Origin of the sequence: Flammeovirga sp. EKP202, from assembly GCF_014534745.1 — a bacterium.
Lineage (GTDB): Bacteria > Bacteroidota > Bacteroidia > Cytophagales > Flammeovirgaceae > Flammeovirga.
Genome location: NZ_JACVVP010000024.1, coordinates 57,672 through 105,088 on the forward strand (window position 1 = coordinate 57,672; position 47,417 = coordinate 105,088).

Genomic DNA, 47,417 nt, shown 5'->3' on the forward strand with positions numbered 1-47,417 from the left:
ATAAATCCTAAATATATTCATAAATCCTTAACATTAACAATTGTTTAAAATCAAGTTTTAGGTTCAATTCACTTCGTATAAAAATAAAAAATCTTAATATTATCCTATTTTAGACTGCAAATAGGATCTCAAAAAACATTAGTTAACATTGTGTTAACATAATACTATTCCATAATTTCATTATTAGTATTTGTTAGGTGGATCGTCACAATAAAGTCATCTTAACATATCAACATGTACTATGTTAAAATACATCATCAATTCTCAACCTTCGGCTTCACATTCAAGTGATGTTGAGGTAAAGCTGAATAAAAAAGCCATTCCATGGACAAACATGAAATGGCTCTTTGCAAAAGGTTTGAAAGCAGAAATGATTATTTCATTCCTTCTCGCTTAAACGCTTTAAATGTATTTTTACTAATTTCTTTATTGCTTTTTACCTCGTAGATACACGCTTTATCACTAGGTTGTAAAAAAGTTTCAAAGGTGTCATAAAATTCTTCCCTTGAGTTGACCTCCCAATGCTTTAGCCTGAATTCTTCCGCTAAATATTTTGCAGATGTTCTTTGTTCTGTTTCAAAATACTCTTCCAACTCAGGTTGTCGGACTGGTCCATCGATCATTCTAAAGATCACCCCTCCATGGTTGTTCAATAAAACAACTTTTAAATTAGAAGGAACATAGTTATTCCAAAAAGCATTTCTATCATAGAAAAAGGCGAGGTCACCTGTCAATATAAAGTGTAACTCATCTGGATTAGCTATAGCATGCCCTACAGCAGTACTTGTACTTCCATCAATTCCACTAGTGCCTCTATTGGCATAAACCTTCACATCCTCTCTTTCTACCCCAATAAAATTGGCGTATCTTACCGACATACTGTTCGCTAAGTGTAGGTTCGAATTTTCGGGAAGGGAATTAATAAGGTAATTGACTACTTCTAATTCTGAGAAAGACAATAATTCAAAGAAATCTGCCTTCTGAGCTTTTACTCTATTATTATGTTCTTGCCAGTCGAAAAGAAATTGGTTGTAATCCTCTTCATCAAAATTAATGGCACTCAACTGATCAAAAAATAATGCCTCAGAGGAACGGATCACTTTGGTCAATGACATAAAAGGATCTGGAACTTCTCCAGCCTCCTGTATGTGCCAATGCTCAACAGGTCGATTATTTCTTAAAAATAGTTTTAGATTTTTTGAGATAACAGACTTGCCAAACGTAATCAGTAAATCTGGTTGAAGTGCTTGATTCTCATTCGGAGTCAAAAACACATCTTGATGAACCGTAGCATTTTCTAAGTGGCCATAATTTGAAATGACATCAGAGGCTACTGGAAAAGGTAAAGATGATAAACTCTCTCCGACTTCATGATTGTACTGACCGTGTCCCGCTACAATCAGAATTTTTTGATGTGACTGTAATAAAGGTATAAGTTCTTTTTCCCAAACCTCATCTTCTATATAAGGTTCTGAACTTAACTCTTTTTGAATTCTTATAGTATTGGCATCAAAGTCGAAATGCTCCTCGGTATCAGGGTAAAATGGTTCTCTCAACGGCCAATTAATATGAATAGGACCTTGAGGATAAGCCATAGCATAATTTAATGCCTCATTAGCAATTCGCTGCTTATACCATTTTGCATCAGCATGCGACAAGTCATCTGGCATTTGGAAACTCTTCTTAATATGGTTTCCAAATATATTATTTTGACGAATGGTTTGACCATCCCATTGATCAATCCACTCAGTAGGTCTGTCAGCAGTAATGACGATGACAGGAATACGTTGATAGTAAGCTTCGGTGATGGCTGGAGTATAATTCAAGGCCGCTGTACCTGAAGTACAAGCAATGACCACTGGAGTATTGGTTTGCTGAGCGATACCCATTGCTACAAAAGCAGCTGATCTTTCATCACTGACTGAAATGGTATTGATTTTTGGGTGCCTGGCAAAAGCTAGTGCTAAAGGTGCTACTCTTGATCCTGGTGAAAGTACTACATCTTTCACCCCCATTTCTGACAGTTGGGCTACAAACTGCCCTACCTCGTGCAATAATTCTGACTTATTGTGCCCCATTACCTCTTATTTCTTTCTCTCCACAACATAAGTAATCAACTCATGCAAAGCTTGACGGTATTCTGAATCAGGTAATTCATCAAGAATTTGTCTCCCTTCCTTAATGTATTCATGCATGGTTTTTTCTGCATATTCCAAACCACCTGATTGTCTTACAAACTCAATAATCTCACGGACTACTTTCTGGTTTGTATTTTGAGTCTTTATTTTAAAAATGATTTCTCTCTTTTTTAACCATCCAGCATTGTTCAATGCATAGATCAGAGGTAGTGTCATTTTCTTTTCTTTAATATCAATGCCAAGAGGTTTTCCAATCTCATCTGTTCCATAATCAAACAAATCGTCTTTGATCTGAAAAGCAATACCGATTTTCTCCCCCATGAGTCGCATTTTGTCTACAATCTCCTGAGATGCTCCTGCCGATGAAGCCCCCACTGCAGTACAAGCCGCTATCAAAGTAGCTGTCTTTTGTCTGATGATTTCAAAGTAAACATCTTCAGTGATGTCTAATCGTCTTGCTTTTTCAATCTGCATCAATTCCCCTTCACTCATTTCACGAACGGCAGTTGACACGTATTTCAGCAATTCAAAATCTTCATTTTCAACAGACAACAATAAGCCTTTTGATAAGAGATAATCTCCCACAAGAACGGCAGTTTTATTTTTCCATAATGCTTTAATGGAAAAGAAGCCTCTTCTGTAATCTGCATCATCTACCACATCGTCATGTACTAATGTGGCCGTGTGCAATAATTCAATTAAAGCAGCTCCTCTGTAGGTTTGATCTATAATTTTTCCAGTTGCTCCAGCAGTCAAAAATACCATGATAGGTCTCATCTGCTTTCCTTTACTTTTCACAATGTAGCTCATGATACGGTCTAACAGCGCTACATCGCTTTTCATAAAATAGCGGAACTTCTTTTCGAATTCAATCATTTGGTCCTTCACAGGACGTTGAAAATCCCCTAATACCTTCGGCATATATTATTTATTCTTCGTAACTGGAACGTAAGCAATCTTTTTTGTCTCAAAGAAATCCTCCTCGTAGAGGTCTTTCATATCAAACAACTTGTATTTCTTTTTGTTTAATTTGGAGAACTCTTCTGTCAAATCTCCTCCTTTCAAACAAATAATACCGTTATTCAGCTCATGTCCTTGTTGGAAAGCTACTTTAGATCTTACCCATCTTAAAAGCACGTCAATTCTTGTTACGGCTCTTGATACGATAAAGTCATACTCTCCATCTACTTTTTCGGCTCTCATTTGCTCCGCCTTCACATTTGTCAAACCAATTGTCTTTGCAATTTCATTGACCACGTTAACCTTCTTTGCAATAGAGTCTACAAGGTGAAACTTTACATTTGGAAAAAATATGGCTAAAGGAATTCCCGGAAATCCTCCTCCTGTCCCTACATCTAAGATTTCAGTACCTGGCTTAAACTCGATAATCTTAGCAATACTTAATGAGTGTAATACGTGACGTTCGTATAAGTTATCAATATCTTTTCTTGAAATAACATTGACCTTCTCATTCCATTCTGCATAGAGGTCTCTCAACTGTGCAAATTGATTTTTTTGTACTGAAGTTAAATCAGGAAAATATTTTTCGATAATATCTATTTGTGCCATAAATTTTTGTTCACTTTTCTGAAGGTCCAAATTTAAGGATATTTCAAAGGTATCTTAAAATTATTGTCGAGATTATTCCATAATATTTCTCAAATCTATGTTTTTTGGATATTCTGACTCTAAGTACCTTTAGGAATCCTAAATTTTAGAGGGAAAATTTCACTTTTTAAGGATCATTCAAGGCATTTTTGAAAATTCAATGATCAGAGACACGTCAAAATAGTTTATAAATTCATCGTTTTTTAATTAAAAATAGGTTTCAAACTCTTATTTCTGATTGCTCCAAAAGAAAATAACCTTCCGTAAATTGAAAAAAAGAGATAGGTTATGGTGCCATTTTCTTGACAAAATACCACATGTAAACAATTTAGGTTTTGAGTCATTTTTCAACATAAAACCTTATTTCAAAAGCCATTTCCCCTCAATAACCGTTTTAGAAGAAAAGATAATGTTTCCTTTTTGAGGAATAAAAGGCATTTCCAACGTAAATTCCTTACATGCTTTATTATTCCATAATTGAACAAAAAAGAGAAAACAGATGTAATAGATGCAAACAATCTGAATAACTGTTTTACATAAACCTAATATTATTATGACCAACTTTACCACGGATATCAACAGCAGAAATAATACGCTCACCATACGTATGAGGGGCTTTTTTCAACCGGATGCTTTTACAGAAAACCTTGAAAGTACGCTAAAAGATATCCAAAGTGGAAAGCCAGCGGTTGTACTATTAGATGCTCGATTCGTTAAAAGCGGATGGATGTCATCAAACCCTTGGTTAGTAAGTTGGTTTATCCCAAAAATACTACTATTGAAAGTAAAACATTTTGGAGTAATCATCGAAGACGACTGTGATCCGTTCACAAGGTTTTCGATCATCAATCTAGAACACTTACTTGAAAATGAAACCAGTTTTAAAATAAAATTATTCGAATCTCCAGAAGAAGCCGCAATTTGGGGAAGAGATAATATTAAAGCAGCATAATAATTTTAAAAATATTTGGGTGGTTTATCACAGTTATTCTGTGAGAGGGGTCTCTTGGTCAGAGACCTCATTTTTTTATCTAATTTTTCTGGTCGTTTCTTGATAAGAACGTATCAAAAATGACCCTTTTTGATAGTAAGAAAACAAATGGATGCATATGCCCCCATTATAATGTGGCACACCTCAACCTTAGGAAGGTGACAATCTCAACCGGATAGAGATTCGTGAAATTCCCTGAGAACTTGGACTCCCAAAAACAACTTTCTACATAAAAGTAGATAAAGGTCAATTTTGAATATATAGTTATCAAAAATTGACCTTTATGTTTTAACTATCCTCTTTTTTATTTGAAGTTATAAGTTGGAAACTTATTCTATAGCCTAGTTCTAAGTAACGCCTGACGGCTTGATACTTAGAACAGTGGGGGGGGGTAGGGAATTTATTCCTTTAAATAAATAATATTAGGTCCACTGATATATGAAATTTTAGGATTTGACTTCTTATAAATCACATAATTATCCTTTTGATTTATCTTTTTCCAATTTCTATTAGATTCTAAAGATCTATGATATAAACGATCTTTAACTTTATAGTCGTAGCTTAGGTTATATTCACTAACTCTAAGTTTTTCAATTTGAACTGAATCAAAATTTTCTACATCATCTATAATATGTTTATTATAAATAATTAAAGAATAACTTGGATCATCAACATTATATTTGACATATAATTTTTCAGATGTAAACAATTCATTTGAAAAGTTTTTTCGTGTTTTATATTCAACATCATTTACATTATAAATATATACTGCGTCATTACCGATAATACCAATAACTTTAGCTATTGTACTGTTACCATTAGCTATAATTAGCTTATCCTTTTGATTTATATGAATATAAAACAAAGCAAAACCAATTAGAATTATTGAAATTATAGATAAACTTAACTTATCTTTTTTTTGCATTTCCTATTGTTTTAAAATTTTACTTAGTTCAGAATTCTTTGCTTTATCATTAGTATAATTTGCTGTACCAGAAACATATATATTCATAATTTTTTCATTACCTTGAATTACTGATTCAATGCCGATTGCTTACATTTATTGCATTGGGTGCTTTTGTGTGGTTATTACTACCTGTCCTGAATTTTTTAACTACTTTTTGTGCTGCATTACCCTCTTCTAAAATTTTGACTGACTTAGAATTCAGTAAACCTGAAGCAAAGTCAGAGAAAGCTATTCAATCATTTCAATGTAAGCAATTTTATTATTATCACGATTTACATAGATGATATAATCATTAAGGTTTAAGTCAAAAATAAAATTGTCTGGTGCAAGTTGATACCTCTTTATCGTCTCACCATGAACTTGATACTTAAAAAAAATAGCATTATTACCTCTCCATCTAAAATGAGATGATACTTCTATAGGTTTTATTTTGAAATATTCTTTTTTATCAAATATTGGCTTATCCCAAAAAACCCATATATCACCGATATCGTCTTTCGAAATTGCAATATTATATTTCTCACCGACACATAAATATCTATAAGGCCTACTTCTTTTTTTTCTAAAATATAGACCTCTATCAGTCCGATATTCAAGAGTTGTATTACTTCCTGTATTTATAATATTACAAAATGAAATATCTCCTGTTTCCTTTATTCTTTGCTTTTTTATTGGTCTATAAATAAGTAAATATGTAAATAGTATTGCACTAAATGTATATATTAAAATATTTTTATTTTTGTCCATAATTACCAAAGTTTGAAAATACCTTCTCTATCTTTTTTATCATTAAAACTTTGTTTTACTGCTCACCACCAGCTCCACCAAAAACTTCTTTTACATTATTTCCTACATTTTCAATTGCAGACTTATTAAATACCGTGCTTCATTTAATTTTTGTTTGGTACCATTTAGTTGTGCATCTAAATCCATTTTTTGGGGTTTGTAGAGTTTACCATAAATTTGTTAGCCTTTTTCAATTAAGTATCACCAATACCTTTAGAAACTATACCTCTCAATACCCGCCATATTCATACCAAACGGATAGTATTACTTTTCTTGAAAATTTAATAATTAAGGTAGAAATGATATGTTATATAATACCCAAAACCCTCAAAAAAACCTTCTCCTAAACATGAACTTCAAGTTGAATTCATTTAATTTGCATTTTTATTTAAAGGAGAGAATAGATGTTAGCCACTGTAAAAGAAAAATTAGTTTTAGGTATTGACCCAGGTACTCAAGTGATGGGTTATGGTCTTATTTTAGCCAAAGGACAAAAGCTAACATTGATTCAATATGGAGTGATTCACCTAAAAAAATACTCTTCTCATGCTTTAAAATTAAAGAAAATCCACGAGCGAATTACGTCTATATTAGAGGAATATGCTCCGGATGAAGTGGCTTTGGAAGCTCCTTTTGTGGGACAAAATGTACAGTCTGCTTTAAAACTTGGAAGAGCACAAGGAGTAGCGATGTCTGCCGCCCTAATGAGGGATATCCCGATTACTGAGTATGCTCCCAAAAAAGTAAAATCAGCCGTTACAGGCAATGGTAATGCTTCAAAAGAGCAGGTGGCAAATATGATTGAAAAGTTACTGAAGTTTAAAATTGATGATCAATCGCTCTTTGACGCTACAGATGCTTTGGGGGTAGCCATCACACACATTTTCCAAAATGGAGTCAACACTGCTAAGAAAAAATCTTGGTCTACGTTTATTGCCAATAACCCAAGTCGTGTTTCAAAAACTAAAAAATAATCGTTGTTAGGAAGCTACACTTTTTTTAATATCCAAAGGTACTTTCACGATAAAAGCACTACCTTTCCCTTCTTCACTTTCGCAAATAATATCGCCTTTCATGGCTTCGATAAACTTTTTTGCGATACTTAATCCTAAGCCCGTCGATGATTCACCACCAGTTGGTTTAGCTGATAAACGTTGAAATTTCCCAAACATGCGTTGCATATCATTTTTGGAAATGCCCGGCCCGTTGTCTTTAATGATCACACTTGCTTGTTGTTCATTACAAACTTTCACCTCTACTTCAATTTTCTCATTTTTTGGAGAGAATTTAATCGCGTTACTCAACAAGTTGTCCAATACTTGTCTAACTCCATTAGGGTCCGCAAAAACGGTTACAGGCTTCAGTTTTTGAATAATCTGAATTTCTTTTTTCTCGGCCGTGTGTTCGCAATTTTCTACGACAGTCTCTACTACCTCATCGATATCAAAAGAACTCATATTTAAGTTCATATGCCCTGCCTCAATCGCTTTTACATCCAAGATTCTTGTAATCATCTCATTCATGCGTAGCAAAGCATTTTTCACACCCTTAGCACAATCTTGATTATCTCCATCCAGTTCTACTTCCAATAATTGAGAAAGTGTCAAGGCTGAAGTCAAAGGGTTTCTTAGATCATGAGCAACTACTCCTATCAGGTGGTTTTTTTCTTCATTGAGATTATTCAACAATTCATTATGCTCTTTTACTTCATTATTTCGAAGTGCAAGTTCCTTTTGTTGATGTTGTAAAAGCTCGTTAGCTGCTGTCAGTCTTTTGGTCAATTCTCTTTGCTTTAAACGCTCTTTGATAAACACCATAATCACCCCAATCAGTAAGAAAGAAATGACTAGAGAAGCGATGGTCACCACCAACTGTTTGTCCATACTTGCCTCTTGTGCCTTTTTTTGTTCCTCTAAGAGTTTATTCTTTGCCTCCTGTTCGTTAAACCTTACCTGCGTTTCTAATAACGCAACTTCACGCATTTTTTCTTGTGTAAATACACTGTCATAAAGTGCATGAGACTGACGATTATATTTCAAAGCCGATTTATAATCTCCCTTTCTCTCGTATAGTTCTGACAATTGTGACGAAGCTCCCATTAACTCATGTCTAGCTTCTAAAGTAGTGGCTAACTCGTAACTTTGCTGAGCATAATGTAAAGCCGAATCCAATCGGTTCATATCAATATAAAGGCCGGCAATATTACTTGAGACTTGGGTCAATCCCCTTTTGTCGTCCAACCTTTTTAAGATCGCATAGGCATCTTTATAGGCTCTTAATGATTGTCCTATTTCACCCACAATTCTGTAAACAATGGCAATATCGTTGTAAGAATAGGCCAAGGCATTCTTCTGTTTTTCTTTAGTTCTTATTTGAATGGCTTTTTTGTGGTAAGCCAGCGATTTTTCGTACTGTTGTTGATAGAAAAGAATATTAGCCATATTACTGTAGGCCAAAGCTCTCAAACGTGCGGAAGATGAATCGTTTAATAATTCCAACCCTTCTTTGTAATAATTGTAAGCTTTATCATGTTCCCCTTGTACTTCGTAGGCTTTTCCAAGATTTTGAATCGAGACATTCCATGCAGAGGTATCTCCAAGGTTTTTTGCAATAGTAGAAGATTCGAAATAATCTTTAAGTGCCTCGCTGTATTCCGCTTGATAATAATGAACTACGCCTTTGAGGTGATATGCTTTTTGTAGATCTATTTGGTCATCAATCTGCAGTGCATTCTGAATGGCAAGATCAGCAAAGTATAATGCAGAATCTAAATCAGACTGATTATAGAGCGTACAAAGAGACAAGAGGTCTTTGATGTAATTTTCATTGACTTCTTGCAACTTGATATTTTTCCTTAAACTATCAATTTCGAGGTTCTTTTCAGATTCTAAAGATTGAGCGGAGAGTGATAGTGAAAAAATAAGTGTAACAAATAGCAAATAGTTTTTCAAACGAATAGCATTAATATAGATAATAATATTATCCCCAAGGGACTTCAATATATAAAGACAACGTTAAACTGTAAAGGTTGCAAGAAAGATTTTATTTCAGTTTAATATTATTTAAGTTAATATTGAAGGAAAACAGCTTCACAAAAAAATGACTATATTCAGCTTCCAGTTTGTACTATTTAACCTTCATAAGTGTCAAATTGATTGAAGACCTATTACATAAATTCAGGTCTTTAGAATATTCACTAAATTGTAAAGATAACCAAGTCAAGATTACTTAATCACTTAAATTTTAGCTTTAAATAAAGTACCATCTTATAAAATTTCATTACATATCCTTTTAAAAACAAACTACTCTATGTTACGAAAATTAGTTTTCATTTTATTTATTTTCTTCAGTACTAAAAGCCTTTACGCTCAAGAATTCATCAAAGGACAAGTTACTGATGCTGAATCTAAAGAAGCATTACCTTTTACAAATATCCTATTTTCTGAAAAAGGAAAAGGTACTGTTTCCAATGCCGAAGGAAATTATACCATTAATCTATCCAATTTAAAAGATACTGATTCTGTTTCTTTCAGCTATGGCGGTTATACCACCATTAAGTATTTGGTAAAGGATATCAAAAAGCGATCTACCCTAAATGTTGCATTAAAACCGCTCGTCATCAATCTTGAGGAAGTTGTGATCACCTCTAAAAACATTTCTGTTAAAGACATTATTAGTAAAGTAGAAGAGAATTTCGAAAAGAACTATAAAAAGGAAAATGTAAAAGAAGAGCTTTTTATTCATAGTTTTCATCGAACAACCATGAACAAGGACAACCCTTTTCAGTTAAAAAAGTCTAGTTTTGAAGAAATCAATCAAGCCAAAAGTGATAAAATAATGGCCATGCTTCCGGATGAGTTTATCAATTACCTTGATAGTAAACATAGTTGGTATACCGGAGATGATGAACATAAGCTTGTCGCAAAAAAAGCCATCTCACTGGAAGAAAGTTCATTCCAAAAAATCAACAAGGAATTAGAGAAGACACTTAATTTTTTAGCTGAAGATATTGAAAACTCATTTGGAAATGATGATGTCTACTATAGAATTAAATCGGGCATCATTGGTACAAAATTAAAGGATGAAGAAGAAGCTGAAAGTGACTCTATTAATTCATTGAATCCCGATGTTTTTGACTCTCTTCACTACAACTTTAAGACAAAATATGTAAAAAGTGGTATTAAAGAAGTTTTCAATAATGTGACGGATATTGACAGCGACTACTTAGAGTTCATCACCAAAAAAGGGAAATATAATTTTGAATTGGAGGGAGCTACTATGATCGATAATGATGTTGCTTACAAAATTTCTTTCACTCCAAAAGGGGGTAACTTTCAAGGAATGATTTTCGTTTCTTCCGAAACTTTCGCCTTACTTCAAATGGATATTGAATATGCCCCTGAAAAACGAGGAAAACATATACAACTATTAGGTATTGGCTTTTCTGAAAACTTCAAAAAGATGAAGGTGATTTTTGAAAAAGGAGAAACCAATTACTTTGTAAAATACATCTACAATCAAGTTGATATCTCATTCTCTTTTGAAAGAAACCTTTCACTTCTCAAGAAACAAAAACGTTTTATGTTTGATAAAAAACTTGAGGAAATCAAAGTAAAAACAAATCTGCACATGAGCTCAGTTGAAACAAGAGAATTATTGGTGCTAGAGCGTAAAAAAATAACACCCGATCAATTTGATCAGGTGAAAGAGGAGGAAATTGTTAAGGTGAAAAGAGAACAGAAAAATTCTCTTGATTTATGGGAAGGAGGAACTATAATTACTCCTACCAAATCCTTAGAACAATACCAAAGAAAAGAGGAAATGTAATTTTCATTACATTAACCCCAACATATCTTCAACACTTTTGTCTTCGAGCGTCTTCCCTACATACTGTACAGGAGGAAGCTTGAAGCCAATTACTAAAATATCATCTGTTTGCTTTTCAGTTTCTTGCATCCATTCGTTGATGGTCATTGCAATAATGGACTTTTGTTCAAACATTGGCTTTTGTGCCACATCCAAGAAGAGTTGTCTCATATTTTTCTTGTAGAATTTCTGTCCGTTCTCCCCTCCAAACTGATCTTGATAGCCATCAGTACACATGTATACAGATTCCACTTGTGCATTAGGATCATCTAATCGGATCACATGATTGGTGAAAGGTTGGTATTGCTTCTTTTTGAACACATGACCACCAATTGATTGGCGTTCCCCTTTGACCACATCAATTTCCTGATTACCTAAAGCATCCTTTTTTACTAGATAAAGCGGATGATGAGCACCGGCATAAGTCAATTCACGTTTTCTTTTATTGATCACGCAAATACCGATATCCATTCCATCCTTGTTGTTCATTCTCTCTTGCTGCAACGCTACCCTAATTCTAACATTCAATTCATCTAACAATTGAGCAGGAGAAAGGTGTTCTTTTGAATTAATTAGACTAGATAAGATCTCTCTTCCTAAAATAGACATAAATGCACCTGGAACGCCATGACCAGTACAATCTGCCACTGCTAAGTAAGTATAATCTCCTTTTGTTTCTAACCAATAAAAATCACCACTTACAATATCTTTTGGTCTGTAGAATACAAATGCATCATGGAATTTGGAACGAATCAACGAAATGTTTGGCAACAATGCTTGTTGGATTCTCTTAGCATATTGAATACTGCTTGTCTGCTGGGCATTCTTCTTTTCCAACTCCTCTAATGTACCTTGTAACAACAAGTTACTACTCATTAATTCATCTCTATGCCTGTTGATTTGCTCCGTTTTCTTCAAAACTTGCGTTTCCATATCTTCATAGTTCATCGCTGTTTGTAAGGCACTAACAGCGTACACTACAATACTTCCAAGCATGTTAATTTCCACATCAGAGTAAGCATTTGGTCTATCATTATGAATGGCCAAAACACCAATTTTACCTGTAGGTGTTGTCAACGGTAAGTAGATTAATGAAGCCGCTTTTTTATGCGTAATAACGGGTAATAAATGCTTGTATGGATTTGGCGTACTACCTAAAAAGTCTTCACAAATAATTGCTTCCTGAGCGTTAAAACACGTCACCCCCAAGTGCGTATTATCCAAAAGAGAGCGTTTTAATTCATAGTACTTTCCTTCTTTATCATAACCCTGATAATGCATTTGATCTTCGTGCACAATCCCCACCATGAATAATGAGAAATCCAATACATTACTCAATGCTCTGTTGAACTCCTCAATAATTTCGCTTACCGACGTATGGTTACTGATCTTATTACCGATTTGTCTGATCGTATCAATCTTCTCATAAGTCGTTGCTAATTCTTCTTTCTGTTGAATGATTTCTTCACTTCTTTCGTTCATTTTCTCCAACACATAGTTGAAGTCTCTCGAAAGTGCACCAATCTCATCCTGCGTTTTAATCGTATAGATTTTTCCTTGGAATTTATCCTCCACAATTTTATGAATTGATTTAGATAGTTCATTGATAGGCTTTCCTAAACGATTCAGTAAATAATAAAGTAGAATTGCATTAACTAGAATTATACTGAATGCAGAAACAAAAAGAATGACAATATTAATTGATTGCCAATACCTTTCATACTCTTTCACTACCTCTGAAATCTTTGTAATATCTTTTTCGATAATATTCAACGAAACATTCAAATTATCTTTGATACCTGCGTGACCGAAATAACCTAATTCAGCATCTAAAGTCACTAATCTCTGGAAATACTCTTCATAATTATCTAAAGCCCCTTTCAAATAAACACGTCCATATTTATCAGATACGGTTCGGTCTATGTCCAACTTCAATCTCTCAATCACTTTAGATAGTTTGTTGGCATAAGTTTGATCTTTTCTTAAAATGTAATCTTTCTCATGTCTTCTTAAGGATAAAATCTTGACTTGATCAAGATCGTACCCTGAATTCATCACACTGTATACCGAACGTCTCATATCACCTTCCACACCATAACTTTTAAAACCACGTTTCAGTTGTACTGCAACCAAAGAGTCTAAAGTTGTATGATATAATGCAATCGATTTTTCTAGATTACGTAATGGAACAATCACATTTGCTCTCTTTACATATTCATTGACATAGAATTGATCAATCTGTTCATTGATTTCAACAATCAATTGCTTATTTTTTTCTATATACTTGTTCTTTTTCGTCTCATAAAAAGTCGGGTTGATGGTTTCAGTTAGCAAGAAAGATTGTTGCCCAGCTTTTATTTTCTGAATTTTATTGGATACAGCAGCTAGATCAGTAACCACTTTTTCAGCATTGGTAGTGGTATTTTTGATGTATGCATACACAAAAAACACCACACTGATAATTAGTAAGTTTGTAGCAAATGACCAGACCAGTCTTGTTTTAATACTTTTGGCCTGTCGTTTCTGAGGTGATAATTTCATAGTTGGATCTAGTTTAGAAAGCCGGTATGTATCCTTTGTGAGCCACAACCTGTTGCCCTTTTTCTGAAAGAGCAAACTTTACAAAGCTTTGCACTGTACTCTTTTCAGAATCTCTGTAGTATAAATAAAGAGGTCTTGAAAGAGGATAAGTTTTTTGAAGCGCATTTCTGAATGAGGGATACACATAATCTGTATTATTAACGCTCACTGATACAGGTTGAACAATTTCGTCAACATAAGCGATACCACAATACCCGATAGCCCCTTCTTCTTCGCTTACTTTTTCTACTACCGCAGAATTGGATCCTACTTCTATACTACCTTCTCGCATAGGAGCACTTCTCATAACCTCAGTTTTGAAAAAGCCAAAGCTACCAGAGTTTTCGTCACGAGTGACCACTAGAATAGGAATATCATTTCCTCCTAATTCGCTCCAATTGGTAATTTCACCTTTAAAGATCTTTGCAATAGTTTGAACTGATAGTTTCTTAACCGGATTAGAAGGGTGAGTAATAATTGATAAAGCATCAAATGCAATCACCTTTTCCATTAGGTGATCATATTTGTCTTCAATTTTTTCCTTCTCTCCTAACTTCACTTTTCTTGAAGAAAGTGCAAATTGTACAGCATAATTTGACAACCCTCTGAAGCCCAATGAACTTCCTCCTCCTTGAACATCAATGGAGGCTGAGGATGAATATGTATTTACAAGTGCTTCTACTACTGGAAGCATAGTGTCACTTCCTTGTCCTTTAAGTGTGTTTGTTTGTGCGTTTGTTTTAGTAGTAAATATGCAAGTATAAAAAAGTATTACTGTTATGAATTTTAGAGATAGATTCTTCATTTTTTCAGCATTTAATTATATCACAAAAGTCGAGATCTAATGTTACAAGAATAAGTCATTATCTTTACATTATCTTGATGTTATAAGTGATCCAAATACACTTAATAGCACTACTAAATAGTTAATAAATCCTCTTTTAAACTGACTTTATCAATATTTAGTGATAATTTAGCACTTTTCTAATGTTAACATAATGAGAACAATTTGGATTTGGCTATTTAAATTAGCCGGTTGGAAAGTAGAAGGAATATTCCCAAATGAAGTAAAAAAAATGGTAGTCGTTGTCGGACCACATACAAGTTTTTGGGATTTCATGGTGGGAGTACCTGCACGTGATATTGTAGGTATTAAGGCGAAGTTTTTTATTAAAAGTACGCTTTGCAAAGGTTTATTAGGTCGATTTTTGTTAAAACAAGGAGCTATTCCGGTTGTTAGAACAAAAAATACAAGATTAGTTGATCAAGTTATTCAAGAATTCAATCAAAGAGAGGAACTGATCATGGCCGTTACTCCAGAAGGCACTAGATCCTATAATGATAATTGGAAAACTGGATTTTATAGAATTGCTATGGGTGCCAATGTTCCTATATATATGGTGGGTATGTGCTTTAAAACAAAAAGAATTGTATTCGGGGAATATATAATCCCGTCGGGTAACATTGAGGAAGATACGCTTAAAATCAAAACTTACCTCAGTCAATTTGTGGGTAAACATCCTCAAAAAGGGATCAGGCTTCCTGCGTAATCAACCACTTATCAAGTTAATCCATCACACACTACAAACTAAGCACATTGTAAACTAAATTATCATCAACTTTCAATCGATCTACTTTCAAACTTTCTTCTTCATTTTTACTTTAACACAGAAAAGAAGCAAAAAAGACAAGGTTTTATAATGTACTTCTAAAGTGTAGCTCTGCATGAACATTATATTGCAATGTCCTCTCGAACTACAAATGCTACTGTACAAAATCAAACTCTATTAAAAAGCTCATTTAATTTATCTTCCAATAAAAACACTTGAAGTCCAAACTGATAGTTCAGCCATACATAACTGTATGGGCTAAGTGGTGTATGATCATCAGTATATTTATCGTTTAAAGAGGCCAACTCCTCTCTTGATGAAGTTAATCTTAGATTGATTTTTTCGGGTGCTTCAAAAGAATTATTCGAAAGTTGATCAATCATCATATCAATACGTGATGTAAAGATTTCATGCTTTTCCTTAATAGAGTAAAGCTGAGAAATATACTGATTACCTATTTCAGAAGCGAAAGTAGACGTATTTAATAACTCAATTATGCCTGACATCCTTCTAAGAATAACCATTGTTTCTTCTAATTCTTGTGATTTATTTTTGAAATAAGCACTCTCTTTCTTTACGTGAACAATGATCTTTCTTTGCTTTCGAATAGAGGCAATAATATCACTGATTTCCAAAAGATAGGATTCTTCTACCAGATCTCCCTCTACTACGCTCTTGTACTCTTTATTAATCAGAGATAGAGCATGAGCCATCTCAAATTTTAATTCTCGAACTCCACGAATTGGGAAAATTAAAGAAAAAACCAAAGTAATTAGTCCTCCAAAAATAATATTTCCTGACCTCCACAAAGCCGTATCCAAGCCTTCGCTCTCATTGACTCCTAGAAGAATTACAAGCGTCATCACTCCTATCAAATAAGCATAAGGGTATTTTTTGAAAACAACTAATCCAAACAACGGTATCGAAACAAGGATAATCACGGTTTGAATCAACACATTATTTTGAAATAATATCAAGGTAGCTACTCCTAATGATGCTCCTGTCACCGTTCCTAATATTCTTTGTAAAATACGGTGAATAATTCCTCCAAATTCTGGAACCGGCCCTATTAGTACAACCACTGTAATACTCACCCATGAGCCATGAGGTATTTCCAATAGATTAACAAGGATGAAACTTAACCCCACCAAAACCATGGTCCTGATCAGGTGTACTCTTTCTACATTTTGATAGATATATGTTTCAATCTTCTTGTTCATACTTTAATATAAAAAGAAAAGGCTACCTCTTTCGAAGTAGCCTCTTATTATTTTGAATTCCTAGTCAATATTACATAGACTCGTGGAATGTTCTTTGAATCACCTCTAATTGGTGAGCTCTTGATAATCTGATGAAGTTCACAGCGTATCCAGATACACGGATTGTTAACTGTGGATAGTTCTCAGGATTTTCGTAAGCATCCATTAAAGTATCTCTGTTCAATACGTTCACGTTCAAGTGGTGAGCCATACCGCCTTCTTCAGCGAAGTAACCATCCATCATAGTTACTAGGTTTTTCACTTGAGTACCTCTATCAGAACCTAATGACTTAGGAACGATTGAGAATGTATTTGAGATACCGTCTTGAGCATCATTGTAGTCTAATTTTGCAACAGAGTTCAATGAAGCAACAGCACCGTTTGTATCACGACCGTGCATTGGGTTAGCACCTGGAGCGAATGGCTCACCAGCCTTACGACCGTCAGGAGTAGCACCTGTTTTCTTACCGTACATTACGTTTGAAGTAATTGTCAATAATGACATTGTAGGTACAGCGTTACGGTAAGTTTTGTGCTTCGCTAACTCAGTGAAGAAGATATGAGAGATTTCTTTTGCGATGTTATCTACTTCATCGATGTCGTTACCATATTTAGGGTAATCACCTTCGATTTCGAAGTCAACAGCTAAACCGTTCTCATCACGAACTGGCTTCACTTTAGCATTCTTGATTGCAGATAATGAGTCAGCAATGATAGAGATACCAGCAGCACCGTAAGCCATATCGATACCTGGATTAGTGTCCAAGAATGCGAATTGTGCTTTCTCATAGTAGTGCTTGTCGTGCATGTAGTGAATGATGTTCATCGTCTTCACATAAACACGTGCAACCTCTTGCATTGTTTTCTTGAATTGCGTCATTACTTTGTCGTAATCCAAGTACTCATCGTTCGCCATTGAATCGATACCATTCACTGTCAATACGTTTTTGTTTTCGTCATGACCAGCGTTGATTGCCATCAATAATGCTTTTGGTAAGTTTGTACGTGCACCGAAGAATTGGATTCTTTTACCGATTTCTTGGTAAGATACACAACAAGCGATACCATAGTCATCTGATCCACGGTTAGGACGCATTAAGTCGTCATTTTCGTATTGGATAGATGAAGTATCAATTGATACTTGAGAACAGAAATCTTTGAAACCTTCAGGAAGATCTTTTGACCAAAGTACCGTTAAGTTTGGCTCTGGAGATGCTCCTAAGTTATAAAGTGTTTGTAAGAATCTGAATGAAGTTTTAGTCACTTTAGTACGACCGTCGTGGAATTGACCACCGATAGCTTCAGTTACCCAAGTTGGGTCACCACCGAAGATCTCGTCATAAGCACCTGGACGTAAGTGACGAACCATACGTAATTTCATTACGAAGTGGTCGATATATTCTTGAGCTTCAACCTCATTGATAGTACCTGCTTCTAAGTCTCTTTGGATATAGATATCTAAGAAAGAAGATACGTTACCTAATGACATTGCAGCACCATCTTGCTCTTTTACAGCCGCTAAGTAAGCAAAGTATACCGCTTGTACAGCTTCTTTTGCAGTTTCAGCAGGACGAGTTACGTCTAAACCGTACATTGCAGCCATCTCAGCGATGTCTTTCAATGCAGAGATTTGAGAAGTAATCTCTTCACGTAATTGAATGTTCATTGCGATGTCCGCTCCTGAACCTTCGCTTAAACCTTCCTCGATGTTAGCAAAATCTTTTTGTTTTGCTGCGATTAATTGATCTGTACCGTAAAGTGCTAAACGACGGTAGTCACCGATTACACGACCACGTGCATAGTTATCAGGAAGACCAGTTAAAACACCTAATGAACGGTAAGTTCTGATTTCTTTATCATATGCTGAGAACACTTGGTTGTTGTGATCTTTTGCATAGTTAAATACGTTTTCTACAGCTGGGTTAACCGTTTTACCTTTTTCTTCTACAGCGTTTTTAACAACTCTATATCCACCGAAAGGCTTCATAGCACGCTTTAAAAGCTCATCAGTCTGTAAACCAACGATTGTTTCTAATTCTTGGTTGATGTAACCTGCTTTATGAGAAGTTACAGTAGAGATTGTATCCGTGTCGATGTCACGGCAACCATTATTTTCTCTTTCTTCTTTCATACCTGCTAAGCAGATATCCCAAAGCTTTTTAGTTGCCTCAGTTGCTTCCGCTAAGAAAGAAGCGTCTCCATAATAAGGTGTAACATTATTTACTACAAAGTCATAAACGTTGATTTCGTTTTGCCACTTTGTTCCTTTTAATTGAGAGTTTAATACAGCGTTTTCCATTCTATTCTTTTGGTTTTTCTTTACAATCTACATTTACACTAAACGGTATTTTTAACGTTCAGATGTCTATGTTTAGTTTTATTAATTAAATCAACTTAAAATCTTACTAACTAGCGATCTTGCTATTTTTAAGATCTTTCTTAAGTTGTGAATTTTCTTTTTCCATGTCTGGCTTCACAAACATCCACCAGTAAATTGTTCCTACGAAGAAGGCTCCACCTACAATGTTTCCTAATGTTGCAGGAATCAAGTTCGTGATGATGAAATCTGTCCAAGTGATGTCAGCACCATTAAACATTGCTGCTGGAATCACATACATATTGGCAATACAGTGTTCGAAACCAAATGTTACGAAAGTCATTACCGGGAACCAGATTCCGATTACTTTACCCATCACATCTTTTGCAGCATACGCTTGCCATGCAGCTAAACATACCAGCCAGTTAGCTCCTACTGCTTTAAAGAAGGTCTTATAAAAAGGATTACCAACTTTATGTTCTGCTACACTAATTAATGAGTTATGGAAGACCTCTGCGTCAACCACTCCAGTCAATGTAGTGATGAAGTATGCCACAAATAGAGATCCTATAAAGTTACCTAAGTAACCAAATCCCCAAACTTTACCTAGCTTTCCCCAAGACTGATCTTTTGAGAAAACTGAAACCGTCATCATTGCAGTACTTGATGTGAATAATTCTGCTCCTGCAATAATTACTAGTACTAGTCCTACTGGGAAAACTGCACCCATAAGAAACTTCGGTATACCTGGGTTTTCAGCTCCTAAACCAGGAGATCCTCCTCCGACAATTATTGCTAATAAGAATCCGAAAGCTACATACGCTCCTCCTAAAAATCCGAAGACTAGCAATTGTTGGATGGACATATTTCCTTTTTGAAGTGCCCCACCTCTAATGTTACTTAAAATCTCTTTTGGCGATGAATATCCCATACAATGTGAAAGTTTATAAGATTATCTCTTTGTGATGATACAAATATGAAAGTAGTAGAAATCTATTTCAGTGATCGTCATCACTAAAATCTCGTGATGACAAATAATTATACGTAAATAGCTATTTTACACATAGTTAATTAACACTTATATGCAAAAAACTTTCAAAAATAGACACTTTTTTTATTGTACTTTTTACATGTAAAACAAAAAAAAGAAATGAATTTTCTCACTTAGCGTAAAGAATCAAAATGCGAAAATTCGCTTTTCTAAAAACGAACATATATATACGCTTAATGATTTGATTTTATTTATTAATTTTAGTAAACCAAGGTTGTAATCGGAATTTCAAACTCATTTTTTCTAACTTTTTTAAACTAAAATATACCAATATGGGACATCAACACCATCATCATTCACATGGTCAACATCATGACTCGACAAAGAATATTGGTTGGGCATTTTTTTTAAATCTAACCTTTACCATTTTTGAATTTATAGGAGGTTTTTACACCAACTCCATTGCCATTTTATCCGATGCGGTTCATGACCTTGGGGATACCTTAGCAATTGGTGCTGGATATTTCTTTGAACGGTATTCCAATAAAAAAGAAAATACAACTTATACTTATGGATACAGGAGATATTCTACGTTAGCAGCTATTATTAATATCATTGTTCTTACTTCTGGTTCTATACTTATCATTGTCAATACCATTCCTCGTTTAATTGATCCTGAAGAGGTACATTCTGAAGGAATGCTTTTGATGGCTTTTATAGGTGTAGCAGTAAATGGTATGGCTGTATTTAAATTATTTGGGAATAAGAACTCAGCCAATCAGCGTGTGATGATGCTTCACTTAATGGAAGACACATTGGGTTGGGTAGCAGTATTAATTGGAGCTTTGGTTATGAATTTCTATGATATCCCTATTATCGACCCCCTCCTTTCTTTAGGAATTGCTTCTTTTATACTTTATAATGCTATAAAAAACCTTTTTGGTTTACTACCTATATTTCTACAAGCAGCTCCTCATAATATCAATCAAGATGAGATCATCCAAGAATTAAAAGGTATTCAAGATGTGGAAGATGCTCATGATTTGCATTTATGGTCATTGGATGGCGAATTTAATATTATGAGCCTTCATTTAGTAGTTGAGAATTCCACTGATATGTGTCGATGTGCTGAAATAAAGAAAGAGGTTCGAGAAATTATCAAAAAAGATAAGATCAAACATATTACAATAGAGATTGAGCGATCTGATGAAGATTGTGAAAAAGAATAAATTTTGGGCGATGCAATTTGCCCTTTCCTTTCTATCAATGATTGCGATAGACCCCACTGTTCCTATCTATTTCTTTTAGGTTTATCTCTGAATAGATCTTTAAATACATCAATGGTGAGTGCCAAGCCTAAAATACCCGCAATTACATAGCCTCCAATGGCAAATTTATTAATAAAGGTGGCGTTCTCTGCCACCGCCATAGAGGACGAAGCAATCAAAAGGCAACCGATTATAATACCAATGGTCAGTTTATTAATCCCGTTTCTAAAAGAATCCAATATAGGTTGCGTCTCTTCCAGAGTAATCATTACATCAATTTTTCCTTTTTTGATGAGTGCAATGATCTCCTTTATATCCGTTGGAAAACTCTTGAAATCACGTATACCATAAACCAAATCCAATAATAATTCTCTTTGACCTTTTGAAGTCAGAAAATGCATTTGATATTTTAATATAAAGGGTTTGATTTCTTTTAAAAGATTCATTTTTGGATTTATCTCCAAAGCCGTCCCTAAAACTAAAGCCAATGCTTTTGCAAGTGTGACAAAATAATTAGGCAGTTTTATATTATAACCGAACATAATAGTCATCACTTTCTCTGTAAAACTTGCCCATGGGATAGTACTTACATCTTGATCTAAAAATTGAAAGAGATCATGTAACTGATATTGTAAATTTTTCCTATTTTCTTTCGTGATCTCATGAGTCAGTGCTATTCTTTTAATAGAGTGAATAACCCTGTCGGTATTTTTTGATAGAAAAGCTTCTAAAAACTCTCCAATTACTGTAGTATCTTCCTTTAGTAAGTGTCCTACAATTCCAAAATCAATAAAACAGAGTTTGAGGTCCTTGGTTATAAAAATATTGCCAGGATGAGGATCGGCATGGTAAAAGCCATATTCTATAATTTGCTGGAAAAATGACTTTACAAGGTTTCTACTGATTACTTCTTTTTGGTGATCTGTCGCTTTCAGAAGAAAATCGTTCATTTTTGTCCCATCAGCAAACTCCATACATAATACCTTATCTGTACAAAGTTCTTTGATTACCTTGGGTGCTGTGGTGGTCTTAGAATGTTTAAAGTAGTTATAGAACTGTTCTTGGTTTCTTTTCTCTATGGAATAATTTAATTCATTCTTTAGCGTAATCTCAAACTCGTCAAATAGACGAAGTGGGTCCATTTTCGCGATATTCTTACTTGACCTTGTAACAATACGTAAAATCGAACGGATAATTCTCAGGTCTTCATTCACCGTGGCACTGGCTGAAGGTTTCCTTACTTTTAAGACTAGAGGTTTGTTATTTCTTTCTACGGCATAGGTCTGCCCTATTGATGCAATTCCTAATGGTTTATCGTTTATTTTGTTGAATGTGGCAAACTCCTCCTCTCCTAATTCCTCTTTGATCACCTCTTCTACTTTGAAGGAATCATCCTGTTTTACTTCATCTTGAAGTTTTTTGAGTTCCTTTACATATTCTATCGGTATTAAATCAGCCCTATTACTCAACATTTGCCCTAACTTAATAAAAGTAGGACCTAACTCTTCTATGGCCAACCGAAACCTTACTTCAATAGGTTCTCTGGAAACATCAAGATGTCTATCTAAAATTTTATTGGGAATAAGGTGAGAAATACTTGAATTGATTAGCCAACTCTGAAATCCATATTTCACCATCACTTGTACAATCTCGATATATCGATTGGAATAAGTCGTTTTTGCTTGCATTAGAATATTTTTAACTGAAGTATGAAACCATAGAACCTCATTTTTAATGAATAACTAATAAGTTAAGTTTTTTTTGAGGGAATTCATCGAAAAGCAATACATAAAATCAGCAAACTATAAACTATGTTTTCATTAGATTTTATAGGATCTACTTTCAAGCTTCCTTCTTCTTCATTTTTGCCTTAACACAAAAACGAACCAGTAAGAAACTCTCACTGGTTCGTCAAAAAAACTAATAAATGCTCTATTGATATGATTTATCAATAAACTGTTAATCTGAGTTTATATACTACAAAATTCTTTTATTACCTCTTTATTTCGTTATTTCTAAACTGTCTATTTATCCTCGTGTTTATAATAACGTCGTTCATAAAAGCTGAAGTAGTGTTATTTTACTGAAACGTCTATATTAAGTACTGAAACACCTTTATGATAAAATAAAAAAGCTACCTCTTATACCTAAGAAGTAGCTTTCAAATACATTTTCTAAAAAAGTATTTACTAGAATGGCAAATCACCATCAATATCATCTCCTCCTACTGGCGGTGGTGGAGGTGGAGGCGTATTTGTTTGTGCCGGAGCAGGTGAACCGTAAGTAGGTTGTTGCTGAGGTGCAGCAGCAGGTTGAGCTTGTGCTTGTGCAGCTGGGTTAATTCTCCATGCTTCAAGGTTTGTGAAATAAATTGTTTCACCACCTTTGTCAAAAGGTCTACCTTTTAAATCAAAAGTAACAGCAATGTCGTCACCCTCATTGTAAGTATCCAATAAATTACAACGGTCTTGTGTTGCTTGGAACTTAATGTATTGTGGGTAGCTTCCTTCCTGAATCAAAAGAACGAATTCTCTTTTCTTGAAAGTGGCTGTCACTTGTGCTGTATCCATGATCTTTTCGATCTTGCCTACTACTTCAAATGCCATATTTATAAATTTTCTTTTTTTAATTTCTAATAAAACACGAAGCTACAAAAGGTTATTTACTTTTTTATACAATTCCTTTAAATATTCCTTACATTTTCTAAATAAACTAGGTCCTTTTCCTTTCAAAAAAAACTTGATAATGTAACTTTAGATGATTGAATAACAATCTAACCATAAACACATACACACAATATGAATACTGACTTTTATGCTATAGAAGACTTGCTCTCTGATGATCAAGTCCTTATTCAGAAGTCAACAGCAGACTTCATTCAGAAAAATGTTAAGCCTATCATCGAAGATTATGCCCAAAGGGCAGCTTTTCCTCAACAGTTGGTAGGGCTATTTGGGGAAATGGGACTTTTCGGCCCTGCTATCCCAACTGAATACGGAGGTGGAGGAATGGACTATATTTCCTATGGTTTGATTATGCAAGAAGTTGAAAAGGGCGACTCAGGCCTTCGTTCAATGGCATCTGTACAAAGCTCTTTAGTGATGTTCCCAATCAATGAGTTTGGCTCCGAAGCTCAGAAAAAGAAATTTTTACCAAAATTGGCTACAGGTGAATACTTAGGATGTTTCGGGCTGACAGAACCCAATCATGGTTCTAACCCTTCAGGAATGGAAACTACTTTAAAAAAAGAAGGAGATCATTATGTCTTAAATGGAGCGAAAATGTGGATTACTAATTCTCCAATTGCTGACATTGCCGTGGTTTGGGCCAAAAACGAAAAAGGAAGAGTAAAAGGTGTCATTGTTGAAAAGGGAATGAACGGCTTTACGGCTCCTGAAATTCATAACAAATGGTCATTGAGAGCGAGTATAACGGGAGAATTGGTGTTTGATAATGTCATCATCCCTGAAGAAAATATTCTTCCATTAAAAGATGGTTTAGGTGCTCCTTTAAAATGCCTTGACAATGCACGTTATGGCATTGCTTGGGGTGCAATTGGTGCTGCCATTGACTGCTACGAAACAGCCAAGAATTATTCTCTAGAAAGGATACAGTTTGATCAGCCAATAGGAGGTTTTCAACTCACACAAAAAAAGCTTTCGGAGATGTTAACAGAAATTACAAAGGCACAACTGTTAGCTTTGAGGTTAGGTCAGCTGAAGAATGCCGGAAAAGCAACCACTGCACAAATCTCTATGGCTAAGCGTAACAATGTCGAGATGGCATTAAAAATAGCACGAGAAGCAAGGCAGATTCTCGGTGGAATGGGTATCACCGGTGATTATCCAATTATGAGACACATGATGAATTTAGAATCTGTGATCACTTATGAGGGTACACATGACATTCATTTATTAATTTTGGGAGCTGAAATAACAGGTATACCAAGTTTCAAATAATATTTATGCAACAATACAGGTACTTTATCATCAACAAACCCTATGGGGTACTTCCTCAGTTTTCGGACCAAGATGGAAGAAAAACATTAAAATCCTTGGGTAATAATTTCCCTAGTGATGTTTACCCAGTGGGGCGTCTTGATTTAGATAGTGAAGGGCTATTAATTATCACGAATGATAAAGCACTCAATCACCGTTTGCTTCATCCTAAATTTGAACATCAAAAAACCTACCTGGTACAAGTAGATGGAGATATTACGGAAGAAGCACTTCAGAAATTAAGAAAAGGAACAGAGATTACAGTCAACAAGGAACAATACAAAACATTGCCGGCGCAATGTAAAAAGGTTGATAAACCTAAAAATCTTGAAGATAGAGATCCTCCTGTTCGCTTTAGGAAGAATATCCCGACTTCATTTATTGAATTGACTATTCATGAGGGAAAAAATAGACAAGTCAGAAAGATGACCGCTTCTGTGGGGTTTCCTACCTTAAGGTTAAAAAGAATAAGTATTCAGAATCTTAGAATTGAGAAACTTCCTATTGGTGGTGTCATTGAATTAAAAAGGAATGAATTACTTCCACTTTTAAAAATTAAAAATGAAGACCTCACTCCTCCTCCAAAGAAAAAACCTTTTCAAAAAAACAGTTCTTATAAAACAAGAATGAGAACGGGTGGAGTCAGAAGAAAAAAATAAAAAAAGGCCTCTCAAATTTACACTTGAGAGGCCTTCCTGTTTAAAAGACTATTTTGATACTACAAACCTTAGTGTTTTCGGTAGATATTTACCATCACTCAAATTTCGAATCAAATAAACACCTGAGGCTAAGTCATCGACATCTACTGAATATCGATTACCTGAGAATGTTCCTTCTTTCACTTTTTGACCATTTATATTCGATATTTCCCAATTTCCTCTATGGATAAATTCACTGGTAGAAACTTGAATCAATGAACTTGCAGGGTTAGGGTATATATTCCATTCTAAACCTTCACCCAATTCAATATCATTGACGATACCAGTTGTCAATAAACTTGGGTCTAATTGATAAGACATGGCTTGGAATATTTCCTTCGAAGTATTGTCTTGTACAAAAAGAATCAGTTCTACATCATTAGTGCTGTACACACTTCTATTGGCCCAATTGACATACACTTTCTCAGTGCTACCTTCACTCCACGATCTTCCAAAGAAACTTGTTCCTTCTGCTCCTGGAGCTGGGCTCATTGATTTCATCACATTCAAATGGGCACTGATATCATCTGTCATTTCAATTCCCGTAATCGATTTTTCAATCATAACAGCATGTAATAAAATTTCAGAATTCGAAGCATCAAAAGTACCATGTGAGGTCAGCGTTACCCCAATTTTACCTGAAGAACTGATATCATCTAAATCCAAATCAATACTGAATTCAGGGTCAAGTAATGTTCTTCTATAAACATAACTTTCAAAATTCTTTAAGAATTCATCTGTATGATCTTGGAATGTATTACCATCTACAATCGTTCTTGGAGCATTGGTGATTCCGTAGAAGAACTTTCTACCACTCGATGCTTCCAAATTATCCTTGTTAAGTTGATCGATGAAGCCTTCTAAATTAATATGGTAGTTGACACTTAAAACATCCGATTCCATCGTTGCTAAATGTTCACCTAAAGCAGACATTGAACGATTGCTGGCTTCTTGTCCTGCATTAGTCATTGACTCTATTAACACCACTTTATTTCTGTTGCCAATAAAGAAATTGTCAATCACTAGTCCTTCATATTCTTGAGCAGAATTTGATTTAAAGGCAAACCTTAAGCGAAGATGTTCTTCTCCAATGAAATTATCTAAATGATGTCTTACAGATATATATTCAGTATTGTCGTGACCGAAAGTACTGTTATCACCCGTCCATCCTTTTGATAGTGTATTTGTTCCATAAATTTGATTACCTGGATCTGCTAGTATTGATTGGCTGTTATACCAATTAATAGGGTCATTCATATCTCCTAAAAGGAACCATGTTTGGCCTGAGTCTAAAGAGTATTGTAAAATGGCACCATCGATACCGTTTTCAATATCAATTTTCATATCAAATGACAACATCGGCTTCGTTAAACCTGAAATATCAAAAGAAGGAAGGTTTAAGAAAGATTCTTCATTTTCAAAATAAGTAGAATCTAAATTCGTGACCCAAGCATTATTGGCTGAACTGAACTTCGAAGTTGCCGGAATACCATATTCCCAGCTGATATTCGTTTCATTTGAAGTCGCTTTCCAGTCACCATTGTCTATATCAAAGTTTTGGAAGTAAGTATCTTCATCTGAAAGCAAAACAGGGTGAGGTAAAACGTAAACCTCTTTTTCTAGTAAATTCGAACATCCTTTTTCCGTAACAACTTCATAAGTAACCTTATAGGTTCCGACGCTAGAGTACTGATGCTTTGGATCAATTTCCGTTGATGTAGTACCATCTCCAAAATCCCAAAGTCGAGTAACAATAATATCATCGTTATAGATTTCTAAATGCTCATCGAAAACCATTTCACTACCAAATTCAGAAACATACCAATCAAATTCGACGGATGGAGGTGAATTGATAAATATTGATTTCTCATAACTTATTTCGCTACAGTTTTGGTTGGTAATTACTGTCAATGTCACATCATGACTTCCTCTTTCTTTATAAGTATGAGTGTATTCTCTTGCGGCTTCTTCAGTATACAATACGATACTTCCTTCATTATCTCCGAAGTTATACCTCCATTCTAAGATTTCAGTAAGGTTATCATCTTCGGCAATGAAAGTCTCATCATTGAAAGTCACTTCTTTCGAATCACATATTACTGTTTCTGTGAATTTCACTTTTGGAACATCCACAATCGTAAACTTTACTGTGAGAGATTGCACACAGTTATTTTCATTTGTGACAGTATAGTTCAATGTATGTTCTCCTAATGGAGAATTCGCCAATAATATTTCTTCATTATTTCGAATTACTGCACCAGTTGAAGAAGTCAATGTACCATTTGAAGGGAATGCTTGTATGACAGGATTATCATCTGTTTTACAATAGACTTCACCTTCTGTAATACCCAATAAACTTATAACAGGTAAAGGATTTACATTTACTGTTATTTTTGTTACAGGGCTTTCACAATTATTTTTTGTATAGGTCACATAGTAATCTTCTGTGAGTACTGATGTAGTAACGTTATTTATAGTAGGAGTAAATTCACTTTCCGTAGATAACAATTCTTTTTGATCTTCATCTGCATACCATCTAAGATTATCCGACTGACCTAAAACAAGAATAGGTTGTAAAACATCTCCAGAACAATAATTTATTTCATTATTACCTACAATACTTGGTGCAGTTGGTGTATTGTACACAATCACACTTACAGTTTCGTAATTACTTTCACACCCATTTAAAGTTTCAGTGTAAAAATAATTCACGGTAATATCTTCCGTAACATCGGTGTCATCTTGTGGAGTAAAAGTATTTCCTGTCCCTACTTCATTTTCCAAACCTGAATCACTGTACCATCGGATATTTACTCCTCCGTCTACTGTAATGGGTTGAAGTACAGCTCCAGAACAATATTCAAAGGTATTTTGAGTCAACGTAGGTGCAATGGTTTCCTTGTAAAGTGTGATGGTCACTTCTTCTGCAACACCTTCACATCCGATCTCATTTTTCTGAGTAACATAATACGTTAATACTGTATTAGATGTTGATTCATTAGGAATAAATGGTGGTCTAAATGTATTTCCGCTTCTAACATTTTCCGTTAATCCTTCATCCTCATACCATGTCACCATATCACCTGTCACAACTAATTCTTCTATAGGCACACCATAACAATATTCATAGTGTGTACTTTCAATACCAGGTTTTGAAGGAATAGGATAAACAGTAAAACTCACTTTAGTTGCTTCACTTGTACAGTTTTCTGGTGTAGTTTGTGTAACCCAAAAATCCAATGAAGTGATCTCATCAACATTTGGTGCTAAACTATCTGGGTCAAAAGTACTCTGATCTCCTACTTTATTAGTGAGCGATTCATTAGTATACCATGTAAATGTAGCTTCTTCTACACCCTCAGCTTCCATGGTTTCAAGTCGATCTCCGACACATAATAAAGCATCATCCAGTTCAACAACAGGCCCTTCTGGTAAGATATATACCTCTATTTCTACTTCTTGAGGTTCTCCTTCACATCCATTAATAGTTTGTGTAACATAATATTCTACAGAAAAATCTTCTGTTACATCAGTAGAGATATTGGGTATAAAAATTAAACCATCAGCAAGCTTTTCACTAAGTTCTTCATCAGCATACCATTGAAGATTCTCCCCTTCAGTCAACACAATAGGTTGAACCGTTTCTCCCGCACAATAGTTTATTTCCTCTGGCAACTCATCGCCAACTAATGGTACTTTTTGATAAATCGTAATATTAACAGCCGTAGGTTCGCTTTCACACCCTAATTCATTCTGATCTGTTACATAAAATGTGATTGTTTTATCTTTCTCTTCTGATCTAAATTCAGAAAGGATAGGTAATAACCTGTTATCTGGTGTAATAAACCTTGGTGGTATTTCAAATCCATTTTCTAAATACCAAGTGATATTACCAAATTCCCCGGTAGCTTGTAATGGTACTCCATTATCATCATAGCAATAATAAATATCAGTACTTGACAATGTTGGGGATTTTGGAGTTGGGTAAACTGGAATACTCACTTTCAATGGTAAACTTGTACACCCTAAAGGAGTTGTTTGCGTCACCCAATAATGTACAGAATCCAATTCAGTAACACTTGGAGCTGCATCCTCTACTTTTAAAATAGCATTATCTCCTTCTAGATCTACCTTCGTTTCAAGCTCCATCGTCTCACTTGTAAACCATTCAAAAGTTGCCCCGCTTTCACCAAAGACCGTAATATCTTTAATTTTATCCCCAATACAGTAACTTGGGATTTCATCTTCTACTAATTCAGGTGCATCAGGCAAAGCTTTAATTTCAACAGAAACAATTTCATAATCTCCTTCACAACCTTTTCCTGAAGTAGAAGTAACATAATAATATACTAAAGAATCCTCTACTACATTATAACTCAAATCAGGTGTATAGGTATCTCCTTCAAATGCTGCATTATCCATATCATTTGAAGAATACCACTTTACATTTTGCCCCATCACTTTCATGGTAGGGAGGTTATCACCTGAACAAACCTCAAGGTTTTCATAATCAGCAGGAATCGTAGGTGTATCTGGTAAAGCATTTACATTTACAGTCACCTTCTTGGAAGGACTAAAACAGCCATTATCGTTCATTTGAGCTAAATAATAAGTATAGCTCACATCTGAATTTACTTCAGTATCATAATCTGGTGTAAAGTCTTCACCGTCCCAAATATCTTGATCATATCCTACAGTTTCTGGCTTATCTTCATACCAATATACAGTACCCACTGCATTTATTGTTTGGATATTTTCAGGATCATCCCAAGCACAAACCTCAAACACATCAATATTATCCACTAAAGAAGGTACAGGTGGGTTTTCATAAATATCATAACTCACTTTGAGAGGTTCACTGTCACAACCATCAATTGTTTTGACTACCCAATAGCTAAAAGTCTGTGTACCATCTACTGCATCTGGAGCATCAGGTAATTTTAAATCTCTTCCGTTAGCACCGGTTGCTTCAATTGTTAATTCACTATTGGTATACCAAGTAAATGATGCTTTACTCTCAGATCTGACAGTGATGTCATCTAAGCCTTTTGAACCTGCACAATAATCATAAACTTCACCCTCAATTTCTGGAATTGACGGTTTTGGATTAATCTTCACCGTAACTTTTTCAGGCATACTTTCACACCCATTGACTGTCGATGTAATAAAAAATTCAACTTCCTCTTCATCATCAATACCTGTTGTCTCAAAGTCAGAGGTGAATGTAAGACCTTCATCTAAAACGTTTCCTTTATCATCATACCACTTCACATTAGAACCTAAAGCAATTTCAAAAGTTGGCATTAGATCACCTTCACAAATATCAAATGGCCCTGCATTTACTAATGTAGGTCTGTCTGTTTTCTTGTAGCTGTTGATTGTCACTTCTACTGTTTCACTTGAGCATCCATTAATAGACTGTGTAACATAGAATGTTTTTGTGACATCCTCATTCATTTCTTTTTTGATTGGTGGATCGAATTCAAATCCAGTACCTATAACAGCACCTCCTTCCTCTTCTCTCCATTCAATTAATCCAATGGCATCAACTGTCTTTAGCTTCTTGATGTTCTCTCCTTCAAAACAGTAATTAAATGTTGTTCCGCCTTCGATGTTTGGAAGAGAAGGTTCAAATGTTAATAAAATCTCCTGAGTAAGTTCTTTCTCTTGTGTAATATCATCTTTATGACCATAAACCGCTTTTAGAGTAATTAACTTTGAAGTACCTACGTCATCGTTTTCCAATCCATCTCCTGCTGCAAACGTAAATGATGTATTGGTACCATAATCATTTATTTCTTTTCCATCATCATTAATTAGAACAGCTCCTTTATAAACATAATTATCGATAAGTTCATCAGGTACATTTACCTTTGCATCATCAGTCATATCGATCAAAATATCTGCATTTGTTTCACATATTTCAGAGGATATTTCAGCAAATGGCTGAGAGCCGTCATAAACCCTAATGGTTGATGTTTGAGTATAAACACATGCTCCTACTGTAATATGATAAGTGATTATATGATCGCCAATTCCTGCTAAAGATGGATAAAAAATATTGTGATCTGGACCTTCTCCGTTACTGACTACTCCTTTACCTGTACAATAGAATTCGGTAACTCCTGAAATATCTAAGGTCACATTTACTTGTGGACCATTACTGTAACTTGATCCATCTAGCGGTGATAAAACCAATCCTGTAGGTGCTGCATTGACCAATACATCCACCACATTATTTAAGGCCGTATCATCAATATCTTTTGAAGAAACTATTCTTTTAAAAGTAAAGTCTCCAGCATCTTTAATATCATCTTCAAAGTAAAATGGTGTTTTTACAGATGTCAGTGTAAATGTGGTAGTAACATCATTATTTCTTTTATACCAACTATACTCATAGCTCCCTGTTCCTCCGTTTGGAATAGAGCCCGAAATAAATACCTGATCCCCAATACAAGTTTCTGCAGCAGACTCAAGTTTAATAGAAGAAGACGTTATTAATGCATATAATGTAATTGAAACTTCATTGGAATATAATTCTCCACATGCCTCAGAAATAACTTTTCTACGGAATTTGTATACCCCTGCCTTATCTAATGCTTTAGTATAATTTTCAAACTTCGCTGTTGTAATCGTGGTTTCAACCCAACCTTCTGATTCATATTGCACTTCCCAAACCAATGTATTGTCTACATCTCCTCCATTTAATTTCTTATTATCAATTACTAAAGTATTAGGGATTTCATCATAATAAACATCCGTAGCAGGTTTCTTTATTTCATTTTCTAAAACAGCATCAATTGTGATAACAATTGAATTTGAAGTCACTGTATTCCCTGCTGATGTAACTGTACGAGTATAAGTATATTCTCCCGATGTTATGGCACCTACCTCAATATAATTGGAATTCGTCTGGCCAGTTAATTCTTCATTTACGCCTGAGCCTGTTTTCTCTCTATACCATTGATAAGCATATTGGTCATCACCCCCTGCAACATTATCATTATTTATTTCGAAACTAGAGAAGGTTTCACAATATCTCCAATCTCCCACAATTGCAATTGTGTTTTCAATTTCAGGTAATGCTACAATCGTGATCTCATTCGAAATGGATTCACAATCACCGGAAGCATCATTCACAATTCTTCTAAACTTAACTTCCGAATCTTCTCCAATTACTTGATCGTACGTATAATCCGAATCTGTCCCTGCATCTTCCCATGAAGAACCTGTATTGTATTGCCATTGATAGGTTAGATTATCATCTCCTCCTGATGCGTCTCCTGGTGTAAAGGAAATTACATTTGCAGAAATTTCACCATTGTATTTTGTTTTTGATGGTTCATCTATTGTGTTATCTGAAATTGAACTGTATACTGTGATAACAATTGGGTTCGATTCTACTGTTCTTAATACACTTTGTGCTGTTCTTTTATAAGTATAAGTTCCTGGCGATAAAGTGGCATTATCTATTAAATTCTCTGTATCAATTCCAATTGATGTAAATGACCCTGGACCTGTCCCCGTCTTTCTTAACCAATCATAAACATAAGATCCATCTCCGCCTGAAACCGCTTTTTCTGAAGAAAGTTCAACAGTCTGATTTCCATCACAGAACACTGAATTTCCAACGTTCTCTATTTCATTTACAATTGGATCATATAAGTTTATCGTGATTTCATTCGAATATAATTCGCCACATTTTCCTGAAGTTACCTTTCTTCTAAATTTATAAACACCTGCAGTTTCTATCTTTTCAGAGTAGCTTTCAAAATCTTGAGTAGTCACAGTGGTTACTTCCCAAGCATTAGCTTCGTATTTAATTTCCCAAACATAGGTATAACTATTATCTCCTCCCGAAAGTGTTTTATTATTTATCTCAAAAGTATTTGGGATTTCATCAAAGTAAACGAATGTTCCTGATTTTTCAATTTCGTTTTCTAAAATAGCTTCAATCGTAATCACGATTGAGTTAGAAGTTGTAGTATTTCCTGCTGATGTTACTGTACGAGTGTAAGTATACTCACCATCTGTTAAAGCGTCTAATTCAATATAATTTGGATTAGTTTGTCCAGTTAACTCTTCATTTACGCCTGAACCTGTTTTTTCTCTATACCATTTATAAGTGTACTGATCATCACCTCCTGCAACGTTGTCATTATTAATTTCAAAGCTTGAGAAGGTTTCGCAATATTTTCCATCTCCTACAATGGCTATTGTGTTTTCAATCTCAGGTAAAGCAACGATCGTAATTTCATTAGAAATTGACTCACAATCTCCTGAAGCATCATTTACAATTCTTCTAAACTTGACTTCTGATCCTTCACTAACGGTAGCATTGTAAGTATAATCTGGATCCGTTCCAGCATTTGACCAAGATGAACCTGTATTGAATTGCCATTGGTAAGCTAAGTTATCATCTCCTCCCGATGCATTTCCAGGTGTGAATGAGATTGTATTTGTAGAAATCTCACCATTGTATTTTGTTTTGATCGCTCCCTCATCTAAAGTATTGTCTGCAATTTCACTATAAACCGTAATTTCAATCAAATCCGATTCTTCTGTAACACCAGCACTTTCAACTGTCCTCTTGTAAGTATAAGTTCCTGGTGAGAGGTTTACATTTTCTGTTAAATTTTCTGTAGTAATACCCAGAGATGAAAATGAACTTGACCCGTCATCTTTTCTTAACCAATCAAAAACATAAGAACCATCACCACCTGTCACTGTCTCTTGTGAAGAAAGCTCGATTGTTTGGTTTCCCTCACAAAAAACTGAATTACCATCATTCTGAATATCATTTTCAATAGAAGCATAAAGATTTATGATGACTTCATTTGAATAAGCACTACATGCACCATCAATTGCTTTTCTTCTGAAATAATGACTACCAATTGAGATAATTTCTTGATTGTATGTTAAATCTTTATCATTCTCAGAACCAATGGTACTCCAGCTTTCTCCATCCGTTGAATATTCCCATTCAAAAGAATAACTCGTGGCTACTTGTTCTGTAATTTTTATTGCATCTGCTAAAATAGAAGTACCTACAAAGGCATCTGTTGAAGATGTAATTGTATTATTAGTAATTGTATTTGACTCTACTTCAATTTCAAGCTCGTTAGAAGGAAAAGCAACTCCCCTTGAAGTGACCACTCTTCTGTATTTATAAGTACCAGCCGACAGTGTGGCATTTTCCGTATACCCCTCACTATTTACACCTATTGCACTGTACCCTACATCATCTGTATTTCTTTCCCAAGAGATCGTATAATTACCATCTCCGCCAGATAAATCATCATCTTTCACGAAAGCAACTGAAGATGACTCTTCACAAAAAACTAATTGATCGGAAGTTGTTATTGTATTGACAATTTCAGGGAAGGTATAAATTTCTGAACCATCGGTTGTGGTCGTAATAGTTGCTGTATTACCCGCAATATCTACTAAATTAATCTCAATAGGTACAGCAGCATAAGATGATATTGTTAAGTCCGCTTGAGTAGCATCATAATTATTACTTGAAAGGTCGTTAAAGTTAATAGCTGCGACATTATTAATCGTCACGGTGGATGCTGAAGATAGAGCTTCGTTTGTCTCAATCGTTATAGTGGCATCATCTGCTATTGGTTCATCATCACTTTTTACGGCTAATTGATTATTTGCGGAATAACCTGTCGCAATTGATGAAGAGAGGATTGATGGAGCCTGAGTATCTACAGTTAATGTAAAGCTTTCCTCGGCAGTCTCATTACCATATTCATCTCTTATAAAATAAGTAATGGTATGTGAGCCATCAGTCAAAGTAGGTAAAGTAACTGTTTCAGAATTTTCATCAATTATAAAACTCGCTAACTCTTCGTCTGAGCTGTTTTGAATAATCAATTCCTGCGGAAGTGGACTGATCACTGTAAAACCATCAAATTTTAATTCTACATCAGGATTATTAGTAACATCATCAGGTGCTGATGATAAATTGTTATTGATGGATAAATCAATTGCATCAAAATCAACCACTAAAGTTGATGATGTTGTAAATCCAATTTCTATTGCATTAGAAGTATTTGTGTTACCTGCTCTATCTGTTACTACTATATGATAAGAATAAACACCATCAGACGATAAAGTTGATCCTGTTAAATTATCTCCTGTCCCGACTGCTTCATTAATTGTACCTTCTAAATTCGATCCTCCTTCAAATAATTCAATTTTACAATCCTCTTCAATATTTGAAAAATCAAAAACTATATCTGTTGCTGTTGTGTAATATATATCAGGGTCACTATCTAAGTCCGTTCGCCCTGTAATTGAACCGGCTTGAGGTGTAATAACTGGAACAGCTGGTACTTCATTGTCTAAAATATAAGTAGAAGAAGCAGTGATCGTTGTCCCACTTTCATTAACATAGTAAAGAATGTATTCATCATTATTACTTTGAGAAGATACCTGTGAAAAATCTATTGTTATTGTATACTCTTCATTGGCACTTACTTCAGTAATCGATATCATTGAAGAACCTTCATAAACAACACTCCCATCAGCTCCAAGTTTTGTAATTAGGTAGAAGTCACTCGCTGTTGGTGGTGTAGTAATATTATCATCTGCATCATCTAAGAGCGTCCATGATTTATCATCAGTATCATTAAAGTAAACATCATTGGAATGATCTAATGTTTGTGCATTTATAGTTGATGCTGTAAATACACTCACACTCATGTATAGTGCTATGATTAAAAATCGTATACTAAATTTATCCATAGTATGTAGTTTTATTGTGTCTGCCATTGAAGCACTGTTTTACATTAAAAAGTCAAAAAAATAGAATTGTACTCAATAGATTGATAAAACAGCTGTGTTTATAGATAGACCTTAACAGGTTTCTTATAGTAAAGAATAGAATAAAAGCGATTGATATCTAATTAACTCTCAAGGATTTATTTTCAAAATATCATTACATAAAATAGAGTTATGCTTTTTTCTAATTTGCTTTGATTAGATTAAAAAATTCTATTTTAAAAATTCCTCAGCGATTCGTTTATTCTATTATTTAATTTATTACAACAAGTATGTAAACGTATGTTAAGATGAAAAAGTTATAGTTTTGATAAATTACCTGTTTCATCCAATTTGAGTAAACAGATTTTATCATTATTTCCAAAGAAACCAGTACCTACAATAACAATAGAGTTGTCTTCTTCAATCAGCACTTTTGTACCGAAATCTACTCCTTCATGCCCTACTGTATTTTGCCAAATAACTTCTCCTTGAAAATTCAATTTTAAAACTAAAATATCCTCACTGTTAGAGTTTTGGTTGGAACTACCTGTAATAAAAATTCCAGTAGAGTTGATCACCATATCGTTTCCGACATCAATACCGTCACCACCATACTCAATGAGTGCTCCTGGATTTCCATTGTTATCCAACCTAGAGAAAATAATATCTTTATCATTTGCTGAAGTTTCCCTTCTACCTAAAATATATAAATTCCCATTATAATTTTTGATTGCTACACCAAACTCATCATCAAAAGTAGATACTTGCTTGTCCCATACAATATTTCCCAATCTGTTGACACTTACCGTTCTCATATCAGAGACCACTACTTCCTGTTCTTCATCGTTTACTTTTGAGATATCAACAGAGCCAAATAAATAATAAAATTGTGCTCCATCTTCAGCAGATGAATTCCCTAAGTCGTCTGACCCTTCATCACCTTTATATCCTTCTACTTTTTCCCAAATAATACTGCCAGCATTGTCTAACTTCATACTCAGCATATCCCATTCATTCTGGGCATTTTTAATTTCTCCAACAAGAAGATATCCACCTTCTACTAAAGGTTCGATAGAGTTATATCTGACTTGAATATTGGGTGTTGTGGGCTTTAAAACAATTGGATCGTTCTCATTGAAATCACTACCATCAGGTTTAGTATAAGTTAATATTCCTGTCGTATCGTTTCTGTTGGATAAAATAACGATATCATCATTTTCCAATTGAATCATACCGACTGCTTTATCTTCATTTAGATCGCCTTCATAAACAGACTGCCACTCTTCGTTGCCATTCTTATCTGTTTTGACCAACATAATTGAAGCACCTGAAGTTGAAGACTCAGTATTTCCTAATAATAAATATCCATCAGATAATGATATTATATCTACACCTTGCTCTTTACTTGAGGTGCCAAAAAATTTAATATAGGTTTCGCCAGATTTATAGGAGTCTTCTTCTTCGCAACCTATAAAAAAGATAATCAACAAAAAAAATGGTATATATCGCATTATAATAATGTCTTGTAGTTGTCTAGTCGATGTTCTTGTATTTCCTTAAAACTTTTGGTTTGTAAAGATCATAGGAGAATACAATGTTTAATGCTAAAATGTTGAGTCTTGTATCATTATCAATAAAACCATAATTGAAAATCAGGTCTGGATTATCGAATCTATTATTAGGTTTATTGAATGAAGATAATGCATAAGTATATGTAGCGTAAATATCCCAATGAGTCATTCTTGTTTTCACTTGAAAACCCACTTGTGCTGTTGCCTCATAAAGCATTTCATTTCTTTGATCTTTTATATCAATAGGAGAAGGTTCAATATCTGCTATATCACTTTCATCAAAAGATTGAGTACCTTCGATTGTTGAGGAAAGTAAATACCTCATAGCTCCACCTGCACCTATAAATGGTTTTAGTTTTGTATTAGGTGCAATTATCCACCTTAATGTTAATGGTACGTGTAACCATGATTGATTTTCTGTCATTGTTGTAGTAGAAAATGATAATGGTCTTTCTACTGTTTCAAAGGATACGTTCTCATAAGTAGGCGATAAATTGATTTGAATTTTCTTACTAATTAAATAAGAAAAAGAAACACCTACTTTAAAATTCACTTTAGGGTTATACTGTACAGATTGATGTAAACTTTCTTTACCCACACCATAGGTTTGATCAATAAATGCTTGATTATAAGTTAAACCAGCCAAAAGACCGAACGTCATGATAGGTCTAGTCCTAAATTTCTCATAAAGCTTTTTGAGTTCAGCAGGATCTGAATTCGCAGGTTTATATTCAGGGTATTCTCGTAGAAGATTCAGCATCTCTTCCTCTGCTTCAGGTAACTTATCAGAGTATAAATAAGATAGAATGACCAATCTCCTTGCTGCAGTTTGTTTGGCTTCAGTTTCGTAACCAGAATTAATACAGTTGGCCAACTCCAATGGTACTTGTAGAAGTTTACCTTCTAAATACATTGCATTGGCACGTACATATAATTCCTCACAGCTTTGAGCGACACTGCTTTCTATTGTTTGTATCAATAAAAACAGGAATAAAAAAAATCTGAATGAAGTTTTAAAAAAATACAATGTCTAAAAATTTAGTTTATGTCCGATCCACTACAAACATTTCTATTGTCAATACCTTCTCCTACATACCTGTTCCACTCTTTTGGTGTCATTTCTTTTCTAGGCATTAAAGAGCAAACATTATCTGATAAAGTAGGAATATCTAATTCATATCTTCTCAAGTCATGTCCAGAAGTACCCACAAATAATGTTCTTCCATGGTCTGCGAATGAGGCTTCAGAAGCCCATGCTCCCAAGTCATTTAATATGATTGGAGATTCATTTGTTCTGCCTTTTTCAATGTTCCAGATTCTGGCTGACCCATCCAAACTAGTACTCACTAATCGTTTGCGTTCGTTGTCAAATTTTAAAGAAGTAACACGAGTATCATGTCCTTGCAAGTTATCAATTTCTGTTCCTGTTATTCTATCCCAAAGAATTAGTTTTCCGTCCTCAAAACCTAACGCTACTGTCTTTCCATCATCTGAAAAAGCCAAAGCTGTTCCGGTCACTCTTTGATCCGAATAAACTTGGGTCTCATTACATTCACCATCAGGGCACCATTTTAATACAGCTCCTGATTCAAGCATTCCCCAAATACTTCCGTCCAAACTTGATACTTGTAATTTTGTAATCCTTGAAGATGTTTGAACAAAACTAGCAACAGCATAACTTTCTACATCCACTGAGTATATTTTTTGAGTTTGTCCGGCAACGAAAATGCGATCTCCGAATTGATCAAAAGATCCCGTCCATAATTTACCTTTTGAAACTTCTACTTTCTGTAACTCCTCAAATGCAGGATAACTGAAAATCGTCAACTCACCTTGCTCAGTGAAAATTGCTGCTCTTCCTTTGTTTTTCGATACTAAGAACCCTCTAATAACTCCTTGATTTTCAGAAATCAATTCAGATTCTAAGCTTCCATTCTTCCATTTGTGAATTGTACCGTCTGAACCAGCAGAATACAATACATTTAATTCAGGATCAAAAAACAATGTTCTAACATAGTCAGTATGACCTTTCATTAAATTAAAGTCATCACCTTTAAAGCCTTTCACTGACTGATATAAACCTTGATACACATCGGGGTGTGGATCTAGGCCTTTGTACTGTTCATTAAATCCATAGGCTTGTGCCGCTAAAAGGGCTTTTTGCTCAGGATCTTTTAATTGAAGCGATTTTACGGCTAATGCCTGTGCAATAGAAAGGAAACGGAGTGTATCTGCATTTGCTTTTGCAAGATCCGCGGCTTCTTTTTGTTGCTGTGCCTCTTTTGATTTTTTATCCGCTATATCTGCATTGAGCGTTGCTTTATCTTTTTCAGCATCTGCTAATTGTCTTTGCTTTTCGGCTTCAACCAATGCTAAACGAGCTCTCTCCGATTGTCTTAAAGCCACATTCTTCTGATAATCAGCTGAATCTTTTGCTGCTTGTGCAATCTCTGTTTGTTTACGAGCTTCATCAGCGGCTTGCTCTGCTAATACTGTTTGTGCCTCTGCCTTTTTCTTTTGCTCTTCAGCAATTCTCGCACTCTCTTTGGCTTTCTCACCAAATTCAGTGGCTTGTATCGCAGCTATTTCAGCATCTCTTGCCTTCATTTGTGCAAAAATCACAAGCATAATTGCACCAATAGTAGCTGCAGCCAAAACGAGTGCAATAACCTTAGTACGCTTTACAATTCTTTTTTGTAACCTTTCCTTTACTCTTTGCTCCTCTTCGTACTCTTCTTGACTCGATTTCAAGAAGGTAACCGCTCTTTCGTAAGAAGGTTCATATTGAATAGCCCATGCAAGATTGGGTCTAAATCTTTCTTTCCACTGAATGGCAATGTACAAATCTGGCGGACGCCATAAGCTTGCCTTCCCTTGTTGATACATGGAAGCAGCTTCCGCAAGACGTTTATATATTTTTACAGCTTCATATTCTTCATCTACCCAATCTCTACAACGAATCCATACACGCATTAAAGATTCATGTGAAATATCAACAACTGTGTCGCTTATCACATCAACGCTTTGATCAGGCATCAATAAGGTTCTTCCTGAAGTTCTGAAACGATCCACTACACTAATCACAATCTCCTCTTCCGTCTCAGCAATATGTGCTAGGCTTTTTAATTTTGTAGGTCTACGAATTCCTCTACCATCATCTCCTTTTTCTGTCAAAGCCTTGAATAACTTTTCACAGATCAATTTCTCCTCTTCAGACAATTCACGGTAAGCCTCATCGGCGTGTTGAGAAAGTGCTTCTCCCATTCCACCAATGGCTTCATAATGGTACACATCTACTTCGTCATTATCATCCGAATGAGAATTCCAATATTCCCAAGTTCTCATCAAAGCGTGTTGCATGATGGGAAGTTGATCTTGGGTGTCCCCTAGGTCATTGAGTAATCTTTGTAAAAGTCTTGGAGAAATCTTGGCACCACCTACTGACATTGGGCCAAGTACAGCCTCTTTCTTTTGATCCCTCGTCATTTGAGGAATCAAATAATGGCTTTCATTGATAAGGTAAGTAAGTTCTGGGAATCGTGCACAATCACCGATGTAGTCTGAACGCATGGTCATGACTACATAAATAGGTGTTTTCTTTTGCTTTGTTGCTTCTACCAACAGTTTCACAAAAGCGGATGCCATCCCCATCGAAAGGTCTTCTGATTCTAATCTAGAAAATCTAAAAAGCTCTTCGAACTGATCTATTAATACAAGGAAGTTACTTCCTTCTTCTTTCTGTAATCGATCTACTAAATTCACTAGACCTTTAGAACTACTAAGTAGCATTGTGATCGCAACATTCAACAGTAATTCTTGGTCTTCTTCAGATTTTTCAGAATAAGTGGTAGTAGATTGCAGTACTGCTAATGCCAGGTTTTTGATAGGGTCAGTTCCTGGTCTAGAGGTCGATACATTCCATGAAGAACCTTGTTTCTCCATAAAACCACCTTGAAGGGCAGGAATTAAACCACAATAAATCAAAGAAGACTTACCTGAACCTGAAGCACCTAGTGCTGCAACAAATCTATTTTTTTCTAAACGCCATAGTACTTCCTCAGTTTGGCCATCTCTACCAAAAAACAAGAAAGTTTCATCTGTACGGAATGGTCGTAATCCCGGGAAGGGATTAAATTGACCACCTAAGATCAACTTTTGAGCATCTGTATTTGTGGATGAAAATGAATTCATAGAAAGTCAGAGAATAGAAAATTTAAATTAAGACAATTAAATTAAAATGATGATAAAAAGCTAAGTAAATCATCGGAAATCATTACATCGTCGAAAACGAAGATACCGACAGATTGATAGAGTGGATTACCATCTAAGATTTTAGATAATCTCGATGCCGTTCCATAATTTGTAGCAACAATTGCTTTCGTGTTTAAAGGTTCAACTCTACCCAAACCAGAAGCACGTAGATTGTCCTGCAATTTGGCAAAAATCCAATCATCTGGAGCCTTATCAACAAAAATAATGGTGCTATTACAGACTTGAAGATGTCTTTGATGTTGTCTTCTCATCATTTTTGCACCTTGTCCTGTCCCCAATTTTAAAATACCAAAACCCAAAGTTGATAATCTATCCTCAAGTACTCCAGATTGCGTTACGTCTTCTACATCACACATGACATAAACTTTCTTTGAAGCAAAGTCATCATTTAATGCAGCAACATCATGATCACTAGAAGTGCTTAACTCTCCATGGAGAATGGTTTTAAACTTCTCTAAGTCTGTTTTAAAAGTGTAGGTTGCCTCATGTTCATCAACATTCTTAAGAAGTTTCTCTATATAAAATTTTCTTTTATCTGTTGAAAAACGAACTGTAGGCGGTACCCAAACAAACTTTTTGATTCTGTTGTTATTCTGAAGCACATAAGTCTCCGTCACTTTTTCTTGCCATTCTAAAAACGAATAGGCATCATGATTTATTTTATCACCTTCTCTCCCACCAGCTAGGTGAATGGCAATTTCAACAGCATTTAGATCTTGCCATTGTGTTTGTGACATTTCATCAGTGTGGCATGGATAGTCTTTTTTGGGCAGGATATCAAAACCAAAAGCTTTGAGGTCTCTTTTTAAGAGTAATCTTTCCATCCTCAAATCATCTGAAGTATCTCCAAGAAATACTTTTTGAGAATACTCCTGAACATTGAACGCATCAAAAATATCAAGGGCTAAATCAGAAATTACTAACCAATAAAAAACCCGGTAACCTTCTAATAGAGGAATAGAAAGTGTAACTTCTTTTCCAATTCTGTTATCAAATCTTGAAAGGTGATAAGTACGTAAATGTTTTATGGATTCGGGTTGGCAATCCTCTCTAAAAGAGTTAAGAAACAGTTTATAATTCTTTTGATTGTCGTTTAAACTTACATCAACATTCGTTTCTTCACAAACAAACCATACAACAATATCAGCCTCCGAATTGGCAACAGTACCAAAAGAGACGTTGACTTGTATATTTTGGGATCTCATTTCTTTCAAGGCCACTTGTAAAGCATCTGAAACCATGAAGCCTAATTCTAGATAATCGTCAGGGGTCTCCTGATCTGCATTCACACAAACAATATGAATATGCATAGATTTAGTAAAAGTTTGTAATTAAGTGAAACGAATTGATTTTGTAAGTAAAAAATAACCAACTTATACGCTAACTTACATCAACATTGATCTAATAAAAAATAAAAAAGGGATTGAATTTATCAATTCGTTCTTTTTATTATACAAAATATAGGAATAATCACATTGAAACCCCTTAAAAAATCCATTTTTAAGTCAATTAAAGCTATATCACCTTTCTAAAGTTCAAAAGTCAATCTACAGCTTGTTAAGCCATAAATAGAGGTTACAAAACATTACATCTCACTTTTGAGAGGCATAATGACAGAAAATTAATGTTTAATATTGATACTTTTTCTGCCACATCAATTGCAACCTATTCATCATCTCTTTTTCTCTACTATTTACTTTGGGTTTATAAAGTGTTTTCCCTTCTAATCCTTCAGGCATATATTCTTGCGGAATAAAACCTTGCGGATCATCATGAGGATAGATATAAGCATCTGCATATCCTAATTCTTTCATCAATTTAGTAGATGCATTTCTAAGGTGTAAAGGTACTGGTAAGTCTCCGGTAGTTTTTACCATTTTTTGAGCATCTTTAATGGCCATATAAGCTGCATTACTTTTAGGAGAACATGCCAAGTAAGTTGTAGCTTGTGACAACACAATTCTACCTTCGGGCATACCGATATTCTGAATGGCCTGCATACAATTATTAGCGATCAATAAAGCATTTGGATTTGCGTTACCAATATCTTCTGAAGCAGAAATGATCAATCGTCTTGCAATGAATTTAGGATCTTCTCCCCCTTCAATCATTCTTGCCAGCCAATACACGGCAGCATTTGGATCAGAACCTCTGATAGATTTAATGAAAGCCGAAATAATATCATAATGGGATTCTCCCTTCTTATCATAGCGTGCTGCTCTCTGTTGAGCGACTAAAGCCACTAACTCATCGGTGATTATGATTTCACCATTTTCTTCTTTTGCAGCATCAACAGAAAGCTCCAATAGGTTTAATAACCTTCGGGCATCTCCTCCAGAGTATCGTAATAGGTTGTATGTTTCTTTTAACTGAATAGTCTTCTTTTTAAGATAAGCATCTTCTTGGATTGCCCTATTTACTAATTCCAATAAATCCTTCTTATCCAAAGATTCCAAAACATAAACTTGACTTCTTGAGATCAAAGCCGAATTCACTTCAAAAGATGGGTTTTCGGTCGTTGCACCTACTAAAACTATGATACCTTTCTCTACCGCATTTAATAAGGCATCTTGCTGTGATTTACTAAAACGATGGATTTCATCTATAAAAAGGATAGTACCGTATGAATAGGTTGCTTCTTTTATCACATCCCTTACATCTTTTACTCCGGCACTTACAGCGCTTAGTGTTTTGAAAGGCCTTCCGGTAGCCTCAGCTAACAATCTTGCTAATGTCGTTTTGCCTACACCCGGAGGTCCCCACAAAATCATTGATGGAATAGTTTTACTTTCAACCATTCTTCTAAAAACACCATCATCTCCCAAAAGGTGACGCTGTCCTACCACATCAAAAACTGATTTTGGTCTCATTCTCTCCGACAAAGGTGCGGCTCCCATCATAACTTTATTGTATTAATTTTAAACACTAAATTGTTCAATATTATAGCAAATATACATATAAAAAAAGAGGTCAAGCATTGCCTGACCTCTCTTAATTTTATGCAAATAAAACTTACCCTTTTGAAGAGTAGTTTGGAGCTTCTCTTGTAATTGTGATATCGTGTGGATGTGATTCTTTCACACCTGCACCTGTAATCTTTACAAATTTAGCATCTTTCAATTGATCAATAGATCCAGCACCACAGTAACCCATACCTGCTTTTAATCCACCTACTAATTGATAAAGAACTTCCTCAACACGCCCTTTGTAAGGTACACGTCCAGCGATTCCTTCTGGTACTAATTTTTTGATATCATCTTCTGCATCTTGGAAGTAACGGTCTTTAGAACCTTGGTTCATTGCTTCTACAGAACCCATACCTCTGTATGATTTGAACTTACGTCCTTCGAAGATAATCATATCACCAGGAGCCTCGTCAGTACCTGCTAATAATGAACCAATCATTACTACGTCAGCACCACCAGCGATAGCTTTTACTAAGTCACCTGAGAAACGAATACCACCATCAGCAATGAAAGGAATACCTCTTTCTCTTAATACTGAAGCTGCTTCGAATACTGCTGATAACTGAGGAACACCAACACCTGCAATTACACGTGTAGTACAGATTGAACCTGGTCCAACACCAACTTTGATACCATCAGCACCTGCATCTGCCAACATCTCTGCTGCCTCCGCTGTTGCAATGTTACCTACAATAACATCTAAATCTGGGAATTCCTTTTTGATTCTCTTTAATGCATCAATTACACCTTTAGAATGACCGTGAGCAGTATCTAAACCTACTACATCAACACCTGCTGCTTTTAATTCAGCTACTCTTTCCATAAGGTCAGCAGTCACACCAATTGCAGCACCAACTCTTAAACGACCATATTGATCTTTACAAGCGTTTGGTCTGTTCTTGTTCTTAAGAATATCTCTATACGTAACCAAACCAACTAATTTGTTTGATTTACTTACGATTGGAAGTTTTTCGATTTTATGCTCTTGAAGAATCTCTTGAGCCTCGTCTAATGTGATACCATCTGCTGCTGTGATTAGGTTATCCCTTGTCATCACATCTTTTACAGCGATGCCTAAATCCTTCTGGAAACGAAGGTCTCTGTTTGTTAAAATTCCGATTAGAAGTCCTTCTTCGTCAACTACTGGAATACCACCAATTTTGTATTCTCTCATTAACTCGTTTGCTTCAAATAATGTTTTGTTAGCAGTTAACGTAACTGGGTCCAAAATCATTCCTGATTGCGAACGCTTGACTTTTCGTACTTGGGAAGCTTGTTGTTGAATGGTCATGTTTTTATGAATGAAGCCTAAGCCTCCTTCTAATGCCATTGCGATAGCTAACTCAGCTTCTGTAACAGTATCCATTGCAGCTGATACTAAAGGAATATTCAACGCAATGTTTTTTGTTAACATTGTTTTTGTAGTTGTCTCTCTTGGTAGAATTTCAGAGAAACCTGGTCTTAATAGCACATCATCATATGTGAGTGCTTCGTACAAAACTTTACTTGGATCGATAGCCATTTGAAGCAAATAATTTAACTGTGATTATTTGCGGTGCAAAGTTAGAACTATATATGACTATACAATAATATTGTTGTAATTTTTTTGTAAATTTTTCTCAATCAGTATTTTACAGAAATAAAAAAAGGACACACGTATAACGCATGTCCTTTTTTATTGTGGGGCGTACTGGATTCGAACCAGTGACCCCCTGCTTGTAAGGCAGGTGCTCTAAACCAACTGAGCTAACACCC

At 35.0% G+C, this 47,417-nt stretch carries 28 protein-coding genes and 1 tRNA gene; 8 read left to right on the forward strand and 21 right to left on the reverse strand.

Going from position 1 to position 47,417, the window contains the following annotated elements; translation table 11 throughout:
- Positions 1 to 241: 241 nt before the first annotated feature.
- Positions 242 to 397, forward strand: a complete 156-nt coding sequence (locus IC221_RS15715) for a hypothetical protein (protein ID WP_188169882.1) — start codon at positions 242 to 244, stop codon at positions 395 to 397.
- Here the strand turns inward: IC221_RS15715 and menD are convergent.
- Genes menD through rsmG form a run of 3 tightly spaced genes read right to left on the reverse strand, consistent with a single transcriptional unit; the run spans position 375 to position 3,707 of the window.
- Complete coding sequence (gene menD / locus IC221_RS15720) at positions 375 to 2,078, reverse strand: 2-succinyl-5-enolpyruvyl-6-hydroxy-3-cyclohexene-1-carboxylic-acid synthase (RefSeq protein ID WP_188169883.1); 1,704 nt, start codon at positions 2,076 to 2,078, stop codon at positions 375 to 377. The genes IC221_RS15715 and menD overlap by 23 nt on opposite strands.
- Positions 2,079 to 2,084: 6 nt before the next feature.
- The gene (locus IC221_RS15725; protein ID WP_188169884.1) at positions 2,085 to 3,059 is read right to left on the reverse strand and encodes a polyprenyl synthetase family protein; all 975 of its coding nucleotides are present in this window, start codon (positions 3,057 to 3,059) and stop codon (positions 2,085 to 2,087) included.
- Positions 3,060 to 3,062: 3 nt separating this feature from the next.
- Positions 3,063 to 3,707 (reverse strand): 16S rRNA (guanine(527)-N(7))-methyltransferase RsmG, encoded by a 645-nt coding sequence (gene rsmG, locus IC221_RS15730; protein ID WP_044209780.1) that lies wholly within the window; start codon positions 3,705 to 3,707, stop codon positions 3,063 to 3,065.
- 592 nt (positions 3,708 to 4,299) lie between these two features.
- On the opposite strand from rsmG, the gene IC221_RS15735 reads away from it, so the two are divergent.
- Positions 4,300 to 4,698, forward strand: coding sequence for a hypothetical protein (locus IC221_RS15735; protein WP_044209734.1), 399 nt, complete (start codon positions 4,300 to 4,302; stop codon positions 4,696 to 4,698).
- A 439-nt stretch (positions 4,699 to 5,137) separates the two neighbouring features.
- On the opposite strand, the gene IC221_RS15740 is transcribed toward IC221_RS15735, so the two are convergent.
- Together IC221_RS15740 and IC221_RS15745 are read right to left on the reverse strand one after the other, a co-directional pair.
- A complete protein-coding gene (locus tag IC221_RS15740; RefSeq protein WP_188169885.1) occupies positions 5,138 to 5,662 on the reverse strand; it encodes a hypothetical protein in 525 nt (174 codons plus the stop codon).
- Between the two features lie 270 nt (positions 5,663 to 5,932).
- The gene (locus IC221_RS15745; protein WP_188169886.1) at positions 5,933 to 6,451 is read right to left on the reverse strand and encodes a hypothetical protein; all 519 of its coding nucleotides are present in this window, start codon (positions 6,449 to 6,451) and stop codon (positions 5,933 to 5,935) included.
- A gap of 443 nt (positions 6,452 to 6,894) precedes the next feature.
- Between IC221_RS15745 and ruvC the strand changes: the two genes are divergently transcribed.
- Positions 6,895 to 7,464 (forward strand): crossover junction endodeoxyribonuclease RuvC, encoded by a 570-nt coding sequence (ruvC, locus tag IC221_RS15750; RefSeq protein ID WP_188169887.1) that lies wholly within the window; start codon positions 6,895 to 6,897, stop codon positions 7,462 to 7,464.
- A gap of 6 nt (positions 7,465 to 7,470) precedes the next feature.
- Here ruvC and IC221_RS15755 read toward each other — a convergent pair whose 3' ends face one another.
- Positions 7,471 to 9,441, reverse strand: coding sequence for an ATP-binding protein (locus IC221_RS15755; RefSeq protein ID WP_188169888.1), 1,971 nt, complete (start codon positions 9,439 to 9,441; stop codon positions 7,471 to 7,473).
- Positions 9,442 to 9,799: 358 nt separating this feature from the next.
- On the opposite strand from IC221_RS15755, the gene IC221_RS15760 reads away from it, so the two are divergent.
- Entirely contained in the window at positions 9,800 to 11,317 is a 1,518-nt protein-coding gene (locus IC221_RS15760) for a carboxypeptidase-like regulatory domain-containing protein (protein ID WP_188169889.1), read from the forward strand.
- Between the two features lie 6 nt (positions 11,318 to 11,323).
- Here IC221_RS15760 and IC221_RS15765 read toward each other — a convergent pair whose 3' ends face one another.
- Both IC221_RS15765 and IC221_RS15770 read right to left on the reverse strand, forming a co-directional pair.
- Positions 11,324 to 13,897: a SpoIIE family protein phosphatase gene (locus tag IC221_RS15765; RefSeq protein WP_188169890.1), complete on the reverse strand. Its 2,574-nt coding sequence runs from the start codon at positions 13,895 to 13,897 to the stop codon at positions 11,324 to 11,326.
- A gap of 13 nt (positions 13,898 to 13,910) precedes the next feature.
- Complete coding sequence (locus IC221_RS15770; protein ID WP_188169891.1) at positions 13,911 to 14,741, reverse strand: phosphate ABC transporter substrate-binding protein; 831 nt, start codon at positions 14,739 to 14,741, stop codon at positions 13,911 to 13,913.
- 193 nt (positions 14,742 to 14,934) lie between these two features.
- On the opposite strand from IC221_RS15770, the gene IC221_RS15775 reads away from it, so the two are divergent.
- The gene (locus IC221_RS15775) at positions 14,935 to 15,486 is read left to right on the forward strand and encodes a 1-acyl-sn-glycerol-3-phosphate acyltransferase (RefSeq protein ID WP_188169892.1); all 552 of its coding nucleotides are present in this window, start codon (positions 14,935 to 14,937) and stop codon (positions 15,484 to 15,486) included.
- 227 nt (positions 15,487 to 15,713) lie between these two features.
- Here the strand turns inward: IC221_RS15775 and IC221_RS15780 are convergent, their stop codons facing one another.
- The 3 genes from IC221_RS15780 to IC221_RS15790 all read right to left on the reverse strand — a co-directional run bounded on the left by IC221_RS15780 (position 15,714) and on the right by IC221_RS15790 (position 20,053).
- Positions 15,714 to 16,766, reverse strand: coding sequence for an FUSC family protein (locus IC221_RS15780; RefSeq protein WP_188169893.1), 1,053 nt, complete (start codon positions 16,764 to 16,766; stop codon positions 15,714 to 15,716).
- A gap of 70 nt (positions 16,767 to 16,836) precedes the next feature.
- Positions 16,837 to 19,104: a formate C-acetyltransferase gene (gene pflB, locus IC221_RS15785; protein WP_188169894.1), complete on the reverse strand. Its 2,268-nt coding sequence runs from the start codon at positions 19,102 to 19,104 to the stop codon at positions 16,837 to 16,839.
- Between the two features lie 106 nt (positions 19,105 to 19,210).
- Positions 19,211 to 20,053, reverse strand: coding sequence for a formate/nitrite transporter family protein (locus tag IC221_RS15790; protein ID WP_188169895.1), 843 nt, complete (start codon positions 20,051 to 20,053; stop codon positions 19,211 to 19,213).
- 392 nt (positions 20,054 to 20,445) lie between these two features.
- Between IC221_RS15790 and IC221_RS15795 the strand changes: the two genes are divergently transcribed.
- The gene (locus IC221_RS15795; protein ID WP_188169896.1) at positions 20,446 to 21,342 is read left to right on the forward strand and encodes a cation diffusion facilitator family transporter; all 897 of its coding nucleotides are present in this window, start codon (positions 20,446 to 20,448) and stop codon (positions 21,340 to 21,342) included.
- 62 nt (positions 21,343 to 21,404) lie between these two features.
- Here IC221_RS15795 and IC221_RS15800 read toward each other — a convergent pair whose 3' ends face one another.
- Positions 21,405 to 23,069, reverse strand: a complete 1,665-nt coding sequence (locus IC221_RS15800; protein WP_188169897.1) for an AarF/ABC1/UbiB kinase family protein — start codon at positions 23,067 to 23,069, stop codon at positions 21,405 to 21,407.
- 501 nt (positions 23,070 to 23,570) lie between these two features.
- Positions 23,571 to 23,987, reverse strand: coding sequence for a DUF3127 domain-containing protein (locus IC221_RS15805; protein ID WP_188169898.1), 417 nt, complete (start codon positions 23,985 to 23,987; stop codon positions 23,571 to 23,573).
- 192 nt (positions 23,988 to 24,179) lie between these two features.
- Here IC221_RS15805 and IC221_RS15810 point away from each other — a divergent pair, with 192 nt between their 5' ends.
- Together IC221_RS15810 and IC221_RS15815 are read left to right on the forward strand one after the other, a co-directional pair.
- The gene (locus IC221_RS15810) at positions 24,180 to 25,340 is read left to right on the forward strand and encodes an acyl-CoA dehydrogenase family protein (protein ID WP_188169899.1); all 1,161 of its coding nucleotides are present in this window, start codon (positions 24,180 to 24,182) and stop codon (positions 25,338 to 25,340) included.
- A gap of 5 nt (positions 25,341 to 25,345) precedes the next feature.
- Positions 25,346 to 26,038 carry a pseudouridine synthase gene (locus IC221_RS15815; RefSeq protein WP_188169900.1) on the forward strand — a complete coding sequence of 231 codons (693 nt, stop codon included), beginning with the start codon at positions 25,346 to 25,348 and terminating at the stop codon, positions 26,036 to 26,038.
- 48 nt (positions 26,039 to 26,086) lie between these two features.
- On the opposite strand, the gene IC221_RS15820 is transcribed toward IC221_RS15815, so the two are convergent.
- From IC221_RS15820 to IC221_RS15855, 8 genes are all read right to left on the reverse strand, one after another.
- Positions 26,087 to 36,835, reverse strand: coding sequence for a PKD domain-containing protein (locus tag IC221_RS15820; RefSeq protein ID WP_188169901.1), 10,749 nt, complete (start codon positions 36,833 to 36,835; stop codon positions 26,087 to 26,089).
- Positions 36,836 to 37,170: 335 nt separating this feature from the next.
- Complete coding sequence (locus tag IC221_RS15825; RefSeq protein WP_188169902.1) at positions 37,171 to 38,364, reverse strand: hypothetical protein; 1,194 nt, start codon at positions 38,362 to 38,364, stop codon at positions 37,171 to 37,173.
- 22 nt (positions 38,365 to 38,386) lie between these two features.
- The gene (locus tag IC221_RS15830; protein WP_188169903.1) at positions 38,387 to 39,403 is read right to left on the reverse strand and encodes a porin family protein; all 1,017 of its coding nucleotides are present in this window, start codon (positions 39,401 to 39,403) and stop codon (positions 38,387 to 38,389) included.
- Between the two features lie 59 nt (positions 39,404 to 39,462).
- Positions 39,463 to 42,615, reverse strand: a complete 3,153-nt coding sequence (locus tag IC221_RS15835; protein ID WP_188169904.1) for a hypothetical protein — start codon at positions 42,613 to 42,615, stop codon at positions 39,463 to 39,465.
- 41 nt (positions 42,616 to 42,656) lie between these two features.
- A complete protein-coding gene (locus IC221_RS15840) occupies positions 42,657 to 44,006 on the reverse strand; it encodes a hypothetical protein (RefSeq protein WP_188169905.1) in 1,350 nt (449 codons plus the stop codon).
- Positions 44,007 to 44,324: 318 nt separating this feature from the next.
- Positions 44,325 to 45,593 (reverse strand): replication-associated recombination protein A, encoded by a 1,269-nt coding sequence (locus tag IC221_RS15845; protein ID WP_188169908.1) that lies wholly within the window; start codon positions 45,591 to 45,593, stop codon positions 44,325 to 44,327.
- 115 nt (positions 45,594 to 45,708) lie between these two features.
- Complete coding sequence (gene guaB, locus IC221_RS15850; protein ID WP_188169906.1) at positions 45,709 to 47,184, reverse strand: IMP dehydrogenase; 1,476 nt, start codon at positions 47,182 to 47,184, stop codon at positions 45,709 to 45,711.
- Positions 47,185 to 47,343: 159 nt separating this feature from the next.
- A tRNA-Val gene (locus tag IC221_RS15855) sits at positions 47,344 to 47,417 on the reverse strand.

Excerpts from the sequence above, each read along its gene's own strand:
- menD (WP_188169883.1), bottom strand. The coding sequence starts at position 2,078 with ATGGGGCACAATAAGTCAGAATTATTGCACGAGGTAGGGCAGTTTGTA.
- IC221_RS15715 (WP_188169882.1), top strand. The coding sequence starts at position 242 with ATGTTAAAATACATCATCAATTCTCAACCTTCGGCTTCACATTCAAGT.
- ruvC (WP_188169887.1), top strand. The coding sequence starts at position 6,895 with ATGTTAGCCACTGTAAAAGAAAAATTAGTTTTAGGTATTGACCCAGGT.
- IC221_RS15840 (WP_188169905.1), bottom strand. The coding sequence starts at position 44,006 with ATGCATATTCATATTGTTTGTGTGAATGCAGATCAGGAGACCCCTGAC.
- IC221_RS15780 (WP_188169893.1), bottom strand. The coding sequence starts at position 16,766 with ATGAACAAGAAGATTGAAACATATATCTATCAAAATGTAGAAAGAGTA.
- IC221_RS15790 (WP_188169895.1), bottom strand. The coding sequence starts at position 20,053 with ATGGGATATTCATCGCCAAAAGAGATTTTAAGTAACATTAGAGGTGGG.
- IC221_RS15760 (WP_188169889.1), top strand. The coding sequence starts at position 9,800 with ATGTTACGAAAATTAGTTTTCATTTTATTTATTTTCTTCAGTACTAAA.
- IC221_RS15745 (WP_188169886.1), bottom strand. The coding sequence starts at position 6,451 with ATGGACAAAAATAAAAATATTTTAATATATACATTTAGTGCAATACTA.
- IC221_RS15770 (WP_188169891.1), bottom strand. The coding sequence starts at position 14,741 with ATGAAGAATCTATCTCTAAAATTCATAACAGTAATACTTTTTTATACT.
- IC221_RS15800 (WP_188169897.1), bottom strand. The coding sequence starts at position 23,069 with ATGCAAGCAAAAACGACTTATTCCAATCGATATATCGAGATTGTACAA.
- IC221_RS15740 (WP_188169885.1), bottom strand. The coding sequence starts at position 5,662 with ATGCAAAAAAAAGATAAGTTAAGTTTATCTATAATTTCAATAATTCTA.
- IC221_RS15820 (WP_188169901.1), bottom strand. The coding sequence starts at position 36,835 with ATGGATAAATTTAGTATACGATTTTTAATCATAGCACTATACATGAGT.
- IC221_RS15775 (WP_188169892.1), top strand. The coding sequence starts at position 14,935 with ATGAGAACAATTTGGATTTGGCTATTTAAATTAGCCGGTTGGAAAGTA.
- guaB (WP_188169906.1), bottom strand. The coding sequence starts at position 47,184 with ATGGCTATCGATCCAAGTAAAGTTTTGTACGAAGCACTCACATATGAT.
- IC221_RS15810 (WP_188169899.1), top strand. The coding sequence starts at position 24,180 with ATGAATACTGACTTTTATGCTATAGAAGACTTGCTCTCTGATGATCAA.
- pflB (WP_188169894.1), bottom strand. The coding sequence starts at position 19,104 with ATGGAAAACGCTGTATTAAACTCTCAATTAAAAGGAACAAAGTGGCAA.
- rsmG (WP_044209780.1), bottom strand. The coding sequence starts at position 3,707 with ATGGCACAAATAGATATTATCGAAAAATATTTTCCTGATTTAACTTCA.
- IC221_RS15835 (WP_188169904.1), bottom strand. The coding sequence starts at position 42,615 with ATGAATTCATTTTCATCCACAAATACAGATGCTCAAAAGTTGATCTTA.
- IC221_RS15725 (WP_188169884.1), bottom strand. The coding sequence starts at position 3,059 with ATGCCGAAGGTATTAGGGGATTTTCAACGTCCTGTGAAGGACCAAATG.
- IC221_RS15805 (WP_188169898.1), bottom strand. The coding sequence starts at position 23,987 with ATGGCATTTGAAGTAGTAGGCAAGATCGAAAAGATCATGGATACAGCA.
- IC221_RS15795 (WP_188169896.1), top strand. The coding sequence starts at position 20,446 with ATGGGACATCAACACCATCATCATTCACATGGTCAACATCATGACTCG.
- IC221_RS15735 (WP_044209734.1), top strand. The coding sequence starts at position 4,300 with ATGACCAACTTTACCACGGATATCAACAGCAGAAATAATACGCTCACC.
- IC221_RS15825 (WP_188169902.1), bottom strand. The coding sequence starts at position 38,364 with ATGCGATATATACCATTTTTTTTGTTGATTATCTTTTTTATAGGTTGC.
- IC221_RS15765 (WP_188169890.1), bottom strand. The coding sequence starts at position 13,897 with ATGAAATTATCACCTCAGAAACGACAGGCCAAAAGTATTAAAACAAGA.
- IC221_RS15815 (WP_188169900.1), top strand. The coding sequence starts at position 25,346 with ATGCAACAATACAGGTACTTTATCATCAACAAACCCTATGGGGTACTT.
- IC221_RS15845 (WP_188169908.1), bottom strand. The coding sequence starts at position 45,593 with ATGGGAGCCGCACCTTTGTCGGAGAGAATGAGACCAAAATCAGTTTTT.